At 58.8% G+C, this 57,013-nt stretch carries 50 protein-coding genes (2 of these 50 only partly in view); 30 read left to right on the top strand and 20 right to left on the bottom strand.

The features are described 5' to 3' along the window. Both BQ8011_RS00870 and BQ8011_RS00865 read right to left on the bottom strand, forming a co-directional pair. Positions 1 to 1,688: the 5' portion of a hypothetical protein gene (locus BQ8011_RS00870; RefSeq protein ID WP_072456730.1), read on the bottom strand. The gene continues 220 nt to the left of window position 1, outside the view; only the first 1,688 of its 1,908 coding nucleotides appear in the window; it begins with the start codon at positions 1,686 to 1,688; the stop codon falls past the left edge of the window. A gap of 74 nt (positions 1,689 to 1,762) precedes the next feature. Further along, complete coding sequence (locus tag BQ8011_RS00865; protein WP_072456728.1) at positions 1,763 to 2,518, bottom strand: RodZ family helix-turn-helix domain-containing protein; 756 nt, start codon at positions 2,516 to 2,518, stop codon at positions 1,763 to 1,765. A 155-nt stretch (positions 2,519 to 2,673) separates the two neighbouring features. Here BQ8011_RS00865 and BQ8011_RS00860 point away from each other — a divergent pair, with 155 nt between their 5' ends. The 3 genes from BQ8011_RS00860 (at position 2,674) to ppdK (ending at position 7,966) form a co-directional block, all read left to right on the top strand. Beyond that, on the top strand, positions 2,674 to 3,528 hold the full coding sequence (locus BQ8011_RS00860) for a PP2C family protein-serine/threonine phosphatase (RefSeq protein WP_072456726.1): 855 nt from the start codon (positions 2,674 to 2,676) through the stop codon (positions 3,526 to 3,528). A 17-nt stretch (positions 3,529 to 3,545) separates the two neighbouring features. Beyond that, positions 3,546 to 5,105: an FHA domain-containing protein gene (locus BQ8011_RS00855; RefSeq protein WP_072456724.1), complete on the top strand. Its 1,560-nt coding sequence runs from the start codon at positions 3,546 to 3,548 to the stop codon at positions 5,103 to 5,105. 149 nt (positions 5,106 to 5,254) lie between these two features. Continuing rightward, positions 5,255 to 7,966 (top strand): pyruvate, phosphate dikinase, encoded by a 2,712-nt coding sequence (gene ppdK, locus BQ8011_RS00850; protein WP_072456721.1) that lies wholly within the window; start codon positions 5,255 to 5,257, stop codon positions 7,964 to 7,966. Positions 7,967 to 8,148: 182 nt separating this feature from the next. Here the strand turns inward: ppdK and BQ8011_RS00845 are convergent, their stop codons facing one another. Next, positions 8,149 to 8,793: a hypothetical protein gene (locus tag BQ8011_RS00845; protein ID WP_072456719.1), complete on the bottom strand. Its 645-nt coding sequence runs from the start codon at positions 8,791 to 8,793 to the stop codon at positions 8,149 to 8,151. Between the two features lie 463 nt (positions 8,794 to 9,256). On the opposite strand from BQ8011_RS00845, the gene BQ8011_RS00840 reads away from it, so the two are divergent. The 3 genes from BQ8011_RS00840 (at position 9,257) to BQ8011_RS00830 (ending at position 12,845) form a co-directional block, all read left to right on the top strand. Next, positions 9,257 to 9,991 carry a glycerophosphoryl diester phosphodiesterase gene (locus tag BQ8011_RS00840; RefSeq protein WP_072456717.1) on the top strand — a complete coding sequence of 245 codons (735 nt, stop codon included), beginning with the start codon at positions 9,257 to 9,259 and terminating at the stop codon, positions 9,989 to 9,991. 28 nt (positions 9,992 to 10,019) lie between these two features. After that, entirely contained in the window at positions 10,020 to 11,357 is a 1,338-nt protein-coding gene (locus BQ8011_RS00835) for an MFS transporter (protein ID WP_072456714.1), read from the top strand. Positions 11,358 to 11,627: 270 nt separating this feature from the next. Then, the gene (locus BQ8011_RS00830; RefSeq protein WP_072456711.1) at positions 11,628 to 12,845 is read left to right on the top strand and encodes a hypothetical protein; all 1,218 of its coding nucleotides are present in this window, start codon (positions 11,628 to 11,630) and stop codon (positions 12,843 to 12,845) included. 51 nt (positions 12,846 to 12,896) lie between these two features. Here BQ8011_RS00830 and BQ8011_RS00825 read toward each other — a convergent pair whose 3' ends face one another. Together BQ8011_RS00825 and BQ8011_RS00815 are read right to left on the bottom strand one after the other, a co-directional pair. Next, positions 12,897 to 14,087: an alpha/beta fold hydrolase gene (locus BQ8011_RS00825; RefSeq protein WP_072456708.1), complete on the bottom strand. Its 1,191-nt coding sequence runs from the start codon at positions 14,085 to 14,087 to the stop codon at positions 12,897 to 12,899. 933 nt (positions 14,088 to 15,020) lie between these two features. After that, positions 15,021 to 16,211: an alpha/beta fold hydrolase gene (locus BQ8011_RS00815; protein ID WP_072456708.1), complete on the bottom strand. Its 1,191-nt coding sequence runs from the start codon at positions 16,209 to 16,211 to the stop codon at positions 15,021 to 15,023. Positions 16,212 to 16,428: 217 nt separating this feature from the next. Here BQ8011_RS00815 and BQ8011_RS00810 point away from each other — a divergent pair, with 217 nt between their 5' ends. The 5 genes from BQ8011_RS00810 (at position 16,429) to BQ8011_RS00790 (ending at position 21,419) form a co-directional block, all read left to right on the top strand. Further along, entirely contained in the window at positions 16,429 to 17,718 is a 1,290-nt protein-coding gene (locus tag BQ8011_RS00810) for a C40 family peptidase (protein WP_072456705.1), read from the top strand. A 638-nt stretch (positions 17,719 to 18,356) separates the two neighbouring features. After that, on the top strand, positions 18,357 to 19,181 hold the full coding sequence (locus BQ8011_RS00805; RefSeq protein ID WP_072456703.1) for an ABC transporter ATP-binding protein: 825 nt from the start codon (positions 18,357 to 18,359) through the stop codon (positions 19,179 to 19,181). Next, positions 19,178 to 19,813 (top strand): ABC transporter permease, encoded by a 636-nt coding sequence (locus BQ8011_RS00800; RefSeq protein ID WP_072456700.1) that lies wholly within the window; start codon positions 19,178 to 19,180, stop codon positions 19,811 to 19,813. Before BQ8011_RS00805 ends, BQ8011_RS00800 begins: the two co-directional genes overlap by 4 nt. Beyond that, positions 19,810 to 20,487, top strand: coding sequence for an ABC transporter permease (locus tag BQ8011_RS00795; protein WP_072456697.1), 678 nt, complete (start codon positions 19,810 to 19,812; stop codon positions 20,485 to 20,487). Before BQ8011_RS00800 ends, BQ8011_RS00795 begins: the two co-directional genes overlap by 4 nt. Further along, complete coding sequence (locus BQ8011_RS00790; RefSeq protein ID WP_072456694.1) at positions 20,484 to 21,419, top strand: ABC transporter substrate-binding protein; 936 nt, start codon at positions 20,484 to 20,486, stop codon at positions 21,417 to 21,419. Before BQ8011_RS00795 ends, BQ8011_RS00790 begins: the two co-directional genes overlap by 4 nt. 377 nt (positions 21,420 to 21,796) lie before the next feature. Here the strand turns inward: BQ8011_RS00790 and BQ8011_RS08975 are convergent, their stop codons facing one another. After that, positions 21,797 to 22,195 (bottom strand): DUF559 domain-containing protein, encoded by a 399-nt coding sequence (locus BQ8011_RS08975; RefSeq protein ID WP_157884998.1) that lies wholly within the window; start codon positions 22,193 to 22,195, stop codon positions 21,797 to 21,799. A 799-nt stretch (positions 22,196 to 22,994) separates the two neighbouring features. On the opposite strand from BQ8011_RS08975, the gene BQ8011_RS08970 reads away from it, so the two are divergent. After that, complete coding sequence (locus tag BQ8011_RS08970; RefSeq protein ID WP_157884997.1) at positions 22,995 to 23,156, top strand: hypothetical protein; 162 nt, start codon at positions 22,995 to 22,997, stop codon at positions 23,154 to 23,156. 267 nt (positions 23,157 to 23,423) lie between these two features. Here BQ8011_RS08970 and BQ8011_RS00780 read toward each other — a convergent pair whose 3' ends face one another. After that, positions 23,424 to 23,921 (bottom strand): inorganic diphosphatase, encoded by a 498-nt coding sequence (locus tag BQ8011_RS00780; protein WP_034502401.1) that lies wholly within the window; start codon positions 23,919 to 23,921, stop codon positions 23,424 to 23,426. A gap of 107 nt (positions 23,922 to 24,028) precedes the next feature. Between BQ8011_RS00780 and dacB the strand changes: the two genes are divergently transcribed. The 10 genes from dacB (at position 24,029) to BQ8011_RS00730 (ending at position 35,377) form a co-directional block, all read left to right on the top strand. Beyond that, a complete protein-coding gene (gene dacB / locus BQ8011_RS00775; protein WP_072456689.1) occupies positions 24,029 to 25,408 on the top strand; it encodes a D-alanyl-D-alanine carboxypeptidase/D-alanyl-D-alanine endopeptidase in 1,380 nt (459 codons plus the stop codon). 25 nt (positions 25,409 to 25,433) lie between these two features. Further along, positions 25,434 to 26,243, top strand: coding sequence for a hypothetical protein (locus BQ8011_RS00770; protein WP_072456687.1), 810 nt, complete (start codon positions 25,434 to 25,436; stop codon positions 26,241 to 26,243). Then, positions 26,225 to 27,385: a tRNA lysidine(34) synthetase TilS gene (gene tilS / locus BQ8011_RS00765; protein WP_072456685.1), complete on the top strand. Its 1,161-nt coding sequence runs from the start codon at positions 26,225 to 26,227 to the stop codon at positions 27,383 to 27,385. Before BQ8011_RS00770 ends, tilS begins: the two co-directional genes overlap by 19 nt. 64 nt (positions 27,386 to 27,449) lie before the next feature. Beyond that, entirely contained in the window at positions 27,450 to 28,004 is a 555-nt protein-coding gene (gene hpt / locus BQ8011_RS00760) for a hypoxanthine phosphoribosyltransferase (RefSeq protein WP_072456682.1), read from the top strand. A gap of 11 nt (positions 28,005 to 28,015) precedes the next feature. After that, positions 28,016 to 30,085, top strand: a complete 2,070-nt coding sequence (ftsH, locus tag BQ8011_RS00755) for an ATP-dependent zinc metalloprotease FtsH (RefSeq protein WP_072456679.1) — start codon at positions 28,016 to 28,018, stop codon at positions 30,083 to 30,085. Continuing rightward, entirely contained in the window at positions 30,082 to 30,654 is a 573-nt protein-coding gene (gene folE / locus BQ8011_RS00750; RefSeq protein WP_034502385.1) for a GTP cyclohydrolase I FolE, read from the top strand. Before ftsH ends, folE begins: the two co-directional genes overlap by 4 nt. Then, positions 30,651 to 31,511, top strand: a complete 861-nt coding sequence (gene folP, locus BQ8011_RS00745) for a dihydropteroate synthase (RefSeq protein WP_231945323.1) — start codon at positions 30,651 to 30,653, stop codon at positions 31,509 to 31,511. The genes folE and folP overlap by 4 nt, the downstream gene beginning before the upstream one ends. A gap of 7 nt (positions 31,512 to 31,518) precedes the next feature. Further along, positions 31,519 to 34,008 (top strand): 2-amino-4-hydroxy-6-hydroxymethyldihydropteridine diphosphokinase, encoded by a 2,490-nt coding sequence (gene folK, locus BQ8011_RS00740; protein WP_231945322.1) that lies wholly within the window; start codon positions 31,519 to 31,521, stop codon positions 34,006 to 34,008. Next, a complete protein-coding gene (locus BQ8011_RS00735; protein ID WP_052040876.1) occupies positions 34,005 to 34,544 on the top strand; it encodes a DUF3180 domain-containing protein in 540 nt (179 codons plus the stop codon). Before folK ends, BQ8011_RS00735 begins: the two co-directional genes overlap by 4 nt. Beyond that, complete coding sequence (locus BQ8011_RS00730; RefSeq protein ID WP_231945321.1) at positions 34,544 to 35,377, top strand: phage prohead protein; 834 nt, start codon at positions 34,544 to 34,546, stop codon at positions 35,375 to 35,377. The genes BQ8011_RS00735 and BQ8011_RS00730 overlap by 1 nt, the downstream gene beginning before the upstream one ends. 11 nt (positions 35,378 to 35,388) lie before the next feature. On the opposite strand, the gene disA is transcribed toward BQ8011_RS00730, so the two are convergent. The 4 genes from disA to BQ8011_RS00710 form a co-directional block, all read right to left on the bottom strand. After that, on the bottom strand, positions 35,389 to 36,459 hold the full coding sequence (gene disA, locus BQ8011_RS00725; RefSeq protein ID WP_034502381.1) for a DNA integrity scanning diadenylate cyclase DisA: 1,071 nt from the start codon (positions 36,457 to 36,459) through the stop codon (positions 35,389 to 35,391). A gap of 71 nt (positions 36,460 to 36,530) precedes the next feature. Continuing rightward, positions 36,531 to 37,889 carry a DNA repair protein RadA gene (radA, locus tag BQ8011_RS00720; RefSeq protein WP_072456673.1) on the bottom strand — a complete coding sequence of 453 codons (1,359 nt, stop codon included), beginning with the start codon at positions 37,887 to 37,889 and terminating at the stop codon, positions 36,531 to 36,533. A 77-nt stretch (positions 37,890 to 37,966) separates the two neighbouring features. Further along, positions 37,967 to 38,635, bottom strand: a complete 669-nt coding sequence (locus BQ8011_RS00715; RefSeq protein WP_034502375.1) for a potassium channel family protein — start codon at positions 38,633 to 38,635, stop codon at positions 37,967 to 37,969. A 65-nt stretch (positions 38,636 to 38,700) separates the two neighbouring features. Continuing rightward, positions 38,701 to 40,251, bottom strand: coding sequence for a TrkH family potassium uptake protein (locus BQ8011_RS00710; protein WP_072456670.1), 1,551 nt, complete (start codon positions 40,249 to 40,251; stop codon positions 38,701 to 38,703). A 191-nt stretch (positions 40,252 to 40,442) separates the two neighbouring features. Here BQ8011_RS00710 and BQ8011_RS00705 point away from each other — a divergent pair, with 191 nt between their 5' ends. The 3 genes from BQ8011_RS00705 to BQ8011_RS00695 all read left to right on the top strand — a co-directional run bounded on the left by BQ8011_RS00705 (position 40,443) and on the right by BQ8011_RS00695 (position 41,621). Next, complete coding sequence (locus BQ8011_RS00705; RefSeq protein ID WP_009408561.1) at positions 40,443 to 40,661, top strand: helix-turn-helix domain-containing protein; 219 nt, start codon at positions 40,443 to 40,445, stop codon at positions 40,659 to 40,661. A gap of 82 nt (positions 40,662 to 40,743) precedes the next feature. Then, the gene (locus tag BQ8011_RS00700) at positions 40,744 to 40,842 is read left to right on the top strand and encodes a 30S ribosomal protein bS22 (protein WP_003792170.1); all 99 of its coding nucleotides are present in this window, start codon (positions 40,744 to 40,746) and stop codon (positions 40,840 to 40,842) included. Between the two features lie 113 nt (positions 40,843 to 40,955). Further along, positions 40,956 to 41,621 (top strand): histidine phosphatase family protein, encoded by a 666-nt coding sequence (locus tag BQ8011_RS00695; protein ID WP_072456667.1) that lies wholly within the window; start codon positions 40,956 to 40,958, stop codon positions 41,619 to 41,621. Here the strand turns inward: BQ8011_RS00695 and BQ8011_RS00690 are convergent. Genes BQ8011_RS00690 through BQ8011_RS00680 form a run of 3 tightly spaced genes read right to left on the bottom strand, consistent with a single transcriptional unit; the run spans position 41,611 to position 44,277 of the window. After that, positions 41,611 to 42,006: a phospholipase gene (locus BQ8011_RS00690; protein WP_072457808.1), complete on the bottom strand. Its 396-nt coding sequence runs from the start codon at positions 42,004 to 42,006 to the stop codon at positions 41,611 to 41,613. The genes BQ8011_RS00695 and BQ8011_RS00690 overlap by 11 nt on opposite strands. 22 nt (positions 42,007 to 42,028) lie before the next feature. Next, the gene (locus BQ8011_RS00685) at positions 42,029 to 42,952 is read right to left on the bottom strand and encodes a 1,4-dihydroxy-2-naphthoate polyprenyltransferase (protein ID WP_072456664.1); all 924 of its coding nucleotides are present in this window, start codon (positions 42,950 to 42,952) and stop codon (positions 42,029 to 42,031) included. Next, positions 42,949 to 44,277 carry an AMP-binding enzyme gene (locus tag BQ8011_RS00680; protein ID WP_072456661.1) on the bottom strand — a complete coding sequence of 443 codons (1,329 nt, stop codon included), beginning with the start codon at positions 44,275 to 44,277 and terminating at the stop codon, positions 42,949 to 42,951. Before BQ8011_RS00680 ends, BQ8011_RS00685 begins: the two co-directional genes overlap by 4 nt. Before the next feature lie 152 nt (positions 44,278 to 44,429). Here BQ8011_RS00680 and BQ8011_RS00675 point away from each other — a divergent pair, with 152 nt between their 5' ends. The 3 genes from BQ8011_RS00675 (at position 44,430) to BQ8011_RS00665 (ending at position 48,427) form a co-directional block, all read left to right on the top strand. Continuing rightward, positions 44,430 to 45,875 (top strand): L,D-transpeptidase family protein, encoded by a 1,446-nt coding sequence (locus BQ8011_RS00675; protein ID WP_072456658.1) that lies wholly within the window; start codon positions 44,430 to 44,432, stop codon positions 45,873 to 45,875. A 142-nt stretch (positions 45,876 to 46,017) separates the two neighbouring features. After that, positions 46,018 to 47,043, top strand: coding sequence for a class II fructose-bisphosphate aldolase (fbaA, locus tag BQ8011_RS00670; protein ID WP_034502361.1), 1,026 nt, complete (start codon positions 46,018 to 46,020; stop codon positions 47,041 to 47,043). Positions 47,044 to 47,245: 202 nt separating this feature from the next. Next, on the top strand, positions 47,246 to 48,427 hold the full coding sequence (locus BQ8011_RS00665) for a hypothetical protein (RefSeq protein WP_072456655.1): 1,182 nt from the start codon (positions 47,246 to 47,248) through the stop codon (positions 48,425 to 48,427). Between the two features lie 95 nt (positions 48,428 to 48,522). Here the strand turns inward: BQ8011_RS00665 and BQ8011_RS00660 are convergent, their stop codons facing one another. Next, positions 48,523 to 50,148 carry a hypothetical protein gene (locus BQ8011_RS00660; protein WP_072456652.1) on the bottom strand — a complete coding sequence of 542 codons (1,626 nt, stop codon included), beginning with the start codon at positions 50,146 to 50,148 and terminating at the stop codon, positions 48,523 to 48,525. A 221-nt stretch (positions 50,149 to 50,369) separates the two neighbouring features. Further along, entirely contained in the window at positions 50,370 to 51,347 is a 978-nt protein-coding gene (locus BQ8011_RS00655) for a 1,4-dihydroxy-2-naphthoyl-CoA synthase (RefSeq protein ID WP_072456649.1), read from the bottom strand. Between the two features lie 94 nt (positions 51,348 to 51,441). Between BQ8011_RS00655 and BQ8011_RS00650 the strand changes: the two genes are divergently transcribed. Next, complete coding sequence (locus BQ8011_RS00650) at positions 51,442 to 52,806, top strand: family 20 glycosylhydrolase (protein WP_072456647.1); 1,365 nt, start codon at positions 51,442 to 51,444, stop codon at positions 52,804 to 52,806. Between the two features lie 94 nt (positions 52,807 to 52,900). Here BQ8011_RS00650 and BQ8011_RS00645 read toward each other — a convergent pair whose 3' ends face one another. Genes BQ8011_RS00645 through BQ8011_RS00630 form a run of 4 tightly spaced genes read right to left on the bottom strand, consistent with a single transcriptional unit; the run spans position 52,901 to position 56,472 of the window. Continuing rightward, positions 52,901 to 53,737, bottom strand: coding sequence for a class II fructose-bisphosphate aldolase (locus tag BQ8011_RS00645; RefSeq protein WP_072456644.1), 837 nt, complete (start codon positions 53,735 to 53,737; stop codon positions 52,901 to 52,903). Positions 53,738 to 53,759: 22 nt separating this feature from the next. Continuing rightward, positions 53,760 to 54,686, bottom strand: a complete 927-nt coding sequence (locus tag BQ8011_RS00640; protein ID WP_072456641.1) for a 1-phosphofructokinase family hexose kinase — start codon at positions 54,684 to 54,686, stop codon at positions 53,760 to 53,762. Then, on the bottom strand, positions 54,683 to 55,603 hold the full coding sequence (locus BQ8011_RS00635; protein ID WP_072456639.1) for an ROK family protein: 921 nt from the start codon (positions 55,601 to 55,603) through the stop codon (positions 54,683 to 54,685). Before BQ8011_RS00635 ends, BQ8011_RS00640 begins: the two co-directional genes overlap by 4 nt. Then, on the bottom strand, positions 55,600 to 56,472 hold the full coding sequence (locus BQ8011_RS00630; RefSeq protein ID WP_072456636.1) for an SIS domain-containing protein: 873 nt from the start codon (positions 56,470 to 56,472) through the stop codon (positions 55,600 to 55,602). Before BQ8011_RS00630 ends, BQ8011_RS00635 begins: the two co-directional genes overlap by 4 nt. A gap of 151 nt (positions 56,473 to 56,623) precedes the next feature. On the opposite strand from BQ8011_RS00630, the gene gnpA reads away from it, so the two are divergent. Beyond that, on the top strand, positions 56,624 to 57,013 hold the 5' end (the start) of the coding sequence (gene gnpA / locus BQ8011_RS00625; protein ID WP_072456632.1) for a 1,3-beta-galactosyl-N-acetylhexosamine phosphorylase. It continues 1,911 nt past the right edge of the window; the window shows 390 of its 2,301 coding nt (coding positions 1-390); its start codon is at positions 56,624 to 56,626; its stop codon lies off the right edge, out of view.

Here is a 57,013-nt window from a genome sequence, read left to right as displayed (position 1 = left end):
GCGCGTCCAGCCGAAGCTCCAGCTGCCGCGTTTCCGCCAGCAGTTGCGGCGCTGCCCTTCACACCAGTAGAGGCCGATGAACTTCCTGCCTTCGCAGCGGAAGCGGCACCCTTAGCAGAAGCAGTCGCTCCTCCCTTTGCAGAGGAGGCGCCACCGCGCGTCGAGGTGGATGCAGCGCCCTGAGCGGTTGTTGCCCCGCGAGGACCAACGCCAGCAGTCCGTGCACCAGCTGCCGACGAAGTTCCCTTCGCGGTGCCTGCCGCGCCCTTTGCTCCGGCAGTTCCAGTCCTGGACGCGCTCGCAGCCGTGCCCTTTGCTCCAGTTGCTCCACCCTTCGTCGCAGCCGCTGTTGTGCCCGTTGTGCCGGTCGTCGCACCACCGGCAGGGCGAATGCTCGCTGCAGCGCGTGCACGCGCAGACATGGTCGCAGCGCGGTTTGTCGACGCAGTCCCGCCCTGAGCCGAAGCACCTGCACCAGCAGTACCGGTCGCACCGGGAGCGCCGATTCCGCGCGGGAAACCAGAACCCGTCCGAGCAGCACCAGCTGCCGGCGGAGCACCTGTATTGAAAGAACGAGCAGCGTTACCCCAGTTTCCAGCCTGAGCAGTTCCACGAGGAGTAATTGCTCCACGTTCAAGATCGTTGAGCACCCGTGAAACAACATTCGATGATGACAGTCGAGCGCTCGTCGAAGGGGCGAGCTTACCACCAGCAGGAACCGTTCCGAACTGCGATGAGGCCGCACGAGAAGCAAGAGCGCCCATGGAGCTCCCGACGGAGGTCGTCATGGTCGACATTCGACCAAGACCCGCTAAGACGCCGCCCGTTGACAGTGCACCGCCCGAAATAGCGAGGTTCCTTGAACGTGAAGAAACCCCGGTGATGTCATCATCGGAGTGCCAACGAGGGTCGTTTGCATCGGTGACTGGAGCGGGAACATATCCCCCAACCGGGCCGTCCGCAGTCATGTATCCGCCAATCGGCATAGTCGTAACGTCCACGCCCGCCAGAACAGATGATGATGGCACAACGGAGGGCAGAGTCGTCACGCCGGCAATTGGACCGTCGGTAGATCCAGAGCGACCACCACTGGGAATTGATGGGTAATTTCTCCCGCTTGGGCTTTGTTCCGGGGAACTATCTGTACTTGGGGCCCCGACTGCCTTGGCCTCTGCGGCCTCTTTTGTAAAACCAGAGGAAGCCGTTGTCACGTCGGCATTCATAGTGTCCAACGCTGCCTGTGCAGCCGCTTCGCGCTGCGTATTGCGTTGCACTGCGAGACTCCGAAGGTGATCTTCGACGTCTTTTGCAAATGTCGGAGATTCGCGTGAGTAGGCCATTTCGGCCATCTTGCGATCGCGTGCGGTGAGAAGGACGGGACTGAGTGTCCCGTGTGTTGTCTTCGCGGTCGTCATCGCCGCACGGGCTTCGGTGTGCGCGTTGTTCACCGTCTGAAGGCGAGTTTCAAGAACATCCAATTGGGTCTGGAGGTCTGATACGCGCTGCTCAAGAGCTGCGCGTGTCGCTCCTTGGACCCCGAGATTTTGCGAGAAGGTTGTGCAAGCCTCTCGAAGAGATGTGATCTGCGTTTGGATGTTCGTGATCATCCCCGAATCAGGATCGGAGTAGTCAAGCTGGGCGACCTCGGTCAATCGGTCGTAGAGCGGAGAAGCAGGCATGCTATCCATGAGCAGTCTTTCTGAAGGGAACGAACAAGATTAAGTGAAGCGGCCTCGATGACGAATGCGTCAGGAAGGCATATTTAGTGATACAAATTCTGATCGATAGGCCCGGGCAGATTCACACCGAAAGGATCGTCAGGCGTCGACGACGTTTGCCAAGCAGGTGTTGTTGGCGCTGAAGAAGGCGTCGGGCGCGCGAGCATCGGAGGAACTTGCGGAGTGCTCTGAGAAGTAGACCAAGGATTCGTCACAAGCGTGGACTGATTGGCCGTAGCAGACGGAGGCGGAGCCTGACACGTCGTAACTTGGCCTAGCGCTGGCCCGCCGTTCGCGCTTTCCAGCAAGCCCGAAAGATCTCCGGGGTTGACAATCGGTACTTCTGTGGGCTTCTTTCCAGCAAGTACACCCATCAAAGCTTGAGTGGCCTGAGCAGTAGCAGCACCACTGATTGCTGCTGCGACTTGGAGAGAAGAAGCTGAATTAGCTGAGAGCTTCGCCTGTTCGATTTGCTGGGACAAATAATTGACGGCTTCGACACTTTCAAGCTCATTCGCAGAAAAATTCTGAATGGTGGTCGTGATGCCGCCAAGGAGCGCAAGAATCTCTGCATTGAGCTGAGTGACAGATGTATTCATTTCACAGATCGACGTTGAATACTGGGTGCGGGCTGCCTGAGGGCCCGACTCGTCGCCCCACTTCGCTGCGGTCTGGACTGCAGTTAGGGAAGTGAATTCCTTGGGGGTTTCTGAAGAAAAATCGCCTCGAGAAGAATCGAGATTGCTTTGAGAGGCCTTAAGGATTTCCTCAGCCATGCTGATATCCACATCGCCGATCATCGGAACTCTCTTTCTCCCATGTGCGACCCGGAAACGGGAAGCTCAACCTTAGCTGGCACCTGAAAACACGCGTTTTCGTTCAAAGGTGCACAAGTCCTTCGATATATGGGATTATTTTCGCGTAAAAGAGAACGTACGTCAAAGGAGGTTGCACTGTGGACCTTCCTCTCTGTGGGACCGTGATCCGCACCACGTGGGGTGCAACCAGTGACATTGGCCCTGTACGTTCCTCGAACCAAGACTCCTGGCTAGTCCAAGAACCCCTCTTCGCCGTCGCAGACGGAATGGGCGGAAACACCGAGGGCGAACTCGCCTCGACAACCGCGCTGGAAGTTCTCTCCACCGCACTCAGCCCCGAGGCCCTCTCCGCCATCGACCCCAACCCCGCCGAGCTGGTCGACGCGATCCGCGACGCAGCCCAGGCTGTGGCCTCGTTAGGGGATGAGGGAGACCCAGCCGCCCCAGGGACCACGCTGTGCGGGACTCTCACCATCGACCAAGACGGCCCCCAGTGGTTGACCTTTAATATTGGCGATTCGCGCGCCTACCTCATCGCCCAGGGCAGCATCGTTCAGCTCACGACGGACCACTCGGCTCTTCAAGAAGCAAAAGAATTCGCGCAGCGCACAGGCGCAGACCTTGTTCTTCCCCCTTCGAATGTCATCACTCGAGCGCTTGGCGCCGCAATGCCCGAGCTCCCGCAGGCCGACTACGTCCTCACTCCCATGTGCGAAGGCGACCTTGTCCTGGTCTGCTCCGATGGAGTCCACGGAGTTCTGAGCAACGAAGACATCCTCGCCGCTTTCAGCGACAATGCTTCCCCGCAAGAGATCGCAAACGCCTTGGTTGACCAGGCCTTGGCTGCGGGCACGCGCGATAACGCAACCGCTCTTGTCGTCCGTGCACAATCGGTTGTGGGAAGCCGCTACGATGGAGACATACGCGCGAGCGTGCGTCCACGTATCCCAGTGAGGCCCCTCCCGGTCACGACGGCGCGCCGCGCCCGATAAGAGAAAAGAGTTTTTCCATGCTGCAATTGGGCCGCCATGCAGTTCGCGGCAACGGTGGGTTCATCGTTGCCGGACCCCTCGGCTTTGCCTTGGTTCCCGCTGAGCTCGCCGATTCCGCTCAGCGCCTTGTCAACGATTCAAACGAGGACTTGGCAACGTGGGTAAATCACGCTGCCAGCACCGGACTGCCCTTTGCTCACATGGATCTGCGCGGCGCTGTGCCGCTGCTCTCCCTAGGTGGAAGCGCGAACGTGCGCGCCGTTGCCCCCGGTTACGAAACCCCCTTCACCTGGGGCGGTCCGCTATCCATGTGGGAGTTCGTCCCCGGCGAGTGGACCATCATGGACATCGCCTTGTCCTCCTTCGACGATTCCCAGCAGTGGGTGCACTTCGCCGATACGGCAGCCGAGGCCAACCAGGTCCGCGTCGGTTACCCCGTCGAGCCCGAGCTCTCCGCAGCCCCCGCCTCCACTCACGAGGCCGCGCCCGAGCCCGCCGAAGAAGCTCCGCAGGCGCAGGAGGAATCCGTTGAGCCCGCCGCTACCCCTGAGCCCGAGGCCCAGCAGAGTGTGTGGGAACCCATCGCTGAGCCCGTCGTCGAAACCGCCGTTGAGGAGCCCGCAAACGAACCCGCCCCGCAGTACCTGTGGGCACCCGAACCCGAAGCGGATAACGCCCAGAGCGAGGACGCCTCGGACTTTGCAGCAGGAGCCCAAGTCGCCGCGACGCAAGCTGTGCTCTCTCCCGCAGCTGCACCCGTCTACACCAGCCCCGAGGCCCTAGAAGCAACCATCACCTCCGAAGCTTTCGCTGCAATGCAAGACGCTGCAGCGCAGGAGGTACCTGCTCAGGAGCCCGCCGGCGCTGAAACGTACGCGGATGCTCCGCAGGTGGAAGAAGCTGCTGAATCCTACGAAGCAGCCCAGTTCGTTGAACAGGCTCCCGAATCCTCTGTCGCCCCCGAAGCGACTGAAGTTCCCCAGGAATTCCCGGTTGCTGAAGAGGAACAAGCCCCGGTGGTGAGCGAAATGCCGGCGCAGGTTGAAGCAGAGCCTCAGGCGGAAGTGACGGATGTCACCCCGCAGGAAGCCCCGGTTGTTGAAGAAAGCCCAGATGCGGCCTCGGCAGTCGAAGAAAGCACGCCGGCGGGGCCGCTCGCACCCGCCTTCGAACTCGACAACGCGGACACTGGCGCAACCGTCCTGCGCCGCGTGAGCGACGACTCCGCGCACACGAGCGTCGGATACCTGGTCTACGCGGGCGCCGCGCCCGTCGAACTCACTCACGATGTCATCTTGGGCCGCGACCCCAACGCGCGTGTCCTCACCGGTCGCCCCGCCGCGACCGTGATGCGCGTTCCCAGCCCCGCGAACGAAATCTCACGCTCGCACGCGGCGGTCATGCCCAGCGGATTTGGTTCTTGGATGCTCATGGACTTGGGAAGCGCCAATGGAACGCTCCTTCGCAGCTCGAACGGCAACGTTCAAGATGTGCCTCCGCGCGTCACCGTGGCGCTCAACGATGGCGACGTTATTGACTTGGGAGAGAACGTCCTGGTCGAATTCATCGTCCGATAAACACTGACCATATTCTGAACGGGCCACCCCGCGGGATTCCGCGGCGTGGCCCGTATCATTTGGAGGGCACTTTCCCATTAGTTACTATGTGAATACACAGGGACCCGAGGACGGGTATCCCCCCGAAACAACGGAAGTTGAGGGACCAGATGGTCAAGTATGTATATGACTTCTCCGAGGGCGACAAGTCAATGAAGGACTTGCTCGGAGGCAAGGGTGCGAACCTGGCGGAAATGACGAAGCTCGGTCTGCCCGTTCCTCCCGGTTTTACGATCACCACCGAAGCATGCCGCGTCTACCTGCACGACGGTACTGCCCCCGAGAGTCTCGATACTGAAGTGACCGTCGCCCTTCGCAAGGTCGAAGAAGAAATGGGCCGCAAGCTGGGCGATCCCAAGGACCCGCTCCTTGTCTCCGTCCGCTCCGGCGCGAAGTTCTCCATGCCCGGCATGATGGAAACCGTCCTCAACATCGGCCTGAACGACGAATCCGTCCACGGCCTGGCCGAAGTTTCCGGCAACGAGCGTTTCGCGTGGGACTCCTACCGTCGCCTCGTCCAGATGTTCGGCAAGACCGTTTTGGATATCGACGGAGACCTCTTCTCTGACGCGCTGGACAACATGAAGAAGGAACGCGGCGTTAAGGGCGATACCGAGCTCAACGCTGAGGACCTCAAGAACCTGGTCGATATCTTCAAGACCATCGTCTACGAGCAGACCGGTGAAGAATTCCCGCAGGATCCTCGCACCCAGATGGACATGGCCATCGAGGCCGTTTTCCGCTCCTGGAACACCGAGCGCGCACGCATCTACCGCCGCCGTGAGCGCATCCCCCACGACCTGGGTACCGCAGTCAACATCTGCACCATGGTCTTTGGCAACATGGGCGAAAACTCCGGCACCGGCGTGTGCTTCACCCGCGACCCCTCTACCGGCCACTCCGGTGTGTACGGCGACTACCTCGAGAACGCACAGGGCGAAGACGTCGTTGCAGGTATCCGCAACACCCTGTCCCTGGCCGACCTTGAGAAGATCAACAAGCCGGTCTACGACGAGCTGCGCGGAATCATGCACAAGCTCGAAACCCACTACCGCGACCTGTGCGACATCGAATTCACCATCGAGCGCGGCAAGCTGTGGATGCTCCAGACCCGCGTCGGCAAGCGCACCGCAGCCGCCGCCTTCCGCGTCGCTGTCCAGCTGGTCGACGAAAAGCTCATCACCCGCGACGAGGCCCTGGGCCGCGTGACCGGTGACCAGCTCACCCAGCTGATGTTCCCGCAGTTCGACTCTTCTGCTTCTAAGGAACTCATCGCTCGCGGTATGGCCGCCTCCCCGGGCGCAGCCGTTGGCCGCATCGTCTTCAACAACGCTCAGGCCGAGGCCTCGGCAGCAGCAGGCGTCAAGTGTGTGCTGGTCCGCCGCGAAACCAACCCTGACGACCTGCCCGGTATGGTCGCAGCCGAGGGCGTTCTGACCGCCCGCGGTGGCAAGACCTCGCACGCCGCCGTCGTTGCGCGCGGCATGGGCAAGACCTGTGTCTGTGGCGCTGAAGCTCTTGAGATCGACGCCGAGGCCGGAACCGTGACCGTCGCTGGTCGCGTCCTGACCGGTGAAGACGTTATCGCCATCGACGGCCAGACCGGTGAAATCTTCCTGGGCGAGGTCCCCGTGACCGACTCCCCGGTGACCACCTACCTGAGCCACGGCCTCGAAGCTGGCCTGGCTGCAGCAGCTGGCGATCCCGGTACCTCCGAACTGATCGAGGCCGTCCACCGCATTCTCACCCACGCCGACGAGGTGCGTCGCCTGCAGGTTCGCGCCAACGCCGACACCCCCGAGGACTCGCAGCGCGCGCTGGAGTTCGGTGCGCAGGGCATCGGCCTGTGCCGTACCGAGCACATGTTCCTGGGCTCGCGTCGTCCGCTGGTTGAGCGCGTCATCCTCTCCGAGGAAGGCTCCGCTGAGCGTCAGGAAGCATTCGACGCCCTGGAGAAGCTGCAGAAGGAAGACTTCCTGGCAATGCTCGAGGTCATGGACGGCAAGTCGATGACCGTGCGTCTGATCGACCCGCCGCTGCACGAGTTTCTGCCCCAGCTCACCGAGCTCGAGGTCAAGGTTGCCTTGGCGAAGGCCGCTGGCACCGTTGATCCCGCAGACGAGGAAATGCTGGTCACCGTGCGTCGCTTCCACGAGCAGAACCCCATGCTGGGCCTGCGTGGCGTGCGTCTGGGTATCTACCTGCCCGGCCTCTTCGCCCTGCAGATGCGTGCACTGTGCGAGGCCGCTGCTGAGCTGGTTGCCCGTGGCAAGGATCCGCGCCCCGAAATCATGGTTCCGCTGGTTGGCTCGGTGCGCGAGCTCCAGCTGATCCGCGAGGAAGGCGAAGGCATTATCGCTGCGGTTGCCGCTGACAAGGGCGTTGACCTGTCCGGCGTCACCATCGGCGCAATGATCGAGCTGCCGCGTGCGGCCATGACCGCCGAGGATCTGGCTGAGGAAGCCGACTTCTTCAGCTTCGGCACGAACGACCTGACCCAGACCGTGTGGGGCTTCTCGCGCGACGACGTCGAAGGCGTGTTCTTCCCGCAGTACATCGAGGGTGGCATCTTTGGTGTCTCTCCCTTTGAATCGATCGATGTTCACGGCGTTGGCACGGTTGTGGCCGAGGGCGTGCGCCGCGCACGTTCCACCAAGCCGGACATCAAGCTCGGTGTCTGTGGTGAGCACGGTGGCGATCCTGCATCGATCCACTTCTTCCACCAGGTTGGACTCAACTACGTGTCCTGCTCGCCCTTCCGCGTGCCTGTCGCACGTCTAGAAGCCGGTCGTGCAGCCGTCGAGGATCACGTCGCACTGTGATGTCTGAGATGAACTGACACTGTTCTGACCCCGTCCGCCTCGCATGCATAAGCGTGCGAGGCGGAAGTGTTTTGGCTGCGAGTGGATGAACTTTTGCCGCTAGGCAGATGGGTTTTGTGTTGAATGCCGTAGGCCCCGCCAGCTTGCGCTGGCGGGGCCTTGTGCGTGTTATGGACGGTGTCTCAGTACTTCTTCGGTCCTGAGTTTGCGCCAGGTTGCGCAGAGAAAGTGGTCGGTGGCGTGTGCAGGGGTGCTGGGCCAGACGCGGGAGCGACTGTCGGGGCTTGTGGCGTATACGGTGACGCGGGCATCGCGCTACTGCTCTCCACAACCATCACATTGCCGTTGGTGAGCACGATATTGGCAGGGGAGTGCAGACGAGCCATAGCTGTTTGCCGTTTACGCCATGCAAGAACGGCAATGATGATGGCAAACACAATATAAATTGCGTGTTCGATGGTTGGATCATCTGCAAGGTTGGGCGCGACTTCTTCTGCGAGCTTCAGGGCGAAGTTCAGCATGAGGATCAGGCTTGATACGACCACAATCGGGAAACTGACAATCGCGTAGATGCGTTGCGAGACCGAGTACAGCAGGTGATTGAGCTTGTGATAGACGAATCCGGCAACAACCATCGCTAGAACTGCCCAAATGAAGTGGGCCTTTTCTGAGGATGTCAGCCAACCCATGTGATCCGCCGTGAAAATGCCGGAAAGCCCTATGACAAGCAGATAGTCGGGGGAGAAGAGCATCCACAGAAGCATTCCCATGTAGAAGAAGATCACGACGATGAATAAGAGCACGAGCAAAAGAGCGACCAACACCATGTTGTCACCGTAACAATGTGAAATTTGTGCTAGCTGATACCTTCCTGAACGTCGTCGACAGGCTCTGCTTTGCCATTCAGTGCATTCCGTCACCAGATGTTGAGGGGCTTTGGTGCTTGGGTTGCGGGGTGTACAGGGACGGTCAAAATGTGACGAGCGGCATTTTTATAGAGCCGATGTCATAGATGCGCCCACCTGCACTTATGTGCACAAGCCTTTGCACATAAGTGCAGGCACTGATGATGCTCGTGGGCAATTTTGATCGAAGTGTCTCTGATCTGCGAAGATGCCCTAAATAACAGGGTGTCACCTTGAGAAATAAAGTCCAATTCTGTGTCCTACTACACACATAACAGGGTGACACGAAAAATGACGCGTTTCATAATTAACAACGGAGATCGGACATTGATTGGTCCGATTTTTGATTTTGTCCACCCTCGACAAGGAAGTCAGTGAACTGACTATGGAACGTCGCATTTTTGCACACCGCGGTCTGAACCGTGTCGCACCCGAGAACACTCTTGCAGCTTTCGAAAAGACTGCAGACGCTGGACTCACCTGGATTGAGACTGACGTCGACATCCTGGGCGATGGCACTCCGATCGTCATCCATGACACGTCATTGGATCGCACCACGAATCGCCGTGGCTCCTACTACGGCTTGGAGAAGTCCGACCTCGCATCGATCGATGCAGGTGCATGGTTCTCTCCCGAGTTCGTCGGGCAGCCCCTGCCGACTCTTGAGCAGCTCATCGAGCTCCTCAACCGTCGTGGTCTGAATGCGAACATTGAGATTAAGTCGAACGAGGCAGGCGGTGCCATGTCGATGCGTCTCATCGATTCCATCCTCGATGCACTGACCGGGCTGGATCCCGAGCGTGAAGTTTTCTTCTCCTCCTTCAACCACGTGCTGTTGGCGAAGATCAAGGAACGCGCTCCCCAGTACGAGGTCGGCTGCCTCTACGAGACGGTTGCCCTCTACGATGACTGGAAGTCCATGCTTGAGCTTGTCGGCGCATCGTACATTCACCCCGAGGATCGCGGTCTGACCAAGTCCAAGGTCGAGGCATTCCGCGAGGCGGGCTTCGGAGTGAACGTGTGGACTGTGAATTCAATTGATCGAGCAAACGAGCTCTTCAATTGGGGCGCAACCGGTGTCTTCACCGATGTTGCAGACTCTTTTGCCCATCTTCAGTGAGTAAAACTCGAAAGGTAAATTGAACAACATGTCGGAAACCTCAGTAGGCACAATGTCGCGCCTTCCTAAGTTCATGCAGAAGGGCCGCATCGGCGGCTACCTTTCTGTCGTCCTCACCGGACAATTTGTCTACGTCTCCTTCGAGGCATTCAAGGGTTCGCTGCTTGACCCGATGACCCAGGCACTGGGCATCAGCGTTGCTGACTTCGGTAAGATCATGACCGTCCTCGGCTTCGCAATGTTCATGTACGTTCCTGCAGGTTGGGTGAACAACCGCTTCCCGATCCGCAAGATCCTCATCGCCTTCGCTTCTTGGCGACTGCTGACCTTCCTGTTCCTGTGGCTCTCCCCGGTTCTGGGCTACAACCTGAACCTCACAGCCCTTCTTGTTATTGCTGCTACTTGGGCAGTGTGGGATGCAATCGGTTGGCCCGCCGTCGTTAACGGCGTCACCTTCATGGCTTCCGATTCTGACTCCAAGGGTCGCGGCCTGGCCATGGGCCTCCTCGAGTCTCTGCGTCGTGGCCTCGAGTTCTGCATGAACCTGATCGTCATCGGCTGCATCGCTGCATTCCCGGCTCACGCTAACGGCATCATGATTGGTTTCGGCCTGGGCTACTCCCTGCTGCTGATCCCGAACATCTTCGCCATCCTCCGCTTCGTTCCCGCAAACGCTGTTGCAGAGTCCGAAGGCCACTCCAAGAACACCGCAGCCCTCATGGGCCTCGGCAAGGTTCTGATCCAGCCTCGCGTGTGGTTCGCAGGCATCGCAGGTATGTGCGTCTACTGGAGCTACGTCAACCTGATTTACTCCTCCGCACCCTACCTGACCCGCGTCTACCAGGCGTCCACCGCTCAGGCCTCGACCTTCGGTATCTTCTCGACCGGCTTCGTCGGCATCATTGCTGGCCTGGTTGCAGGTGTCCTCGCTGACTACATCTTCAAGTCCTCCACCACCATGATGGCTGTCGCACTGACCGTCATCGCCATCGGTGTGGGTGTGGTTTACCTGCTCCCCGTCTCGGATTCGATGATGTGGCCCGCAATGATCTTCCTGATCGTTATGGCCTTCGGTGTCTTCTTGGGTAAGTCCGTGATCCTTGCTCCGATCGCCGAGCTGCACCTGCCTGAAGACATCAATGGTTCCGCAATGTCGGTTGGTTCCTTCCTGGTCTACGCACCCGTCATCTGGGCGAACTACTCGACCTCGAACATCATTGATTCCCACGCTGCAGATCCTGCAGCCGGCTACCACATCATCTTCCTGATCACCCTGTGCGTTGCCGCTGTTGGTGCTGCTTGCGCCTACGCGTTGGTCTTCTCCAACCGTCGCTCGAAGGCAAAGGAAGCTGTCGAGGCGAAGTGACCCTTCGCAAGGCTGAGTCCTTCTAGCCGGTCTTAACAGACCGTGCTTGCTTAGGCGGGTCCGCATCGTCCCTGGTACTGAGGTATCAGATCCGGACGATGTGGGCCCGCTTTTCGCATATTGATCCACCCAATCAGCTGTCACCACTCTCAACTTCCCCGGCTCGTCTTCGACCATGCCCCCGCGTGATTGTGGAACAATAAGACCAGATCGCATCTATTCATTCATCAACACACATCTGCCGACTGGGCATGAGGGGTTGGAGGCTTCATGGCTCTCTTTGAATTCGACGAGGGGCGTTTGATCCCCGCCCAATTCGGCCGCTCTGTTTCCGGTGGTCTCACCCCCGAAGTTGTTGACGCTGTGTGCAATCAGGTCCTCGAGATTGTTTCGCGTCCCCTTTTTCCTATTACGTGGCGCGATATTTCGCCCTTCGAAGCACCGGCTTTCATCGACGAAAGCTCTCCTGAAAACGAGGCCCCGCGCCTGACTGCCTTGGACCCTTCGGGCCAGGTTGTTTCTGTTGAAATTCTTGACTTTTTAGACTCCGATACTCTGATTCAGTCCCTTTCGCGCCTCGCGGGCACTGCAGCCCTATCGTGGTCAGATTTGGCCCGCGAGTATCCCGGTGGCGTTGCAGCTTTCAAGTCCGGATGGCTGCATTTCCGCGATTCCATGCCGCCGTCGCCCGGCGCTGGCCCGCGCCTCGTCATGGTTGTTGGCAGCATCGACCCGGCCGTGCGTCCCGCCCTCGAAGTTCTCGCTGCCTCGGGCGTTGAGGTCCACGAGATGAGTCTGCGCGAAATGAGCAATGGGCGTTCCTTCCTTGAGGTGCACGCCGTTGGTCCGCGCACCTACGCCCATGCTCCCCACTTGCTTGCCGGCCGCTCCGAGGACGTGCCCGCGATCGCCTCGTCAATCCCGGAAGTAACCGTCACAAACGTGCACCCGGTTGCCGAGGTCCAGGCTGACTACTCCGAAGAAGCTGATCCCGCCGAGCACGCGGAGACGAGCGAGCGCGAGTTCGACGCCGACGAAGTATTCGAATATGGTGCAGACGCCGAAAATGTCGTCGAGCACGCGGTAGAAGATGCCCATCACCACACGGCACCGCAGGTGAATGAAGAAGCCGGCATTGGCCTCGTCAGTGAGGAAGAAGCCGAAGAACTTGCTCGCGCACGTGAGGCGGGAATCCCCGTTCTTGCGCGCGATGCGGCCGCGCTGCGTGTCCTGGGGCAGATCATTGCCGAAGACGTGCCCGCGATCCTCCTCGAGGCTCCGCAGGCGAATTGCGAGTTCACGGCCGAGGGACTCCTGCGTGCGGGAGAGCAAACCTGGACTGACCCACAAGAAGCCTTAGTGCACTTTCAAGTCGGCGGAGATGCGTGGGCGCTGTGGCACCTGGGCGGCGAAGAAGGGCCGACCTTGGGAGAGTCGCTAGCCGAAGTCAATCGCGAGATTATCCGCGAGTACTCGCGCGAAGGCTAAGCGCCGTTTGTTGACAGGGCTGCGCCCACTGAGACTCCCGCGCGGAGTGAGTTAGATAAACGCTCCGATCCAACGATTCATCGTGTCGTAAACTTCTGCGCGCACCTGCGGGTCCGAGAGCAGCAAGTCGTGTTTGCCGGGGAAACTCGCCATTGTCACCAGCGGGCCGAGTCGCGCGGAACGCTCAAGAATGACCTCGCGATCCAAAACGACGTCGCTGGAGAAAACTGCCTCGCTGAACTCTTCGCCGAAATAGCTCGACGTTGACATCATTGAAAGCACGGGGATGTCCAGGTGCACTGAGCTCGCAACGTTTTCGTGACCATCCAAGATGGCCTCAAGCCACGCCGCATAGGCCGGGTATGAGCCGGGGCGCTTCCACTCGAGGGCGTAACTCCAGCCCTTGACCGCAGGATCATCCGGATAAGCGGCAAGAGAATCGGGAAGAGGAACGTCAAGAGCATTCCACCCCTCACGCAAGGAGCGGCCGTAGTGGTCGGGGCCATCTCCTCCGGGCACCGCCCACATGGGATTGCGTGAAGCGATTCGTTCGAGGATTGGTGCAACAGCTGAACGCATCGAAGCCATGGTCTGCATTTCAAGCCAGGCAGAATTCAAGATCAAGCCATCGAGGGCGCCCGGGTGACGGTTTGCCCACAAGGTTGCCAAGAGTCCGCCCGTCGAGTGTCCCATAAGGACAAGCGGCAGATCGGGGTAGTCCTCGCGGATGAGGTCGAGAGCCTCGGAAATGTCTTCATCGTAGAGGCTGAGGTTTGAAACGAAACCCATGCGCTGACCCGGGCGCAGTGAACGCCCATAGCGGCGCAGGTCGAGTGCATAGAACGCTCCACCGCATCCGTCGATGTCTTCAGCGAGCTCGCGTTGGAAGAAGTAGTCGTTTCGACCGTGGATATAAAGGAGTACGAAGTGCGGGGGCTGCGGTGTAGCTTCGCTGCGCGCGGAGTGTGGGTCGGTAGGCGAAAGTGTGGGCGCGGCAGGGGAGGAGGCGTGCGTCGAGAAAGCGTGGCCTCGGTAGCGAACAAGGGTCGCGACAACGGGGCCCGCATCATCGTCCATCAGAGGAATGGTCCGAGATTCATAGTCTGCGCCGAGCACGTCTTGGCGCCAGTGGTCGCTTGGTGCGGGGCCTGCCTCTCCCCAAGGGGCAAGAACCTTCTCATCGACGAGGCCGTTGAAGCTTTCGGGAGAGGTCGGAGTGTCGGGGAGTTCAATGTCGTCCATGATTCTTGCTCCTGCTGATGATGGGTTGTGTGTCGATTTTATGCGGAAAACTCGGGGGTGGGAGGGATTTTTGTGACTAATGTTGCGATTGTTGCGATCGTGATTTCTGTGGCTTCGGTTAAATATTGTTGCGTATGGTGCCGAAGTGAACTACCCTCAAATCCTGTATAAGAAGAGACGAACGCCCTTATCCCGGCGTGCAACGACAGGTGGACCAGTGAGAATTGAGACAAAGCGTCGCGGCCTACGCGCATTGAGCGTGACCGTGCTATTTGCTTCGCTCGCTGCAGCAACTCCCGGCATTGCTCTTGCAACTCCCAGTGAAGATGACATTGCACGAGCTCGTGAAGCTGAAGACGCAGCAAAGATGTCGGTCGCTCAGATTGAGGTTGAACTGGCAAGCGTGAAGACCGAAGCCGAGCTTGCGCTTCAAAAAGCGCAAAGTGCTGCGGAAGAACTCAACGGTGCGCGCTACGCACTCGACCAAGCCACTCAAACCGCACGCCAGGCACAGGCCGATGCAGACAAGGCAAAGGCCGACTACGAGGCAGGGAAGAAAGAAATCGCTTCCATCGCCCAGACGGCCTACCGTGAAGGCGGCTCTTCGCTCGACTCTCTTGCACCGTACCTCTCCGCCGACGGACTGCGCACGGTTGAAACGAAACAAGCAACGCTCGACTCCTTCTCGGCCTCGGCAAACGTCAAAATGCAAAAGGTCGCAGCTTTGGAGCAGGTCGCCAATGTCATGAATGACGCGGCCGTCCAAGCGCAGGCCAAGCAGGCTGCCGCAACCGCAGAGGTAGAGGCTCGCACCGCCGAGGCGCAGAGCGCGGCAAGTGCAGCTGCAAGCGCGCAGACCATGACCGCNCGCGCGAAGGCTAAGCGCCGTTTGTTGACAGGGCTGCGCCCACTGAGACTCCCGCGCGGAGTGAGTTAGATAAACGCTCCGATCCAACGATTCATCGTGTCGTAAACTTCTGCGCGCACCTGCGGGTCCGAGAGCAGCAAGTCGTGTTTGCCGGGGAAACTCGCCATTGTCACCAGCGGGCCGAGTCGCGCGGAACGCTCAAGAATGACCTCGCGATCCAAAACGACGTCGCTGGAGAAAACTGCCTCGCTGAACTCTTCGCCGAAATAGCTCGACGTTGACATCATTGAAAGCACGGGGATGTCCAGGTGCACTGAGCTCGCAACGTTTTCGTGACCATCCAAGATGGCCTCAAGCCACGCCGCATAGGCCGGGTATGAGCCGGGGCGCTTCCACTCGAGGGCGTAACTCCAGCCCTTGACCGCAGGATCATCCGGATAAGCGGCAAGAGAATCGGGAAGAGGAACGTCAAGAGCATTCCACCCCTCACGCAAGGAGCGGCCGTAGTGGTCGGGGCCATCTCCTCCGGGCACCGCCCACATGGGATTGCGTGAAGCGATTCGTTCGAGGATTGGTGCAACAGCTGAACGCATCGAAGCCATGGTCTGCATTTCAAGCCAGGCAGAATTCAAGATCAAGCCATCGAGGGCGCCCGGGTGACGGTTTGCCCACAAGGTTGCCAAGAGTCCGCCCGTCGAGTGTCCCATAAGGACAAGCGGCAGATCGGGGTAGTCCTCGCGGATGAGGTCGAGAGCCTCGGAAATGTCTTCATCGTAGAGGCTGAGGTTTGAAACGAAACCCATGCGCTGACCCGGGCGCAGTGAACGCCCATAGCGGCGCAGGTCGAGTGCATAGAACGCTCCACCGCATCCGTCGATGTCTTCAGCGAGCTCGCGTTGGAAGAAGTAGTCGTTTCGACCGTGGATATAAAGGAGTACGAAGTGCGGGGGCTGCGGTGTAGCTTCGCTGCGCGCGGAGTGTGGGTCGGTAGGCGAAAGTGTGGGCGCGGCAGGGGAGGAGGCGTGCGTCGAGAAAGCGTGGCCTCGGTAGCGAACAAGGGTCGCGACAACGGGGCCCGCATCATCGTCCATCAGAGGAATGGTCCGAGATTCATAGTCTGCGCCGAGCACGTCTTGGCGCCAGTGGTCGCTTGGTGCGGGGCCTGCCTCTCCCCAAGGGGCAAGAACCTTCTCATCGACGAGGCCGTTGAAGCTTTCGGGAGAGGTCGGAGTGTCGGGGAGTTCAATGTCGTCCATGATTCTTGCTCCTGCTGATGATGGGTTGTGTGTCGATTTTATGCGGAAAACTCGGGGGTGGGAGGGATTTTTGTGACTAATGTTGCGATTGTTGCGATCGTGATTTCTGTGGCTTCGGTTAAATATTGTTGCGTATGGTGCCGAAGTGAACTACCCTCAAATCCTGTATAAGAAGAGACGAACGCCCTTATCCCGGCGTGCAACGACAGGTGGACCAGTGAGAATTGAGACAAAGCGTCGCGGCCTACGCGCATTGAGCGTGACCGTGCTATTTGCTTCGCTCGCTGCAGCAACTCCCGGCATTGCTCTTGCAACTCCCAGTGAAGATGACATTGCACGAGCTCGTGAAGCTGAAGACGCAGCAAAGATGTCGGTCGCTCAGATTGAGGTTGAACTGGCAAGCGTGAAGACCGAAGCCGAGCTTGCGCTTCAAAAAGCGCAAAGTGCTGCGGAAGAACTCAACGGTGCGCGCTACGCACTCGACCAAGCCACTCAAACCGCACGCCAGGCACAGGCCGATGCAGACAAGGCAAAGGCCGACTACGAGGCAGGGAAGAAAGAAATCGCTTCCATCGCCCAGACGGCCTACCGTGAAGGCGGCTCTTCGCTCGACTCTCTTGCACCGTACCTCTCCGCCGACGGACTGCGCACGGTTGAAACGAAACAAGCAACGCTCGACTCCTTCTCGGCCTCGGCAAACGTCAAAATGCAAAAGGTCGCAGCTTTGGAGCAGGTCGCCAATGTCATGAATGACGCGGCCGTCCAAGCGCAGGCCAAGCAGGCTGCCGCAACCGCAGAGGTAGAGGCTCGCACCGCCGAGGCGCAGAGCGCGGCAAGTGCAGCTGCAAGCGCGCAGACCATGACCGCGGCGCGCCGTGATGCGCTGGTCCAGGAGCTGGCGCGCAAGCAAAATACGACGGTTGAACTGATCAACCAGCGCGAGGCCGACCTCGAGGCTCAGCGTCAGGCGGCGGCCGCTGAAGCTGCGCGCCAGGCTGCCGCTGCGGAAGCAGCACGTCAAGCCGCTGCTGCCGAGGCCGCTCGCCAAGCACAGTCGCAGCGCCAGCAAAGCTCTTATGTTGCTCCCGCTCCCGCAGCGCCGAGTTACAGTGAACCCTCGTACTCCGGCGGTGGCGGCGGAAACTCGGATGCCGCGGCGGGCGCAATCGCGTGGGCAAAGTCCAAGCTCGGTGCACCCTATGTGTGGGCGGGCGAAGGCCCGGGCTATGACTGCTCCGGTTTGGTCACCATGGCCTACCGGTCACAGGGCATCTATCTGACTCACTGGTCACAGGCGCAGTACTCTGAGGGAACGCGCGTGCCCGTCAGTCAGGCGCAGCCCGGTGACTTGATCTTCTGGAACTGGGACGGCGGCAATATCGACCACGTCGCGATCTATCTGGGCAACAACCAAATCATCGAGGCGCCGACCTTCGGTGTTCCGGTTCGTATCACCTCGATCTACGGTTGGAGCTCAGTGCTGCCGTACGCGGTTCGCGTCGCGTGATGGCGTGAGTTGCGGGGTTCGTCCCAGCAAAAGAGCTCGGCCCAGCAAAAGACACACGAAGTTAGAGAAAGACATGCGTTATAGCCTGTGGCATTTGCTGACTTCGTGTGGAGGTTGCTAGACGGGTGGCGTGGCAGCAGGTCGTTTGGTCGCTGCTGTCACATGAAGTTGGTGAATGTCATGCGTTATAGCTTGTGACATTTGGCGACAACGTGTGGAGGTGGCTGTGCAACAGGCCCGGGCGTTTGGGGAAGACGCCCGGGCCTCGTTATATCTGCCTTGGCCAAATTGTCGTGGGTCGCGGCGCTGCTTGTGATGCTCTCGTCGCTTCCGCAGCAGGGCGTTTGGTCGCTGCGTCACATGAAGTTGGTGAATGACATGCGTTATAGCCTGTGGCATTTGCCGACTTCGTGTGGAGGTAGCTAGATGGATGGTGTGGCAGCAGCGCTCTTGTGTGGAGGTTGCTAGACGGGTGGCGTGGCAGCAGGGCTCTTGCGTCGAGGTAGCCGCAGATCCGTTTGTGAACTGTCTCAAGTTCGCAAGAAACAGGAATAACCTGCTCTGACCATTCGTTTCCACTTGCAACAGCGCAAAATGGCAGTCACGCGCCGCCCTTGTTTCGTTGCGAAGAGAGACCCATGATCACCTTCGACACTGTTTCAAAGACATATCCTCCGGATACGCGAGCAGTTGAAGACTTTTCTTTAACGATTGCCCCGCACACAACAACAGTGTTCCTAGGGACTTCAGGATGCGGCAAGACCACGCTCATGCGGATGGTCAACCGTATGGTCACTCCAACATCCGGTACCATCACCGTCCGAGGCCGAAACGTCGCCGATGAAGATCCTGTCGCTCTTCGCCGCTCCATCGGCTATGTCCTCCAAGACGGGGGCCTCTTCCCGCATCGAACAATCGTTGACAACATTGCAACCGTTCCAGTTCTCGAAGGCGCTTCAAAGGCAAGCGCGCGAGCAGATGCGCTCAAACTCATGGAGCTCGTCGGCCTCGACCCCTCAATGGCAAAGCGCTATCCCGCGCAGCTTTCTGGCGGCCAGCGCCAACGCGTCGGTGTCGCGCGAGCATTGGCAAACCGTGCCGACATCCTCCTCATGGATGAACCCTTCGGCGCCCTCGACCCTCTAGTCCGCTCTGACCTCCAGCGCCAACTTCGTCGCATTCAAAAGTCCCTGGGCACCACGATCCTCTTCGTTACCCATGACATTGACGAGGCCATCTTGCTGGGTGATCGCATTGCCCTCCTGCGCGAGGGGGCTCAGATTGCCCAAGAAGGCACTCCACGTGATCTTCTCTTAAATCCAGCCAATGACTTTGTTCGCGAGTTCCTTGGAACGTCTGCAATCAGCGAGCGTGAACGAATTTTGGAGGGCGCACCCGGTGGATCTCAAGCGGGCAAACCCGGCTTGGCCTCGGCAAACAACGCTGAGGGAGAGCGCGCGTGAACTGGCTGTCGAGCAGTTGGGCGCTCATCGGAGAACTTACCGCCGCGCACCTCGCGATCGCGCTGCCCGCCATCTGCGCCTCGATCCTCATTGCGGTGCCGATCGGCGCGTGGGCGCAGCGCTCGAAGAAACTGGGCAGCGCGGTTCTTTCCTTCCTCTCGGTTCTCTACGCTGTTCCCTCCCTGCCGCTATTGGTTGTCGTGCCGGTGATTGTGGGGATCGCGCTGCGCTCGCGGATGAATATGGTCATCGTCCTGACGATCTACGGGGTGGCGGTCCTTATTCGTCAGTGTGCCGAGGCCTTTGCCGCGCTTCCCGGAGATGTCATCGAGTCCGCGGATGCAGTGGGAATGTCGCCCATGAGGCGTTTCTTTACCGTCGAGCTCCCGCTGGCCGTTCCCGTGATTCTTTCGGGAACTCGGGTGGTCATTACCTCGACCGTTTCTTTGGTTACGGTCGGTGCCTTCATCGGTGTGCGCTCGCTGGGAACCCTGTTCACCGATGGTTTCCAACGCGGTTTGACCGTTGAGGTAGTGGCCGGGCTGGTGATGACGATTGCCTTGGCTGTCGTGCTTGACCTGCTTGTTGTCGGCGTGGGTGCTCTTTTGACTCCGTGGAGGCGAGCGCGATGAATCTGATTCTTGAAGCTCTGAGTTGGCTTGGTCGGGGTGAGAACTGGCTAGGGGACTCGGGCATATTCTTTCGGGCCGGCCAGCATCTCCTCTTTGTTTTCCTCGTCGTGGGGATTTCTGCCGCGATTGCTCTCCCGATTGGCCTGTTCATCGGCCACACGGGAAAGTGGAAGAACCTGGTTTTGAGCGCGACAGGTGCTGCGCGTGCGGTGCCCACTCTCGGCGTGCTCACTCTTGCAGGATTGTGGTTGGGCATTGGCTGGCAGGCGCCTCTCCTCGCCCTTGTCGCACTAGCGATTCCGCCGATTCTTGCGGGCGCCTACTCGGGGGTGATTTCTGCTCAGGGGACGACTGTCGAGGCCGCGCGTGCGATTGGTTTGACCGAGAAACAGATCCTTACTCAGCTGGAGATTCCGGTGGGGGCACCCCTCATTCTTGCGGGGCTACGTTCTGCACTTCTTCAGGTGATCGCGACTGCCACTTTGGCTGCATACACGGCGAATCTGGGCTTGGGGCGGTTCTTGTACGCGGGTTTGAAGACCCGAGAGTACGGCCAGATGATTGGCGGCGCCTTGATCGTTGTCGCACTGGCGCTGGTGTGCGATTTTGCGTTGGGGGCCGTGCAGGCGCGAGTGAATCGTCGCCTGGGTGCGCAGAAAGCGAGTGTGCTATGAAGCCTTTTCTGTCCTTTTTTCATTCCCGAGGCCGTCGCCGCGCTGGTGCGATAGGCGCTGGGCTTGTCTGTGCGCTCGTGGGCGTAGCTGGCTGCGGGTCGAGTGAGACCTTTGAGGGACGCACATCTGGCGATGCCATTGTTGTTGGAAGCCAGGATTACTACTCCAATGAAATTCTGGCTGAAACATACGCGCAGGCACTTGAAGCCTCGGGGTACACGGTTGAACGTGAATTCCGGATTGGGCAGCGCGAGGTCTATATGCCCGAGATCGCATCGGGGGCAATTGATGTTTTCCCTGAATATACGGGGTCTTTGCTTCAATATCTCAATCCTGCTGCGACGCAAACTCAGGCAGACGAGGTGTATCACGCTCTCGCATCGGTCATGCCCGACGGCTTGAGTGTTGCCGATCAGGCCGAAGCTGCCGATCAAGACTCCTATGTCGTTACTCAAGAGATGGCCGAGCGATACGAACTTAAGGAAATCGGCGATCTTGCGCGTGTTAATCCGTTGGTTTTGGGTGGGAATTCGGAACTCGAGACCCGTCCCTATGGACCGAAGGGATTGGAATCTGTGTACGGGGTAAAAGTTGGCTTTACGCCGATCGAAGATTCAGGTGGCGCGCTAACGGTTAAGGCTCTTGAGAATAATCAGGTTCAGTTGGTTGATCTTTATTCTTCTGATCCGGTGCTGGCCAATGGAAAGTTAAAGGTTCTCAATGACCCGAAAGGGTTGATTTTGGCTTCTCGAGTTGTGCCGGTCCTCTCGCAGCGTATCGATAGTCGTGCGCGCGATGTCATCAATCGCGTCTCGAAAGAACTGGGTCCGCGCGACTTAGTTGAAATGAACCGACGTTCGACGGCTGAAGCGATGTCGGCCTCGGCGATTGCGTCGCAGTGGCTGGAGGAGAAGGGGCTGCCGCACAAGTAAATGAGGGTGCGCTTGTGTGGTGTCGAGTGCCGCCAGCTCATCCCTAAATGTCACACGAAGTTGGCATGCCTCTCCTCTATTTCTCACACGAAGTCGGTGAATGTCACAGGAAACGACCTGTGGTATTCTCCAACAACGTGTAGAGGTTGGGTGAGCGCAGAGCTTTCGTGTGTAGGTAGCCGGGGCGCTGCTCGTGATGCTCTCGCCGCTTTCGCAACAAGCTGTTCGTTCTCCGCTGCCACAGGAAGTCGGCGAATGCCATGCGCTATAGCCTGTGACATTTGGCGACAACGTATGGAGGTTGGGTGAGTGCAGCGCCTCGCGCGGAGAATGTGGAAGACCATCGAGAGACGCGTCAGGTGAAAGACGCTGGATACTCAATCGATATACCCCTTGTCCCATAGCTGGCTCGAGGTCGTTGGTATGGCCTCGAGCAAATCAAGCCGTTGGGCAAGATCGATCTGAAGGCGAGGCAGGGTCTTTAGCTGCTCCCACGTGTATCGAATGACATTCCATCCGCAGTCGCGCAGGTTCTGTTCTCTACGAATCCATCGTTGTTTTGCGCGGTAGAGGTCCTCATTCGTGCTTCCCAGTTTGCTCATTCCGTCAAATTCGATCGCCACGCGTTTCTCTGGAAGAGCGAAATCGATGAAATATCTTCCTGTACTACCGTTCATCTCGAACTGTGTCAGTACAGGACCGCTATAGATGCTGCGGATCGCGTAGAGCATTGCCGCTTCGGCGGGGTTATCGCATCCTGCATCTGCGTTCTTCACAATAAGTTTCGCAGTGTATACTCCGTACTTCCATCCGTTTTCCTGAGCGGCGGACAATCGTCGAGTAAGTTCCTCGCGCAGGTTGTTTTCACGCTTCCTTGAGTCCCCGATGCGCTGTAGCGAGAATTCCGATTCGGTGTGCAACATCATGCACATGGCGACAAAAGCCTCAAAGTGTTGCGGCCCCATTGCAAGACGAAGAGCTGCATCCAATTTGTCTTCTACTTGAATACCTTTTTCAGTTAACCGATGGTCTGTGAGCGGAGGTCTGCGCAACTTTCGAACCTTAACACGTGGAATGGTGAAACCTGAGTAACGCACTGATGGGAGTGTGGAATTTGGATAGGGCTGAGGACACCAAAAAGTGATGTCGTGATTCGATGACCAGAGCGGAACTCCCTGGACACAAAGCGAGCTGGTTCCAACGAATACGATCCGCGGATCTCGTGATTGTGCGAGAGAAGCAATACGTGCACGATCAATGTATTGCTTAACTTCCCACCGAGGTAGTCCCGACGAAATGGTCAGCATAAATCCGCGTTTTATCCTGACTTGTGAGTGAGAACTTCCGTCTATTGGTGCTAAATAAACTTCTCGTGTCGATCGGGAGAGTACGCTCCCTTCTGTCTCTTCTTCGTCCATGTACCCAGTGTCTATAGCACAGTTCAACTAGGGGGAGGCTCGCATTAATCTGTGGAAAACGCCGATTGCGTGTACACCCTATGGATAACTCTTGGGTGTTTGGTGTGAGTAGCGCTGAGTGCGCAGCTGCTCCCGTTCGCCTTCTCAGAAAAGTCACATGAAGTCGCTAAATGTCATGGGTTATAGCCTGTGTCATTTACCGACTTCGTGTGGAATTGGGGGACGAGGCAACGTGAAGGCAGCTGGGCAGCAGGGCCAGTCAGCCGGGCCGGGGTTGAGTGGTAGGGGACGTGAAGACGAGGCCGGGGTTGGGTGGTAGGGGACGTGAAGACGAGGCCGGTGCTGGGTGGTGAGGCGGCGTGGAAACCGGGACGGGCGTGGGTGTAAGCGGCTCGACACATGTTGTCGGCGAATGTCACGCGTTATAGCCTGTGTCATTCACTGACTTCGTGTGGAGGAGGAGCCAGCCGGGCGAGACAGGACGAGGCGACAGCCAGCCGGCCCAGCCCGGCGGCATTGCAAACAGAAAAGGGCTGGTGCTCTAGTGAACACCAGCCCCGATCCCGTTGGGAGAACGATTAAACGCTCAGTGAGCGTTGAAGCCTTCTGTTTCTGCGCGCTCGAAGGAACGGCGGATTTCTTCTTCTGCCTCTTCTCGGCCCACCCAGTGCGCACCTTCGACGCTCTTGCCGGGCTCGAGGTCCTTGTAGACCTCGAAGAAGTGCTGGATTTCCAGGCGGTGGAACTCCGAGACATCTTCGATGTCGGTACGCCACGCGGCGCGCTGGTCCGAAGCGGGCACGCACAGGACCTTGTCGTCACCGCCCTTTTCGTCGCGCATACGGAACATTCCAAGGGCGCGGCAGCGAATCACGCAGCCGGGGAAAGTGGGTTCTTCGAGGAGAACAAGAGCATCCAAAGGATCCCCGTCCTCGCCCAGCGTGTCATCGATAAAACCGTAGTCATCGGGGTATCGAGTCGAGGTGAAGAGCATACGGTCCAAGCGGATGCGTCCAGTCTCGTGATCGATCTCGTACTTGTTACGGTTCCCCTTGGGAATCTCGATGGTCACGTCGAATTCCATTCGAGCCCTCCTGAGTCGTTGATCCACCACGTGGATGTCGATTACGTATTCTTACCCCCCGAAGCATTAGGGTGTTCCTAGGTCATTGACGGAAGGACAACCCCTACATGCGACGTGGGACTACTGCTGCGATTGTAGGCGCATCGAGCGCCGCAGTGCTGATCGCAGCCTATTTTGTAGCAGATGTGCAGGATGCCGCACCAGGCATCTTCACACTTTCTCAAGCACCCGCACCATCTGCTGCCCCCACAGCGTCAGCTGTGCCCGCTCCGACACTGAATGTTCCACAGGGACAGGGGGATAGTCAAGCCCCCACGAGCCGCGAGCTCGAAGAAGCATGGGCGCCTAGCGTTGCCGCCGCACAAGAAGGCGGCTGGAACGCGTGGGCAATGGTCGTTGACGCGCGAAGCGGGAACACTCTATACGAATACAACGCAAATAACGCCCACACCCCGGCCTCGATCACCAAGATCCTTACCGCCTACACTGCGCTGTCCCACCTCGACCCGAATTCGCATCTGACGACCTCGGTCGCTCAGGATAACGACAATATCTACCTCGAGGGCGAGGGCGATCTTCTTCTGGGCGAGGGAACCAATTCCATCGAGGTCAGCGGCCGTGCGGGCCTCGAAACCCTGGCGAAAGATACGGCGAGTTCCCTGATGTCTAAGGGCATTTCGCATGTCGAATTGCACGCGGCCCCCGCGCTTTTTGCGGATACCGCGCGCCCGGCCTCGTGGAGCGAACAGCAGGTTGCGGGCTACGAAGGCCAGCTCGCTCCCTACGCGATCGATGCGGGGCGCACCTACCCCAAATCGAATGAATTCTACGCGGACTCGATCTCGAACGTCGCTGAAGTTTTCGCGCAGAAGCTTCGCGCGCAGGGAATCGATGTTGATTTCGGGGTCCGAGGCGCAGCCCCCCAAGGCGCAACTCGGATCGCTTCCGTGCAGTCCGCGAGCGTCGACGAGCAGATTCGCTGGATGCTCTATCACTCGGATAACACCTTGGCGGACCAGTACTGTCACTTTGCCGCACGCCAATCCGGTGGGGAAGCAAGTTTCGCCGGGTCGGTCCAGACCCTCGAGAAGACGCTGAGTGAGCGCGGAATTCCTACCGATCAGCTTTCTTTGGAGGACTGCTCGGGGCTTTCCTCGAACGATCGGATTCACCCGAAGACTTTGGCAGCAATCCTTTCCCAGGGCTTCGACGCCACCCAACCCGTCGCGCCGCGCGTTGTGCGTAATCTTCCGTGGGCTGGAGTTCAGGGGACTTTGGCGAATCGCCTCACCGATGACATGGTGGCGGGCAATGCTCAGGCAAAAACGGGGTCTTTGGCGGAAGTGTCTTCACTCGCGGGAGTTGTCTCGACCTCGAAGGGGCACCCGGTGATCTTCGTCATCGGTTTCGATAAGGTTCCCAATGATGGCGCCTATGCAACTCGCGGTTATCTGGACAATTTTGTCACCGCAATCGCCGAAATGTGACGGGCCGATTCGATAGCATAGAGACATGCCGATCTATCCCACTCTGACACAAATCGCGCAGGTCTCTGCTTTAGGCATTTTTTCGGGCCCCCAGGCGTCTTTCGCTTCGGCGCAGGCGATAGTTTCTCGTTTGAAGCGCGGCCAGGAGTGGGCGAACAAGCGCCTTCCCGGCGTCATTGGCCGTTTTGCTGAGTTTTCGCCGGTTGAGGTCTCTCTTCCTCTCGTCGAGCGCCGCTCTTCGATGCGTCTGTGGGCGCAATTCGCCGAGGACTGGGGAGTTCAGCTGCAAAGCGCACCCAGGATCCTCACCGCCCGGGGCGCTCTCGGAGTTCTCGCGAGGCGTTCTTTGAGCGTGAGTGGTCCCAATGGCGGGGCCGCCTGCATCGTTGCTCCGAATGTTCTCGAGGCCGGCATTCGCGGAAAGTTTGACTTGGGAGACTGGGCAAAGTGGGTTGCTTTGCGTGCAGCTGTTGACACGTGGCTTTCTTCGCGCACGCCTTTCTTTGAGGAATACTGCCGCGAACTTGTTCCGGTTGCCTCGATTGACCCGATTGATGCGCAAGAGCTTTCTCGCCAGCTTCTTGTCCGTGATTGCATCATTGATGTTTTTATGGATTCATTGACTCCGAAGGACCTGTCTTCCGTTAAATGGATTGATGCTCATCGCCCGGCTGATTTCATGGTGGATGGAGCGCTTGTCACCCTTTTGGGCGGGCTTGTCCCGCAGGGCGTCATCCAGGCTCGCCGCGAGATGGCGAGCTATGTCCGTGAGGTTGTTGCAGGCCCCGGTCTTGAATCGATTTTGACCCCGCGGATGTGGCCGAGCTTCCAGTGAAATCTATTCCCGCAAACCCCACCGGGGATGTGCGACGCCTCTCTCTGGCCGTGCGCGAGCACGTGCACTGGGCGCTTGCCAATTGCGACGCGATTCTGATCGCAGCATCGGGCGGCGCAGATTCCACCGCTCTCGCAGCGGTTGTCATCGATCATTGCCTGCGCGCTGGATCCACCCCTCATACCCTCAGCGTTGATCACGGGATCCGTCCGGGTTCGGATCGCGAGGCCCAAGAAACATGCAAAGTGATGGCCTCCTTGGGTGCGCAGAGTTCATGGGTGAGCGTCACCGTCGACGCCCCTGGTGGTCCCGAGGCCTCGGCGCGTGTGGCCCGCCGGAGTGCACTTGCCGAGCACGCCCAGACTTTGGGCGAGCGGGTCGCCGTCTTCTTTGGGCACACGATGGACGACCAGGCTGAGACTGTTCTTTTGCGACTTGCACGAGGCTCTGGAGTTGGCTCTCTGCGCGCGATGAGTGTTCGCGATGACGCCGGGAGCATCGTGTGGATGCGTCCCCTGATGAATTGCCGCCGCAGTGAGACTTTAGGAGCATGCCGCCAGCTTGAACTTCCTTGGGTTGATGACCCCTCGAACAAGATGGACGGTCCGTGGCGGGCTGCTGATGGGAGTGCGCTGCGCCGGAGCGCCGTGCGCGAGCAGGCGATTCCCAGCCTCGCGCATAGCCTTGGGATGGACCCGGTTCCTTCCCTTGCCCGCACGGCTGAGCTTTCCGCTGCAGACGACGAGGCCCTTAACGAGTGGGCAGAGCAAGTTTGGCAGCGCGCGTGGGAGTGTGCGGCCGAGGAAACGCGATCAGGGTCGGAAGCACTGGTCGCTGAGCTGCAACCAACGTCGGAAGTACCGGCGGCGGCCGAGGCGGCCTCGGGAATCGGGGCACTTCGGGTCGCAGAACTCACAGAAATCCCCCAAGCGGTGCGCATGCGCGTTCTTCATCGCTATCTCAGCGCAGTGGGAGCGCCTTCCCTGGTTCACCTCGAACAAGTCGATGCGCTCATCACTCGCTGGAGCGGGCAAGGCCCTCTCTCGATTCCTCAAGGGACGCTCGCGCGCGTCGGAAAAGGAAAAGACGCGAGGCTCATCTTGCACCCATTGCGCCTAGAGCGAGAAAGACCGCGTCACTGAGCAGCCCGTAGGGCACATGTGGCACTCTTATTATCTGGACTAGCAGTCGAAAGGACATGGAACTGTGGACGCACAGGACATGGGAGATGCGCTCGAGCGCATTCTGGTTACCGAGGACGAACTATCTCGCCGAATGCGTGAACTCGCTGCGCAAATCGACGCGGATTATCAGGGCAAAGAGCTCCTTTTAGTGGGCGTTCTCAAGGGCGCTCTCATGGTGATGGCCGATTTGTCGCGTAATCTTCACACGCCTCTGGCAATGGACTGGATGGCGGTGTCTTCCTATGGGACCGGCACGAAGTCTTCTGGCGTGGTTCGCATCCTCAAGGATCTCGACGCAGATGTGCATGGTCGGGATGTCCTGATTGTCGAAGACATTATCGACTCGGGTCTGACGCTGTCGTGGCTCCGTGAGAATCTATTGACTCGCGGCGCAGCATCGGTCGAAATTGCTGCGGCCCTGCGCAAGCCTGAAGCTGCAAAGGTCCATGTTGACGTCAAGTACGTCGGTTTTGATATCCCCAACGAATTCGTCGTGGGCTACGGCCTCGACTATGCAGAGCGCTACCGCCATCTTCCCTTCGTCGGGACCTTGGCGCCGCATGTTTATGGCGGCTGAAAGGGGCTTCCATGGCAAATAACACTCAGAGCAAGAAAAAGAAGAACGCCTGGGGGCTTGCAGCAATTCCTGTGCTGCCCCTCGTCATCGCGCTGTTCTTCTTGTGGACGTGGTTCCAGCCCCAGTCGGTGGATACCTCCGAAGGCCTTCAGATCCTGAAGGAAGCTCAGATCGAGCGCGTGACCGTCAATGACGGCACACAGCAGGTCAACCTGATGCTGAAGGACCCGTGGACACACAAGGCCGCCGGGGCCAATGATCGTGAGCGCAGCCTTGGACGTTCGATCTCTTTCACCTACGCGCGCACGCAGTCGCAGACTATCGTCGATGCAGTAGAGAAGGCCTCGCCGACAACCGGGTGGAACGCCTACTATCCACAGTCTTCGCTTCTGGGTTCGACCTTGGTCATGGTCTTGCCGCTGCTCATCGTCATGGGCCTCTTCTGGTTCTTCATGGGTCGAATTGGTGGCGGGCGGATGATGGGCCCCTTCAGCCAGAGCCGCACGAAGGAATTTAACCAAGAACGTCCGAATGTCACTTTCGCGGATGTCGCGGGTGAAGATGAGGCCGTTGAAGAACTCGAAGAAGTCCGCGAATTCCTGATTGCCCCCGAAAAGTTCCACAAGGTTGGAGCCCGCATTCCCCGAGGCGTCCTGCTTTACGGTCCTCCCGGAACGGGTAAGACTCTGCTGGCAAAGGCAGTCGCAGGAGAGGCCGATGCCCCCTTCTTCTCCATTGCCGGTTCCGAGTTCCTCGAAATGTACGTCGGTGTTGGCGCCTCGCGCGTGCGCGACTTGGTCGCCCGTGCCAAGAAGGTTGCCCCCGCGATTATCTTCGTCGACGAAATCGACTCCATCGGTCGCCACCGTGGTTCGGGATATGGCGGCGGCTCCGATGAGCGCGACCAGACTCTGAACCAGCTCTTGGTTGAGATGGATGGCTTTGATGATTCCTCGAATTTGATCTTCATCGCGGCAACAAACCGTCCCGATATTCTTGATCCGGCGCTGCTGCGTCCGGGACGCTTTGACCGTCAGATCGCGGTTGAAGCCCCTGATCTCAAGGGGCGCGAGGCCATCTTGCGTGTTCACGCCGAAGGCAAGCCGCTGACCGATGACGTCAACCTCCACACGATCGCGAAGCGCACGCCGGGCTTCACCGGCGCCGACCTTGCCAATGTTTTGAACGAGGCCGCGCTGCTGACCGCTCGCTCCAACGCTGACCTGATCGATAACCGTGCCATTGACGAGGCCATTGACCGCGTGATCGCCGGCCCGCAGAAGCGTACCCGCGTGATGAACGATCACGACAAGCTGGTGACCGCCTATCACGAAGGTGGCCACGCCCTGTGTGCTGCTGCTCTTCGATACACGGACCCGGTCACGAAGGTGACGATTCTTCCGCGGGGTCGCGCTTTGGGCTACACCATGGTGCTCCCGACCGAGGATCGTTACTCCAAGACCAGGAACCAAATTCTCGATGATCTGGTCTATGCGATGGGTGGCCGCGTCGCCGAAGAACTCGTCTTCCGTGATCCTTCCACCGGCGCCTCGAACGATATCCAAAAGGCCAGCGCACAGGCACGTGCTTTGGTCACCGAATACGGTATGTCCGATCGCATCGGTAATGTGCGGCTGAGTGCGGACGAATCCGATCCTATGACCGGGTATGGAATGGGCCGCGGGAATGAGCGCGCATACTCAGACGAATTGGCATCCATCGTGGATGAGGAAGTTCGCAAGTTTATGGACGCGGCAACCCGCGAAGCATGGGAGATCCTGACGAAGAATCGTCACGTCTTGGACCGCCTCGCTCAGCGCCTTCTTGAAGAAGAAACCCTGGACGAAACCCAGCTGGCTGAGATCTTCGCCGATGTCATCAAGCAAGATGAGCGTCCCGTGTGGAATTATGGCGAAGAGGCTGCCATCGATGGTGCAGTCATGGGCAACCCCATTGAGATGCCCGGTGGCGACCGCGCGAAGTTTGATCCGAATTCGGATCCCAGCGAGGCAGCGGCAGGGCCTGCGATGACGCTTGATGATCCCGCCGGGGGAGTGCAACCCGAGGAGAATGCTCAGTGACCTACGATCAGCACGGCGTTGAGGATGCTTCCCGCGCTCTTCTTGAGGCAGTGGGGGAGGACATTACGCGCGAAGGTCTGCGTGATACTCCTTCGCGAATGGGGCGTGCGTGGCGCGAGCTGCTCAGCGGTTTGGAAGAGGATCCCCGCGATCACCTGAAGACCACCTTCGAAGTGGGGACGGACGAAATCGTCATGGTCCGTGATATCCCCTTCTATTCCGTGTGTGAGCATCACCTTCTGCCTTTCTACGGACACGCGCACGTCGGCTACATCCCGAAGGGCGGTCGCGTGACGGGGCTTTCGAAGCTCGCGCGCGTTGTCGAGGGCTATGCTCGTCGTCCCCAGGTTCAAGAGCGCCTCACCGCGCAGATCGCTGATGCGATTGATGAGGTTCTTGCCCCGCAGGGCGTCATTGTCGTTGTCGAGGCCGAGCACATGTGCATGACCATGCGCGGTATCTCCAAGCCAGGCTCCTCAACGGTAACTTCCGCTCTGCGCGGGATCGTCAAGCGCGATGCAACGCGGGCGGAAATGATGTCTTTGGCCTTGGGAGGGGTCCGTCGATGACGTCTCACGAGGCCGCCTCCGCTTGGGCGCTCGCGGGCGGTGCGCGTCCGCCTCGTCTTCCCAAGGGAATCACGCTTCCTACTGACCGGATGCTGGTCATGGGAATCCTCAACGTGACTCCGGATTCCTTCTCCGATGGGGGGCGTTTCTTTGACCCGGGCGCTGCCTTCGAGCACGCGGTCCAGATGGTTGAAGCCGGCGCCGATCTTGTTGATCTTGGCGGCGAGTCGACGCGTCCGAATTCTCAGCGCATCAGCGAGGACGAGGAGTGGGAACGTATTGGCGCGACCATCCAGCGCCTGACTGAGGCGGGGATCGTCGTTTCGGTTGATACTCTTCACGCGATCACTGCTCGCCGAGCCGCAGATGCTGGCGCCGCAATCATCAATGACGTCAGTGGGGGGCGCTGGGATCCGCAGATGAACGCTGCGGTTGCCAAGACCTCGTGCGCCTACGTGATCCAGCACTACCGCGCGCTTCCGGGTATGCCCGAAGAATCCTTCGATTACGGGGACCAGCCGATTGCCGTGGCGCTACGTGAGCGCGTGGGAAGCCAGGTTCGCGATGCTCTCGAGGCCGGTGTTGAGCCTGAGCGAATCATCGTCGACCCGGGACTGGGTTTTTCACTTAATAACGAACAATGCTGGTCTCTCGTCGCGTCGCTCCGGATTTTTGCGGAGCTTGGGTACCCTGTTCTTATAGGTGCGTCCCGGAAACGCTTCCTCGGTCAGTCCCCCCTTTCGGACCGAGACGAAGCAACTCTCGATATTTCTCGGCGCGCGCTTTCAGACGGGATGTGGGCTGTCAGGGTCCATGCCATAGACCAACAAGCGAGGCTTGTGCGTGCAGGGAGGTGAGGGCACGGTGGGACAGCTCGATGTCATCGCATTACGCGGTATTTCAGCGCAGGCTGTCCACGGAGTCCTCACGAAGGAGTGGAACGCTCCTCAATCTTTCTCGGCTGACATCCTCCTGTGGGTCGACACCGATCAAGCAGCGCTCAGTGACGATATTGCCGACACCGTCTCCTATGCGGAAATTGCCGAAAAAGCGCACGCAATCCTCAGTGGTCCTTCGGTTCGACTGATTGAAACGCTGGGGCATCGGATTGCAGACGTCGCAATGGAAGATGAACGAGTGCGTGGCGTTGAGGTCACCATCCATAAGCCCGATGCTCCCATTGATGTTCCTTTCGCTGATGTCTCGGTGACGATCCGTAAGGGAAATATCCCCCTACCTTTCGTCGCGGCTTCTCATGATCTTCCTTTCGATGGGCCGACTTCGGAAGAAGAGAAGCCGGCGCCGCCCAGCGGTCCGATTGCGCCTGAAACTGGCGCAGATGAAGAGTGTGATACCCCCAGCGCTGGCGTTGAAACAGTTGCGGCCCCCAGCGCGGAGTCAGATGCTGTCGCGCCAAGCGAAACTACCTCGGAAATTGAACTCCCGGCGGAGCCTGTCAAACACTCACACCGCGGTGCCTACGCTGCCGATGATCGCCCTCCGACATGTGACGTGGTCCTAGCCTTTGGTGGAAACCTGGGGAATGTACCCGTCACTTTGAAGAGGGCCATCGAAGAAATCTCCCAGTGGGACAACGTTGATATCACCACTGTTTCCCCGCTGGTACGTACCCGTGCGGTATTACGGCCGGGTCAAGATGCCCAGCCGGATTATTGGAATGCCGTTGCTCTGGGAACAATTACTCTTGCCCCTCTGGATTTCCTTGATCGCATCCACGAACTTGAGGCGCGCCTGGGACGCGTGCGCCACGAGGTGTGGGGCGCGCGCACCATCGATATCGACGTCATCGATATCAAGGGAGTGACATCGGATGATCCGCGCCTGACGCTGCCTCATCCGCGAGCACACGAGCGAGCCTTTGTTCTTTCCCCGTGGCTCATGGCAGACGAAAATGCAGAGCTTTCGGGATACGGCCCTCTTGCAGATCTCATTGCCCAAGCGCCCGACCGAGGTGGAATCCTCGACGCGGTTGCCAATTGGATGGAAGATTCCGAGTCGGTCATCGCTGATTCAGACGAATTACTCGAAGAATTGCGTCTGCCCCGCCTGGAACAGGCCGAAAAGCTTCGTCCCCTCAAGCTTGAAACGAATGGTATTTCAGTACGTCCAAGCCGCCTGGACATGCTTCCCGAGGCATCTCGTTCCGATCTGGCTCCCGACGATGAAGGTACGGATTTCGTCTGGAAACAGCTGTGGAACCGTTGGAGTTCCCCGGTGGATTCGGTCGAGTCTCGCCACGTTGAGCTGTCAAAGCCTGCAGCCTCGCAGCCTTCGGTAACGTCGGCCCCCACGACTGCAGCGTCTTTTGAGCCCACAACCGGTGATCGCCCGTCGCATGAAGCTGATTCACTCGTTCCGCCCAGCATAGCTTCATCGAATGAGGCGCCCATTCAGCTTGCAAGCCGCCAGCTCCCGGCACCCGCACCGCTGAACGTTCCACCGCTGAAGCCTTCTCGTCTTTCCGGTCAGACAGATAGCTCCGCTTCGACCCAGCTCACTGAAGGAATGGTCTCTTTGGCGCCTCGTCGCCCCATTCCCACGGCTCATGTCGAACAGCCCACGGTGGTGCGCCGCCCCCTCTTCGAGCGCGTGCAGAGCCGTGAGTCGGAGATCCCGAGCGCCTCCCTTGAGGTTGCCCCAGAACCTCCCACGATTCAAAGCACGGACCCGCAGGAAGAGGCTTCTCCCTCAACCTCGCCGATTACCGCGGAAGTTCCCTTGAGCCGCAGGAAGCGCCGTCCTCGCTGGCGTCCTGTGACCGAGGAGGGAACCGGTATTTCCACGGCTAATTCCCCGCGTCCTTTCCGTGCTCGCACGGATCGTTTGGCCGCGCAATCGCACCGCGCTAAGCCCTCGCACCGCGCGCCCGAATCCCAAGATTCAGCATCGAAGACCGCTCAGCAGACCTCACCCGTTTCCGAGGCCGACGCTCAGCAGCCCCGCCGAAGCTCACTTTTCTCCCGCCGACCCGAGCAGGCCTCGGCGCAAGAGAAAACCAAGGCTCAAGGAGACGCTCAAGCGCAGGACGCTACGGCCTCGCGGCGCACCCCTGCAACGCGCGCGCTTCCGGGCTGGACTTTCTCCGAGGACGTTCGCGTGGTCGATGACTCCAGCGCACTGACCCCTCGCGAGGCGACTTCGACCCCTCAACCCAGTCTTCCCCCGCGCTACAGCCACGTGCTGGATCCCAAACTTGCCGATACCATCGATCAGGGGCCGGCACAGGAAACGGGACCGCAGACTCCCTCCTCAAGTGTTCGTCGCAATGTGACGATCCGTCCCAGTGTGACCGGCCAGATTCCTGTCTTCCGTCGTCGCCCTGAGGACTCATGAAACCGCTGAGTATTGTTCTTCTTGTCGCCGAGGCAGCTGCTGCCTCGGCGCTTGCAGCTGCGGCCACTGCTGTTGCGATTCGCTTGGGACAAGGCCCCTGGATTATCCATCCCGCACTCGCGTTGGTTTTCGTTGTTGTTGCAGGAATCCTCGTGTGGCTTGGCCTGCAGGTTCGTCGCTTCCGTGCTCATAAGACCACGTGGATTGATGCCGTTGCAGCCTTGAGAATCGCAATGTTTGCACGCGCGAGCGCTCTGGTGGGAATCCTCAGCAGCGCAATTATGGTCGGGATGTCTCTTGCTTTCTTCACGCGCTGGGAAGCTCAAGCCAGCGTTTATGCGGCAATTTGCGGCCTGATTTGTGCGCTCGGTGCCTGTGCGTGGGGGACCGCCGGGATCATTGTTGAACGCTGGTGTGTCATCGATCCGAAGGATGACGCCAAGGAAGGCGAACAACGAGCACACGGAGCCAAGGGAACACTTGGGGCTTCGAGCCGCGTGGGTGCCGGTAGTGGAAAGTCGCAGGGGGCGATCTAATGGCACAGCGTTCTGCACGATCCTCGTCGAGGCCCGTGCGTCCCTCGGGTCGCATTCCTTCTCAGCAGGGGAAGAAACGAAGTGCTGCCCGGCCTGCGCAGGTTCCGACCTCGCTGTGGGTGAGAAGAATCGTCACAGGACTGGGTTTACTTCTCATCGTCGCACTTCTTATTTGGGGGATCGCAAAGGGAGTCGCGGCCTTGACGAAGCCCAAAGAGGCAGAGCCCCAACCACAGCCCACCAGCGCGCAGCCTACACCTACAGCAACAGCGACGGGCGCGGCCTCGTTGAAAGACGGAGAAACTGCAAGCAGTGATGGCATCGTTGATGCCGATGGACGTGTCCGGATCCCTGCGTGTGCACCGGCGGATCTGACGGTTCGTCCATCTGTATCAGACACCTTGGTTGGGCAAACGCAAAATGTTTCTGTTGCGATCGAAAACCGAGCAGGGGTTGCTTGCTCCTTTGAATTCGGGCAGATCGATCTAAAGATTCTCAGCGGTGACGAGACTGTTTATGACGGATCAAAGTGTCAGCGTGATCGCACGAGTGCTACTTTGCTCTTGGTTCCGGGGGACACCTGGAATGGCGGTTTGAGCTGGGATGGAGGACTCTACTCGGGGTGCACTCCTCGCGATGGGAACTCTGATGGTGCGACCGATCCCGCTCCTGCTGGTACCTATCGTGTGCAATTGATGCTCGATGGGAAGACCGTTGGAGACGAGAGAGTCTTCACAATTACGCAGCCCGCGCCAGCCACTACCGAGGCGACGCCTGCGCCTTCCGAATCAGCGCAGTCGCAGGGGGATTCGCAGCAGGGCGAACACGAATAAGCGGCTACGTTTTACCAGCCGACGATTCCCGTTGCCGCCATTGAGAACTGATTCTCAAGAGTTTCACGGATGAGCTTCGCGCGGTAGGGGCCAATACCTTCGATCTGTTGGAGGTCTTCGACGCTGGCTTCGCGCAGGTCTGCAAGATTCTCCCAGTGGCTGGTGATTTCCTTGATGACATTCCACGGGAGGCGGGGGACTAGGGACAGAGCCCGGACACCACGGGGTTGGATCATGCGGTCCAGATCGGAAGGATCGTAGACGCCAAGCCCCAAAACGTTTGCGATAGCCGCAAGATCGACAAGACGGTCACTGGCAAGCTCAGACAAAGCAGCTTCGGCGGTCGCCACGGCCGAAGAATCCCTGATGTAATCACGCAGGACCAGAGCGCGCTCCGACCCGGCTCCGCGAACCAGATCATCAACCTGCAGGGCGAGAAGACGTCCTTCCGAACCGAGTTCTTCAAGGTACTCGTTAATTTCAGACGTGATGCGGCGGATCATTTCCATGCGCTGCATGACGGTTGCGACATCGCGAATGGTCGCCGAATCACGCATTTCGAGGATTGTGAGCGTCTGCAAAACTTCATCGAGACGCTGGCTGTAACGATCCAAGGTGTCAACCGCGAGATTTGCACGCGAGAGCAAAGCCTCAGGTTCTTCGACAATGTGGTGGTATTTACCGACGTAGATCGAGATCAAACGCATGGATGCGGAAACCGAAAGAACAGGAAGGTGCGTTTGATAGGCAGTGCGCTGTGCAGTACGGTGACGCATTCCCGATTCGTCGGTCGGAATGGACTGGTCGGGGAAAAGCTGGACATTTGCCTTGCGAATTCGCCAATTCGTTGGGTCGATGATGACTGCGCCATCCATCTTGCATAATTCGCGCAGACGAGACGCGGTGAATTCCACGTCCAAATCGAAGCCGCCTGAGCACAGCTCTTGGAGTTCAGGAGAAAAGCCGAGGACGATCAGTGCGCCCGTGTGGGAGCGCTGAATGCGTTCGAGACCCTCTCTCAGCGCAGTTCCGGGCGCAATGTCCTGTAATGCGCTGCGCAAGAGTGCGGCATCTGATGTCATGAATCCAGCCTTTCAATGCGTGATCCCTGCTCTAAGTGTATTAGACGGATTCTTGCAATGAGCGAAGAAACTCAGCGGATTGCGGCCCGTAGTGCACTTGCCAGATCAGAAATGGGCAAGACAGTAATGCCCTCCACTCCCATGGCCTCTTCGCATCCTTGTGCAGGAATGATCGCGGTTGTGAATCCTAAGCGGGCAGCTTCTTGAACGCGTCGTTTCACTCCCGTACAGGCCCGTACTTCACCCGTCAAACCGACTTCGCCGAAAGCAATGAGCGCGCTGCGAGTAGGGATTCCCCTGACCGCCGAGACAATGCCGATGGCAGTAGCAAGATCCGCAGCGGGTTCGCTGATTCGAGCTCCTCCGACCGTCGAGGCGTAGACATCGCAATCAGAAGTATCAATTCCGAGCCGCGCCTGCAGGACTGCCAAGATCATGGCCACGCGCGAGTGGTCAACGCCAACCGTTGTTCGACGTGGGGACCCGGCCGAGGTATGAGCTACGAGAGCTTGGATTTCAGTGGGGAGGGGACGGCGCCCCTCCAAAGTGACAGTGACGCAAGAGCCTGGGACGGCAGATTGTGACTGTGAGAGGAATAAGCCAGAAGGATCTGTCAGCCCGATAATTCCGGTGTCACTGAGCTCGAAACAGCCCACTTCATCGGTGGGACCGTAGCGGTTCTTAACGGCCCGCAACAGCCTCAACCGCGTGTGACGGTCCCCCTCGAATTGGCAGACCACGTCGACAAGGTGCTCTAACAAACGAGGCCCCGCGATTCCGCCATCCTTGGTGACATGACCAACCAAAAGGATCGGAATGGAGCGTTCCTTGGCAACGCGGATCAGCGCGCTGGCAACAGCCCTTACCTGAGCCACGCTTCCCGCACCGCCATCGAGCTGATCCGATTGCAGCGTTTGGACAGAGTCAACAATGACGAGGGAAGGGCTCGTTGCTTCGATGTGGCCAAGCGCCGTGGACAGCGATGTCTCATCGGCAAGGAAAAGCTGAGGGTGGAGTGCGCCGATACGTTCCGCGCGGCCTCTAACCTGCGAGGCGGATTCTTCCCCCGTGATGTAGAGGACCGGGGCCGCGCCAGCGCAGGTCGAGGCAACCTCTAAGAGAAGCGTCGACTTGCCAACACCCGGTTCCCCGGCAAGGAGGATGACGGCTCCGGGGACAATCCCGCCTCCGAGGACGCGGTCAAATTCCCCGATACCGGTGGCTTTGCTTCGTGCCTTCTCTGCACTGATGTCATTGATGGGCAGTGCAGGCTGGCGCGGGGTAGTGACAAGCGTTGTTCCGGGAGCCTGGACAGTGGGACCGGATTCTTCCATCGAGTTCCACTGGTGGCACTCGCGGCACTGTCCGACCCATTTGGGTGAGGTCCACCCGCATTCGCTGCACCGGTAAACGCTTTTCTCTTTAGCCATGTCCCTACGCTAAACCACGCCGGGTGCATCTGCGTCCAGTTGTGGACGCAGACAGAAAAATTACTAGGCGCAATAGATCACGGACGATTGGCGAAGTACTCCAGCAGACGCGTATCACCCGAGACAACGATGACGTCTTCTCGATTAATGCGCGTCGTGGAATCCGCATATTCGAAAGGCGCGCCGGGACGAAGGATACCCAGCACGTTCACGCCGTAACGGCCTCGCAAATCAAGCTCGCTTAGGGTGAAGCCACAAACTTCTTTAGGGGGACGCAGCTTCATGATTGCGAAGCCGTCCTTATCCATTTCGATGTAGTCGATCATGCGTCCACCCACGAGGTGAGCGGTGCGCTGACCGGCATCGAATTCGGGGGCAACAACGTGGTGTGCGCCGATGCGACGCAAGATACGGCTGTGCTCGCGCGAGATTGCCTTGGCCCAGATATTGGTCATGCCCAAGTCGACAAGGTTTGCCGTGATGAGAACGGAAGCCTCCAGAGAGGAACCGATGCCCACGACTGCCGAATGAAAGTCGCGCGCACCCAGCTGGTTGAGTGCTTCCATTGAGGATGCGTCGGCCTCGACAACGGGAATGCGACCGGAAAACTGCTGGACGCGACGAGAGTCTTTTTCGACCGCCAATACCTCATATCCGAGCTTTTCAAGGGTCAGCGCGACGGCTGAACCGAAGCGTCCCAAGCCAATGACCAGGGTTCCCGATGAGAGGTCCTTATCTTCTGCCATAGTCGTATTCTCCCACGCGCATGCGGTTTTGGTTGGAATCAATAAGGGACGAGGCCGGGCTGGGGCTAGCCGATGAGGGGAGTTTCTGCGGGGAAGCGAATGGCACGAGGCCGATCGCGCAGGGCGAGCGCGGCCGCGAGAGTCATTGTTCCGGTACGTCCGGCGAACATGAGTGCAGCCAGTACGTACTTTGCCAGTGCCGGGAGCGCGGGGGTGATCCCCGTTGAAAGCCCCACTGTCGCAAAGGCAGATATCGATTCAAAGAGGACGACATCCAAGGTGTAACCGGTCAGTGAGAGCAGGATGACCGTCGAGAGGCCGACAAGGAGAGAACCCATGAGAGTGACCGCAACCGCGAGGCGAAGAACACCGTGGGAAATGCGGCGGCCGAAGACCTCGATGTCGCGATCGCCTCGTGCCTCTGCAGCAGCAGCGAGCAAAAGAACCACGAAGGTGGTGACCTTGATGCCGCCTGCCGTTGACACGGAGCCGCCACCGATCATCATGAGCACGTCTTGGATGAAGTGGGTCTGGGGGCGCATCTGCCCGACGTCGAGAGCGGAGAGCCCGGATGAGCGAGCGTTCACTCCGCCCAGAAGCGCGTTGAGAAGCTTCGAGGAAACATCGAGGTCACCCAGCGTTGAGGGGTTGGTCCACTCTGTGATTGCAAGGGTGATGGTCCCGAAGAAGGTCAGAAGAATGTAGGTCGAAAGTGTGAGCTTTGTGTGGAGCGCCCACTTCGACGGGGTACGCCAATGCTGCGAAAGATCGAGGATCACCGGGAAACCGATAGCGCCCACGAAGGTCCCCAGAATAATCGGTCCGAGCATCCACCAGTCATTGTGATAGGGGCTGAGGCCGCCACTGAGAATCACAAAACCAGCGTTATTGAAAACCGAAATTGCCATGAACATTGCGTGGAAGAAAGATTCCACAAGTGTGTCGTGGCCAAGAGTGATGAAGCGTGGGAGGAAGGCGAAGGTCAGAACGATCTGCGCGCTTAAGGAGGTAAAGATGACAGCTTTGAGGAGCGCTGTCAGTTGCCCCATGCCACTTGATTTTGTTTCGACTGTCGCGAGCATGCGCTGGGTGAGGCCGAGCTGGCGTGACACTGCGTAGCCCAAAATGGTCGCGAGGGTAACGACCCCCAAGCCGCCGATGAAGATACCCAGCGCGATGACCGACTGGCCAAAGGGTGACCAATATGTTGCGGTATCGACGACGGTTAAGCCAGTGACGCAGACGGCAGAAATTGCCGTAAAGAGAATATCGATGAAGGGTGCGCGTTCCGTCGAGGCTGTTGCAATGGGGAGCGCAAGAAGCGAAGTAATAAAGGCAATGAGCATGACGAAGACGATCAATGCCAGCCGAGCGGGAGAATAACGAGCTTGACGAGCAAACCATACGCGGAAGCGCATCCATGGTCCCGAGTCTTCAAGAACCCGAGGACTCACTCCACGCGGGTAAACAACGGCGGGAGAGGGACGATCTTCGGAAGCAAGTGGCGCGGTCGAATAGTCACTCGAACGGTGCTCAAGAGCCCGAGCATGGGAGCTAGGAGAATGTCGACGGGGTATCCCGCGACGCACGCCTCGGCGTCGGTTAGAACGAGCCATGTCACCTCCCGTTTTCACTCGTTAACACTCATCCTAGTGCCCCAAAAGTCTAACGCCTGAAACGTTTGTGAATAACGTGACACAGGTGGCTGAAGTAATTACATGAAATTGAAGTGGAGAAAGTTGCATTTTGGGGGAGTGAATCACGTATCATAGGACGGAAATAATCTTTGCACGTCTGGGAGTCATCAATGGATCAGCACTCTGCCCCGCGTTTTATGACGGTATCTGAGGTGGCGGACATTATGCGCGTCTCGAAGATGACTGTTTATCGTTTGATTCACAGCGGAGAGATGCCGGCAATTCGCGTAGGCAAGAGCTTCCGCGTACCCGAGTCGGCTGTGGGACAGCTGATCCGTGCCGGTCTGACTGATCACATCGATGAACGCGTTGCGGGGATTAACGGGTAATATAAACCTGCTGTGCCTTTTGGCACCTGACGTCAGGCGGTAGTCACCTCTGCCGCACCTACACACTCGAGGGAGGAACCCCATGGGCTCCGTCATTAAGAAGCGCCGCAAGCGCATGGCGAAGAAGAAGCACCGCAAGCTGCTGCGCAAGACGCGTCACCAGCGTCGCAACAAGAAGTGATCTTCTTGAAGGGTCCCTCCACAGGTGGGGCCCTTCGGCATATCTCCTCCATTCCCTCCTCTTCTCGCGTTCTGCCCGCGTGTCGATGATGGGAGCCACGAAAGGCTTGTGAAATGAAAACCGTCATTCACGTGATGCGTCACGGCGAAGTCGACAATCCCGAAGGTATTTTGTATGGCCGCCTTCCCGGCTATGGCCTTACCGATCTTGGTCACCAAATGGCCGAAGCCGTCGCAGACTACTTGGTGGATGCCAACGCGGACATCACCCACGTCGTCGCCTCGCCCCTGCTGCGCGCCCAACTCTCAGCAGCCCCCACGGCCTCGGCCTACGATCTCGAAATCGAACACGATCACCGCCTGATCGAAGCGGAATCCGTTTTTGAGGGCGTCGCGGTGAACGCAAACCGGTGGATTTTGGCGCAACCGCAATACTGGCGCTACTACGTCAATCCTCTGCGTCCATCGTGGGGAGAATCCTACGCTCACGCCGCACAGCGCATGACCCGCGCGGTTGCCCGTGCACTGCGTGAAGCTCGCGGTCACGAGGCCCTGCTGGTTTCGCACCAGATGCCGATTGTTTCGCTTCAGCGTTTAATCCGCCACCAGCCTTTAGGACACTCGCCGCTGTCTCGTCAGTGCTCTCTTGCCTCGCTGACATCACTCATTTTCGACGACGACGTGCTGGTTGGGATGACCTACACGGAGCCCGCTGCGCACCTGCTCTCCCAGGCCTCGGACATGGTTCCGGGAGTATCTGAGGCTCAGCTCAAGCGCTAGGTGTCGGGCCTTCTTCCGCACCGGAATCAGAATCCTCTCCATCGGCTGCGGTGGAGGGGTTTTCTGTATTTTTCTTCTCTTCTTCGCGCTTGCGTTTCATCTGGAGATCGCGTTCGAGGCGGAAGAGGAACTCGGGATCATCATCGGGCGCTGCTGGAGCTTTTGGAGAGCCCTGTTCCTGACGTTGTTCCGCGTTCGCGACAGCCTTGAGGATGATCCACGCAAGCGCACCCAAGGAGAGGAAAGGAACCGTGACGACCAAGATGATCAGCCAGGTCATTCGTGGAAGATTCAATGGCATGCGATCGGCAGGAGTTGTCGCCCAGTCTGAAATTGCGTAGACCGATGCAGCGAACCAGGCGATAACAAAAAGAACGCGAACCATGCTTCGAGTGTAAAGCAGGTGATCAAGCAAATGTACTTGAGACCAAAAGGGCGCTCACGAAGATGGCCCAGCCCAAGGTCAAGAAACCCGTGTGTTTAAGGACCATGATGAGTCCCTTCCCGCGCAGGTCGCTGAGGACCAGATACGCGGGCTGAGTAATCGCCAAAAGCCACGTAATTGAGGCCAGAATGCACACGATCACAGGAGTGCCAACGGCCTGGGGAAGAGCGGCAAAAACTGTGATGGGGAAGAGAAGACACAGCGCATAAATCCAGCGTGAGGTCCGCTGTCCCAAACGCACCGCAAGAGTCTTCTTTCCGCTCGCGCTATCTGTTGGGATATCGCGGATATTGTTCACCATGAGCATGGCAACCGAGAGCAATCCTAGGCACGAGGCCATGAGCCACAGCCACCAGGGAGCCTGAGGGGTGTGCGTCCAGGTTGTCCCAACGGTTGCCATCAGGCCAAAAAAGACGAAGACGAAGAGCTCGGATAGCCCGATGCCCATGTAACCGTAGGGATGCTTCCCTCCCGTGTAGAACCAGGCTGCGGCAACGGCTGCGATGCCGGCGGCAATGAGGATCCATGCTGCGCTAAGCGCGACCAGGATCAATCCGAGTACGCCGGCTGCCGCAAAGCATCCAAGTGCTGCACTCAGAACAGTTCGAGGCCGAGCAAGCCCCGACCCGGTGAGGCGCTGGGGACCGCTGCGCTGATCATCCGTCCCGCGGATCCCGTCGGAGTAATCGTTGGAGTAGTTGACTCCAATTTGGAGGAGTAGGGCGACGCTGAGTGCGAGGACGGAGCGGAGCGGGTGGAAGCTGCCCAGAGCGTAGGCGGCGGCCACACCCACAATGACGGGGGCAGCGGCTGCGGGAAGAGTACGCAGCCTGGCCCCTTCAATCCAGTCCGCAAGAGTCGCCCCGCCCGGCCTTGCCTGACTCATCGGCGCCACTCTGAATCGCTGCCGGTCAGAGACTCGGCAAGGGCGCGCGCTGCAAGACGGTTGACCTTGCCCGATGAGAGCTGGGGGATCTCGGGAACGAAAATGACGCGGCGAGGTGCTTGCGGTCGACCGATCTGGTTCGCGACCTCCTCGCGGATCTTGTGGCCCCAATGCTCAACGAAGTCTGGGGCGGGTGGGAAAGAAGTCTGCGCCTCGGGGACGACCAGACAGGAGAGGACTTGGCCCCACTTCTCATCATCAAGTCCCACCGACCACGCGTCCTTAACTCCGGACACGTTCTTGAGAGCATCATCGACCCGAATAGGCGGGATGTTGAGGCCTCCGGAGATGATCACATCGTCGGCGCGCCCCATGACTTTCAGGCGTCCACCCGCGTCAATCATTCCGGTGTCTCCGCTGATGAACCAGCGTGTGCCGAGTTCGTCGTGGAAGGGAGTGTCCCGGGCGAGATAGCGAGTGAGCAGCACGGGGCCCGCGATGGCGATGCGGGTTGCTCCGTCCCAGTCGAGAGTGCGGACCAGCACTCCGGGGAGGGGAACCCCATCGTAGACGCAGCCGCCGCATGTTTCCGTCATTCCAAAGGATTCGACGATGTGGAGGCCTGCTTCTTCTGCGCGGGCGCGCAAAGCCGGATCCAAACGAGATCCGCCGATCAAAATGGTGTGAAGTTTCGCCATTGCCGCGAGGACCTCGCCTCCAGCATCGAGGCAGGTTGCCAACTGGGTGGGGACCAAGGACAGATAGCCCGGAAGCTCAGGATCGGAGGTAGCACCTGCAATGGCCGGAAGCAGATCCTGCGGGTTGAATCCGTGGGTGCAATCGACGATTTGGGGAGAAATCTCTGTGGCTGCCGCGCGCATGAGGACTTGGGCGCCCGCAATGTGGTGCGAGGCAAGAGCGAGGATCCAGCGTCCAGGATCACCAAGCGCGGAATGAGAAGCCTTGACCGAGGCCAAGAGAGCCTCGATGGAGAGCCCGACCAACTGGGGTTCGCCAGAGGATCCTGAGGAAGCGAGGACAAGATCGATCCCGTCAAAGAGGTTGGGATCGTCGATGCGGTCAGCGAGTTCGGGATAGAGCTCGGGTGGAAATGCTTCACGAGGCGTAGTCACGGCTGCGCGCAGGCTTGAAGGTGGCACTTGGGCGGGATCGCGGATCACAACAACGGTGCGCGGCGCTGGATGGCTGGGATCGGCCTGGTGCTCTTCATACAGCTCAACGAGCTTGTGCAAGGAAGCGTGCGCCATAGCTACAGATGCCGGGGAGGTGCCCCCCGGAACAACAAGAAGACGAAGGTCACTCACTTTTTACCTCCCCGGTACCGCCTTCTTTAACGGTACGCCTGAACAGCGGAAATAGGGTACCAGGAAACAATCAGCTACGCGCGGCAAGGCTTCGTGGGTGCGAAGCTGTGAGTTTATCGCGAAAACAATGTGAAATCGGTAGGATAGGGACGATGACTGAACATACTTCTTCCCGATCACGCAAGCCTCTGATCCTTGGCGTCTCGCTTGGGGTCTTCTTCGTTGCGCTGATCGCTGCGGCTGTCGCTTACGCAGTGCACTACTCGGCGCGTGCTCTGCCCAATGTGACCGTGGCCGGACAGTCCGTTTCGGGAATGACTCGCGATGAAATTGTCTCCATGGTCGATGAGCGCGCCGCCGGGATGAAGGTCAACCTCAAGGTTGAAGGGCATTCGACTGAACTCGCGCTTGCTGACATGGGCATGACCGTTGATTCTCAGGGGAGCGCTGAGCAAGCTCTTGCTCCGAATAAGAGCATCTTGGAACGTTTCAAAGCGCTTGCAGTTCATCACGACGTCCCCGCTGCAGTCACAGTCGACGACGTCAAGCTCAGGGACCTGTCGAATAAGGTTGCCTCTTCCCTGGGAACACCGGTCGTTGATGCCAGCGTGCATCCCGCGGAGGACCAGGAATCCTTCGTGGCAACCTCTTCGCAGGCTGGCCGTGGAGTTGCCTACGAAGAACTTCGTTCAGCCCTTGGCGATGCCGCTCGCATGCTGCGTGGGGGAGACCTCGAACTTGCGGCCTCGAATCTGTCTCCCGTCGTTGACGACCACACGGCACAGGGGATCGCCGAGAGCGCAAATAAGCTGGCGCAGATCCCCGTTGAGATCTCCGATGGTGAGGACGTGATCAAGGCCGATGCGAAGGCTCGCGTTGGCTGGGTCAAGATCTCGGCCGCCGAAAACGGTACCTTGAATCAACCGACGATTGACGATGAGCGCGTACGTGAGTGGGTTCGTACTCAGGGGGAAAGCACCAATCGCGAGCCTGTGAATGGTCGTCACAACGTGAATTCCGCTGGCGATATTGTCCAAACCCCGAAGAAGGCTGTTGATGGTCGCAAGGTGAAGGACCTTGATGCCCTCTCGTCTTCTGTTATTGAATCGCTCAAGGCAAATCGCGAATTTAAAGGCGAGTTCAGCTACGACACGACTCCTGCGACTTATGAGCGCAAACTGATCGCAGATGGCGCAGAAAAGCTGGTGTATCAAGCAGCACCGGGAGAGAAGTGGCTCGAGATTAACCTCGGAAACAACTCTGTAACTGCCTATGAAGGCGCGACAGTGGTTCATGGTCCAGTCGCAATTGTTCCGGGTTCTCCCGGCCATGAGACCGTGACGGGTCTGTACAACGTTTACCTCAAGTACCAAGCACAAGACATGGGCTGTACTCCGGATTGGCCCTACTGTGCCAAGGGCGTCCCGTGGGTGACCTATTGGACCGGTTCTTACGCTTTCCACGGTGCTCCTTGGCAGAGCTCCTTTGGCTGGAGTGGCCCGGGAGGCTCGCACGGCTGCATCAATATGCCCGTTGACGAAGCACGCTGGGTCTATCAATGGTCGGAGATTGGAACTCCGGTCATGTCCCACTACTGAGCCGCAAATCCGCGTGACTTCTTTCTGACTGGGGAATATGTCACGAAAAGATCACGCGATGGGGCCAATAGTCCGGTGATCTTCCGGCACAAATGTGGGAGAATAATTCCTGACAGATGTTGTCATCAATTAGGAGGCTCCTGTGCCCATCGCAACCCCTGAGGTTTACAACGAAATGCTCAACCGTGCGCGTGACGGAAAGTTCGCGTACCCGGCAATTAACGTGACCTCTTCTCAGACTCTGAGCGCTGCACTTCGCGGTTTCGCTGATGCCGAATCCGATGGCATCATCCAGGTTTCCGTGGGTGGCGCAGAATACTGGTCAGGTTCCACCGTCAAGGACCGTATCGCCGGCTCTCTGGCAATGGCTGCCTACGCGCGTGAGGTCGCAAAGAACTACGACGTCACCATCGCACTGCACACCGACCACTGCGCAAAGCAGAACCTGGATTCCTGGACCGAGCAGCTCATGCACATGGAGGCCGAGGAAGTTAAGGCAGGTCGTCTGCCCTGGTTCCAGTCCCACATGTGGGATGGCTCCGCTATCGCCCTCGATGAGAACCTGGAAATCGCCAAGCGCCTGCTCCAGCTCGCAGTTGACTCCCACACCGTCCTCGAGATCGAAGTTGGCGCCGTGGGTGGCGAAGAAGACGGCGTCGTTGGCGAAATCAACGAGAAGCTCTACACCTCGACCGCAGATGCCATCAAGACCGTTGAGGCTCTGGGCCTAGGCGAGAACGGCCGTTACATCACCGCTCTGACCTTCGGCAACGTGCACGGTGCTTACAAGCCCGGCCACGTCAAGCTGCGTCCCGAACTCCTGGGCACCATCCAGGAAGAGGTCGCCGCTCACTACGGTCTGGATCACCGTCCCTTCGACCTGGTCATGCACGGTGGCTCCGGCTCGACCGACGAAGAGATCGCACTGGCAGTTGCCAACGGCGTTATCAAGATGAACGTTGACACCGACACCCAGTACGCCTTCACCCGCCCGGTCGTCGACTGGATGATGACCAACTACGAAGGCGTCCTCAAGATTGACGGTGAGGTCGGCAACAAGAAGAAGTACGACCCCCGCGCATGGGGCAAGGAAGCGGAAGCCGGCATGGCTGCACGCGTCGTTGAAGCTGCTGAGCGCCTCGGCTCGGTCGGCACCAAGATGCGCTGATCGCTTCTGAGCAAGCACATCTGGTGGGGGTACCTCAAGGGTGCCCCCACCTTGCTTTTTATTTTGAATGCGGCGACTCAAATTTCATGTTCAAGACGCGTCCATCCCAATTTGTAGAGCCACAGTCAATTTCGAAGAATAGAGACGCTAGACTTGAACCAAGTCGAAGGACCACCGAGGGTCTGACGGAAGGAAGACAAAGATGACTGATGCACCATGGACCCGCGTTGAGGGCATGATGATCGCTTCCCAGCTTGATCCCGCCGAGGTTGCCCAGGCACTTCGCGAGAAGGATGTTCTGGTCCAGCTTGAATGGTTTGAAGCCACCCCCCAACTCCTAGGACTCAACGTCGCAGTGGCAGATGGCCGCGTTGCGACTATTACTGAAGGATCAACCGAGGCTGTGCCGGGTCTTACGGTCACCGAGCTTGCCCAGGATCTTGCCCAGCGCTTCAACGCCGAAGTTCGTTTGGGATCTGAACACGCTGACGCACTGTCTCAGAATGAGAGCCCGCTCGCTGATTTCCTCCCCGACGAGGTTGACGACACTGAAACTCCCGTCCGCATTGTCGAAATCGGCCGTACCCCCGCTTCGTCGGTGCCCTTGCTCGCAGCCCTCGAAGGCGTTGACGTTGCTGACATCGAGCTCGAGGATGGCTATCGTGCCCTCCTCGCTGAGATTCCGGAAGAAAAGTCCGGATGGAACTTCGGCGATCTCCCCTTGGTCTCTCTGACCATGACCGACGGCGATTTGCATCTCTACCTCGTCACCGACGACCACCTCGAGCATGTGCTCACCTACAACTGGGGAATGACGGTTCGCATCGTTGTTGGTTCTTCCTCTGCCGAGGCCGTTGATCCGGCCGTCGTCGACCTGGTAGGGGACCGTCCCGCATTGCGCGAGATTGCAGCCCACGTTCCTGGAGCCGATGTTGACGCACTGCTGGCAGCTCAAGAACTCCGCGGCGCGGAGGCAATCACTGGGGTCGTCCAAGCTCTCGCTCTTCCTCATGGCGTCGCCGAGTTCCTCTCGGGGACCATCGAAGCAAGCGATGTTGAAGGCGCGGTCCTGCATGCCGCTCGCGGAATTTCAAATGCGATCGGACGAAGTGTTGACATCATGATGACCAGCACTGAGGATGCGCAGACAGCGATTCAAAAGGCCTATATGGCAGTCGTTTCTGAGCGCCCGTGGATCATCTCAACGCTTGCCACCTTGGAGGCGGCTGTCGGTGCGTCCATGCTTGTCTCGACAGTGAAAACCCCCAAGCCTCGCTCTGGATGGAAGATCTTTGCGGGAGTCTTTGGCGGGGCCATGCTTGTGGATGCATTTGCTGAGATCGCACTCGCGCGCGTGATGCGATCGAAGTTCCACCGTCGCTGAGACTGCGAAACTGATAAAACAGTGCCGTCCATGCCTCTGGTGAGGTGTGGACGGCAGTTTTTATCCCCTGGATCGGATGAGGAAAAGTTTCTGGGTTACTTTCCCTTGTGGAAAGTTGCAAGAGCCCCAGCCGCAGCAGTGACAAGAAGCGCGGCAACCGCGACGGCACTGTTGGCTTCAACATCGCTCATGAGGCCACCGCGGCGACCATCGGCGTTGAATGCGTAGCTGGACGGGGGATTTGCTACGCCGGCATCAGTGGAATTAGATGCGGCCGAAGCTGAAGGAGCGGCAGTCGCGGGACTGATCGGTGCGATAGGGGCGTTGGTGCTGCGCTGAGCCGCACGATTGCTGTTCTGCTGAGGAGATTGCGAGCGGTTCGCAGTCGCCCCGTTGTTTCGCGAAGAATTCTGAGCGCTAGGACGGTTCGGCGACTGTGGTGAATACACTCGAACGACGCGGGCGGGAGCCGGAGTACGGTGGTCCGTATTCGGACGAGGCCTGGGCTGGACGATCACACGCCCCGGATTCTGATGAGTCGGGGAAACTGTTGCTGGAACGCGCGTATTCGGGGAGGCGGTGGGGGTTGCCTTCTTCGTTGGCGTAGCAGTTGCAGTCGGTGTAGGCGCTGACGTGCTTACAGACGCAGAGGGAGACGGAGTCGGCGTCGTTGAAGGGACGGGCGCGGGGCAGCTCAGCTGGCCACTGAGTTCCAGCTCGGTCCAGCGCGATTCGTCACTACTCAGACGCTTCCAGTGGAACTTAGTCGTTGTTTCGCTAGACGAATCTGGCGAGCAGCTGGGCGCGCTCTGGCGAATGCGTGCGACGATCGAAATCTTTGAATCCCGAGGCATATTGACCACCGAGTGGAAGAGAGGAACTTCCTTATCGGAGGTAAAAGCAGCGGAACGCTCATCAGCGAAGTTCGGGCAGCTTGCTCCGCCATCCGTCGTGCATTCAAGGGTCCAGGTCAAGGTCTGGGCACCCGGCGCCTTACTGGAGAAAACACCTTCAATTTCGAGCTCGCGAACGTCGTTACCGACATTGCTGAGTTCAAAAGTCATTGTCCGGATCTCACCCGAAGCGACGAGAATTTCCGGAGTCGAAAGGCTGGAGTCAATCGTGGGGATCGAATTCAGCTCGTCGATTTCTTTGATGGAGGTCGCATTAGCCGACGGAATTGCATGGGATTCGGCCCAAGTCTGGCCTTCGTGACCGGTGAAATCACCAATAGAAGGATCGCCCTGAGGGGTCGGCTCGGGGTCAAGCTCGTCCAAAGTCACTGCGGGAGTCTGGTTTGGGAGCTTTTCTTCGGGTGCGAACTCAGCGCCTTCGACAACGATCTCTGCCTTTTCGTAGGGAGTACGCGCGAATCGCCTCCCGAGTTCGGAGTCCCCGTCCAAGACAACGGCGTCGGAAGAAGTCCCGATAGAAGCAGTACGCGAAGTCTGAGCCGGCTCTGTTGAATCAGCTGAAGGAGCGGCAGCGTAAACCTCGTCGGTCTTGTCTGCGCTCATATGCCCATTGCCCGGAGCTACTGAGACGGTCGTTGAGGGGAAGAGATCCACATCTGCAAGGGCAGGTGCCCACGGCAGGGACATGACCGTGAAAGATGAACCGATTGCTGCCGATGTCAGGAGAATCAGGGCGCGCGAAACCCGGGGAGCCTGTCGATACGACGGCGCCCTGTGGGAGGATCGCGTTCCTAAGTGAATTCTCACATAGGCCCTTTCGTTCTAAGTGGAATGCACGATGGGAGCGTGCACCACTAACACGCACTTTATGTTAACGGCAGTACTAGTTTATAGGGTTTGTCAAGGTTTTGGGATACAGGAGTGTATCAGAGCTGTGACTTTCCCTAAAATTCAGCTAAAAATGTCATGGATCGCAACCCCTGTCTGAGATTCGCAGACCCTGAAGAGGTACTGAAAGATTAGTCTTATTAGAAATAGTAAGGATAGGGGGACCAATCTGGCTCGCGGTGCTCAATGAAAGCATCTCGGCCTTCCTGAGCCTCGTCAGTCATGTAGGCCATCCGCGTTGCCTCCCCCGCAAAGACCTGCTGCCCCGCCAAGCCGTCATCGGCCAAATTAAAAGCGAACTTCAACATTCGGATGGCCTGAGGAGATTTTGTTGCAATGATGCGAGCCCACTCGAGTGCAGTTTCTTCCAGCTGCGCATGGGGAACCGCTTCGTTGACGACGCCCCATTGCGCGGCCGTATCCGCATCGTAGCGGCGAGCAAGGAAGAAGATCTCGCGAGCGCGTTTATCTCCCACCTGACGTGCTAAGAGCGCCGAACCATAACCGGCATCGAAAGACCCAACATTTGCATCGGTCTGCATGAAGGCCGCATGGTCACGCGAAGCAAGGGAGAGATCACAAACGACATTGAGACTGTGCCCACCTCCCGCTGCCCACCCGGGGATGGCAGCAATAACAACCTTGGGCATCGTGCGAATCAGGCGTTGAACCTCGAGGATGTGGAGTCTTCCCGCCCGCGCGGGATCAATCTGTTCCCTTCTCTTTTCTACCTGTGCCGAGGCCTCGCTTCCCTCAACTTCATAGCGGTAGCCATCCTTGCCGCGGATGCGCTGGTCGCCTCCCGAACAAAACGAATAGCCGCCGTCGCGAGGGGAGGGGCCGTTCCCCGTCAAAATGACGGCGGCAACGTCACTGGTCATTCGCGCGTGATCAAGGCAACGGTAGAGTTCATCAACCGTATGTGGGCGGAATGCATTGCGAATTTCAGGACGATCGAAGGCAATGCGAACGACGGGCAGATCCGCGCCTTTGGGGGCGCCGTCGATAGGGCCTCGGGAAATCCCCCGATGGTAGGTCATATCGGTGAGCTCGAAGCCCTCAACCTCGCGCCAGCGCGTGGGGTCAAAGGTGTCAGAAACAAAATCCAGTGCACTCATACAGCCAAGAATACCGACCCGCTACCACTTGGTCCCGGCACGTTTTAGGATAGGGGGGTTCACATATTATGCGTCCGCCTAAAGGAGCCCATTGATGTCCTCCTCTTTGTCCGTAATTCCCGGACTTGTCCCTCTTCCAGTCTTCATTGAAGAAGCACAACCCCACCCCGCTGATGCAACATGGGCAGAAATTAGCCCCTCGGTTGTCCTGTGTACCGAAGAAGAATTCGAGGCCGCAGTCGCCCCCTGCGAGCTCCCAGCCGGCTGGCAGCGCAGCGAGGCCTACCTCTTGAACCTGTCCAACGGTGCGGCGCAGGTGAGTGCGATCAGCGAACTTGGACTTTCGCGAGGCCTAAGAAGGCTGAATACCTTGGCGATCGCCAATCATCACCACGAGCCCGTCGCTGTGAAAATTTTTGACTACCCCGCATACAAGCATCGCGGCCTGCATATTGATGTCTCTCGCCATTTCTTTGGTGTTCCCACGATCGTGCGTGTCATGGATGCGATGAGCGAGCTGGGGCTAAATATCTTGCATCTGCACCTCAGTGACGATCAGGGCTGGCGTATTGAAATTCCACAGTTCCCCGAGCTCATCGAGCGCTCTTCTGATTGTGCGGTTGGCGGGGAAGAAGGCGGATACTACAGCCTCGAGGACTATCAAACGTTGGTCGAAGAAGCGCGCTCGCGGATGATTGCGATTATTCCCGAGATCGATATCCCGGGGCACGTCAACGCAGCGCTTCACGCTATTGAAGGTCTTAACTCCGACGGCGTATGCCCCCCACTCTATGAGGGCACAGAAGTAGGCTTTTCAACGCTGTCCACCAAGGCCCCGGCGACGCAAGCATTCCTCGAAGCAATCGTCCAGACCCTTGCTCCCTTCTCTCCCGCGGGAATCCACATCGGTGGGGATGAGTCCTTCTCGACCGCAGAGGGCGATTACCCGATCATCGTTGGCAGCCAGATTGAACGCATCCATGCATTGGGCAAGCGCGCTTTGGCATGGGAGGAAGCAGCGGATCTTCTGGGCGAAGGAGACCTCGTGCAGGTCTGGCATGACGACCTCGAGGGCGACTCTATCGCTCGCGCAGTTGCGCGCGGCGTGCGTGCAATCATGTCGCCCGGCCCCAAGGCCTACTTTGATATGAAGGAATACCCCGAACAAAAGCTCGGTATCACCTGGGCCGGTATTCTTCCTCTGAAGAATGCGTGGGATTGGGATCCAGAGAAGATCTGCGAAGGCGTGGATCGTGAAGGGATCGAAGGCGTCGAGGCCTGTCTGTGGAGTGAGACCCTCCGTCGCGAAAAAGATGTGTGGGAAATGCTCCTGCCGCGCTTAGCGGGCCTTGCTGAGGTCGCCTGGGCTGGTGGTCCCCGTGGAAGCTGGGAGGACTTCCTCGAGCGTCTCGCAGGTCTTGAGGCGCTGTGGCGAGGCCGCGGCTGGTACATCAAGTAGCAACAAGGTGATGCCCTCCCCGATTTGGGGAGGGCATCGTCGTCACCCGCACGCGCATTCCAAACGTTGGGCGGCGAGGAAAAGCGCTCAGTTATTAGACCTGGGCGTACAAGCGCATGAGGCGCTCAACTTCTTCTTGAACCAAACGAGTTGCCGGGCCAACGTACTTGCGCGGATCAACCAAGGATGGATTCTCGTTGAGGATCTCGCGAACTCCAGCGGTGAAGACAACATTCAAGTGTGTAGAGACGTTGATCTTTGTCATCCCTGCACGAATGGCCTGAACCATGCCTTCGTCGGGTACGCCCGAAGAACCGTGAAGTACCAGGGGAACCGGAACTGCCTGGTGAATTGCGGAAATCAGGTCGTTATCGAGGACCGCCTCACGAGTTGCCATGGCGTGTGAGGAGCCCACTGCGACAGCAAGAAGATCTACGCCGGTGTCGGCAACAAACTGTGCCGCGTCATGGGGATCGGTGCGTGCAGAAGGATCGTGGACGCCGTTCTTGCCGCCCACCTCGCCGAGTTCCGCTTCAACGCTCACGCCGTGCTCGTGCGCAAAAGCCGTAATTTCAGCGGTGGTTTCACGGTTTTGTGCATCGGGGAGCTTAGAGCCGTCGTACATGATCGAGGTGAATCCGAGCTCGATGGCCTCGCGGCAGAGGTTGGTGTCTTCTGCGTGGTCCAGGTGCACTGAAACTTGCGCGGACGAGGCTTCTGCGAGTTCAAGGAGAGCCCGCCCGAGGGGGCGCAGACGGCCGCCGTGGTACTTCACTGCGTTTTGTGACAGCTGCAGGACCAGCGGCAGATCGGTGTTTTCAGCGGCCTGAACGAAGGCCTCGGCGTGGTCGAGAAGGACCACATTGAAAGCGGCAAGGCCAACCTTGCGCGCGGCGCACTCGCGTGCGAGTACAGCGGTATCAGCAAGCATTGTGACCTACTTTCTTGTGAATTTAAGACAAACGAATGGGGGTAATACGTGCGAGTAATTCCTCGCGAAGCGGACAATCGATTTCTCCGGCGACCGGCATAGTCACTGCGGCGGCCGAGGTAGCGACGGCCTCGGCAATTGCGGTGGAAATGATGGATTCAAGGTCATCCCCGGCCTGAGCAAGCGAACGGGCCAAGGAGGCAACGCAAGCATCACCCGCACCGGTCGGATTTCCTTCAAGGACAACGCCCGCCTCGGCATGCCAGTGGCTGTGGGCGGAGAAAAGGTCCATCCCTTCTTCTCCGCGTGAGACACACACCCATGTGGGGCCAAGCTCGAGCAAGGTACGTGCCCCTTCCTCAATGGAAGACGCGCCGGTCGCATCGAGGAGCTCGTGGTGGTTGGGCTTTAAAACATCAGCCCAGTGTGCGCACTGAACCAAAGAAGGCCCCGAGGTGTCCAAGATGATCCGGCATCCGCGCTCGCGGGCAGACTCAAGAATTGGCTCAAGAGACTCAAAACTTGTGTTCCCGGGAAGAGAACCGGAAACAACCAGAACATCCGAGGCGCTTAAGGAAGCATTCAAGAGCTCGCGCATCTCTTCCCAGGATTGAGAAGGAAGCGAAAAACCTGACTCGTTGTACACCGTCGCTTCGCCGTCGATCATGGCGATTGACCGGCGCGTTTGAACGGGAACGTCGATCCAATGCGTCGTGACCTGAGTGGTCATTTCCTCCATTAACGAGGCGATGGCTTGTCCCGTGGTCCCGCCGAGGAAGCCCGTCGCATGGTTGGGTACACCAAGCTGCTCCAAAACGCGAGAGACATTCAGTCCCTTGCCTCCCGGACGCTGGGAATACTCGGTAATGCGATGAACCTGTCCCCGAGTCTGATCGGGGGCCTGCCACGTAATGTCCAGGGCCGGATTCGGTGTGAATGTCCAGATCATGATTCGACCTCGATTCCGTGGCTTTGGAAGGCAAGCGCCGCGGCGCCCAGCGCCTGCGAGGAAGAGCCAAGTGCCGCGGTGAGAACCGGGGGAGCGGGCATCACGGTGCAGCCTTTGTCCAGAGCACTGCGCAGTGGATCGTAGACAAGAGAGCCGCCGCGGCACAGTCCGCCGCCAAGAACGACGGGAATCGCCCCAACCTGGTGACATACCGTTGCCAGAACCTCACCCAGAAGGCTCATCGAGGTCGAAAGAATCTCTTGGGCGAGGCGAGACGAATCCCCATGGGAGTTGGCGAGTTCTTCGACCTCGCGCGCGCCCGAGCCCTGGGGAAGGATCCCGGCTTCGATTGCACGTCGCGCAATTCCCGAAGCTGAGGCGACGCGCTCGAGGGGGACCATTTCTGAGGGATTGTCCGGGTGGGGGACAGGGATCTGACCGATTTCTCCTGCCCATGGGGCGCCAGGCGCCAGATGGGAGTTGATGACAAGTCCCGAGGCGATTCCTGTCCCCACCGCAACGTAGAGGCATGAGGAACACCGAACTCCCCACAGCGCCTCGGCCAAAGCGCCCGAACGCACGTCATGTCCCAGGGGGACAAAAGAACCCAGGGCCTGGGAGAGCATCTCGCTCAGTGGGGCATCTTTCCACCCTAGGTTGGCGGAAAAAATACCGATCCCGTGTTCTTCGTCAATAATCCCAGGGACGCATGCGCCAACCGGCGCCTCGGGCGAATCCTCGCGCAGAGTGCGGGCCAGTCGCGCGGCTGCGGCAACGACGTCTTCGGCACCGGTGCGCGGAGTAGCGACGGCCTCGGAAGTGGCAATGATGTTGCCTCGGGTGTCGGCGAGCACCCCCTTAATAGTGGTGCCGCCGACATCGATCCCGATGGCCAGCTGCTGGTCCGCAGTGTTCACTTGAGGATCACCGAGCGGGTCAGGTGGCGCGGAGTATCGGGGTTCAGGCCTCGAGCCTCGGCGCGAGCAACTGCCAGGCGCTGGGCAACGACCAGGTGAGCCATAGGATCGCCATCGAAGGTCACCAATTCAGCGCCGGTTGCAGCAACCTGATCGGCCATTCCTTCGGGAACCGCGCCGAAAACCCAGGTGAGACGGCCGGGTTGTGCGATCGAAATGGGGCCGTGGCGGTATTCCATGGCGGGGTAAACCTCGGTCCACGACTGCGAGGCTTCGCGCAACTTGAGGCCCGCCTCGTTGGCCAGGCCAATGGTCCACGCGGTGCCAAGGAAGGTGATCTGCTCTGCATCCACCCAGCGCTGGGGGATTTCGCACTCAAGTGCGCGCTGAGCGTCATCTGCGGCGCTCGCAATATCATCTCCGAGGCTGTGGCGGAAGTAAGCCAAAGCGGTGGTGGCAAAACGAGTCTGGACGACGGACTCTTCGTCTGCGAAGTCCAAAACCACCTCATTGTCAGCAAAGGGGGTTGCCGGACCGTTGCCAACAGCGGTGATCAAGACATTGGGAACACCGCGTTCTTTCAGTCCGCGCAGAATGTCGATGATTTCGGTTGTTGTGCCTGAACGCGACAGGCAGACGACTCGATCGTAGGAACGATCCCAGGGGAATTCGGTTGCAGTGAAGGCATCCGAGAGTCCCTTGCCCTGGCGCTCACGAGCAACGGTGTAGGCCTGGGCGATGAACCATGAGGTTCCGCATCCGATCACCGCAATTGATTCGCCATCTTTGGGAAGAGCATCGGTGGGAACTTCGCAAACTCGACGCCACAGCTCGGGCTGGCTGTTAATTTCTTCTGAGGTAAGGGACATCGGTGTCTCCAGTGTGTAGAGGATGTGCATCACCACGTCGGTGTGCTTGTAATATCGTACCAAGAAGGAGATAACTTGGGACTGCCTGAAAAAGTCCGCAAAGTTGTTCCCTGCGCGCAAAGAGCCTAGATATCAACACAATGGAGTGACAATGACTGACAAAACGACGCGACTGGGCCGCCTGACTCTCCCTATCGAACGAGGAATTGACGAAGAGGTTCGCTCCCTCGTTGAGCGGCTTGGCGCCGACGCTGTCCGTAATTCAGATGGAACCGAATTGCCCGAATGGGTTGATCGCGCCTTTGCCAAGGTTTACAGCACGTACTTTCCCGCTCGCGGCGACGAAGAATGGGCAGACCAAAGTGAAGGCGAACGCATTCACCAATATTTGTCCTCAAATGCCCATACTGCGCCGGAAAATGGCCCTTTGCGTATCGACGTGATGGAGGGCTGGTTCCAGGCTCAGTTCCGTCCGGATACTCAGTGTGATACCTCACGTTGGTGGCAGGTGATTGACCGAACCAGCGGTGAGGTTGTCGAT

Origin of the sequence: Actinomyces marseillensis, from assembly GCF_900155605.1 — a bacterium.
GTDB classification, from domain to species: domain Bacteria; phylum Actinomycetota; class Actinomycetes; order Actinomycetales; family Actinomycetaceae; genus Pauljensenia; species Pauljensenia marseillensis.
Note: the sequence above shows the minus strand (reverse complement) of the source record. Positions and strands in the feature narration are given on the sequence as shown.

Coding starts and splice junctions, on each gene's coding strand:
- BQ8011_RS00855 (WP_072456724.1), top strand. CDS start 3,546: ATGCTGCAATTGGGCCGCCATGCAGTTCGCGGCAACGGTGGGTTCATC.
- BQ8011_RS00845 (WP_072456719.1), bottom strand. CDS start 8,793: ATGGTGTTGGTCGCTCTTTTGCTCGTGCTCTTATTCATCGTCGTGATC.
- BQ8011_RS00645 (WP_072456644.1), bottom strand. CDS start 53,737: ATGCTTGCTGATACCGCTGTACTCGCACGCGAGTGCGCCGCGCGCAAG.
- BQ8011_RS00770 (WP_072456687.1), top strand. CDS start 25,434: ATGCCGATCTATCCCACTCTGACACAAATCGCGCAGGTCTCTGCTTTA.
- radA (WP_072456673.1), bottom strand. CDS start 37,889: ATGGCTAAAGAGAAAAGCGTTTACCGGTGCAGCGAATGCGGGTGGACC.
- BQ8011_RS08970 (WP_157884997.1), top strand. CDS start 22,995: ATGAAGTCGCTAAATGTCATGGGTTATAGCCTGTGTCATTTACCGACT.
- BQ8011_RS00630 (WP_072456636.1), bottom strand. CDS start 56,472: ATGTCCCTTACCTCAGAAGAAATTAACAGCCAGCCCGAGCTGTGGCGT.
- BQ8011_RS00790 (WP_072456694.1), top strand. CDS start 20,484: ATGAAGCCTTTTCTGTCCTTTTTTCATTCCCGAGGCCGTCGCCGCGCT.
- BQ8011_RS00795 (WP_072456697.1), top strand. CDS start 19,810: ATGAATCTGATTCTTGAAGCTCTGAGTTGGCTTGGTCGGGGTGAGAAC.
- dacB (WP_072456689.1), top strand. CDS start 24,029: ATGCGACGTGGGACTACTGCTGCGATTGTAGGCGCATCGAGCGCCGCA.
- BQ8011_RS00640 (WP_072456641.1), bottom strand. CDS start 54,686: ATGATCTGGACATTCACACCGAATCCGGCCCTGGACATTACGTGGCAG.
- folP (WP_231945323.1), top strand. CDS start 30,651: ATGACGTCTCACGAGGCCGCCTCCGCTTGGGCGCTCGCGGGCGGTGCG.
- ppdK (WP_072456721.1), top strand. CDS start 5,255: ATGGTCAAGTATGTATATGACTTCTCCGAGGGCGACAAGTCAATGAAG.
- BQ8011_RS00690 (WP_072457808.1), bottom strand. CDS start 42,006: ATGGTTCGCGTTCTTTTTGTTATCGCCTGGTTCGCTGCATCGGTCTAC.
- BQ8011_RS00830 (WP_072456711.1), top strand. CDS start 11,628: ATGGCTCTCTTTGAATTCGACGAGGGGCGTTTGATCCCCGCCCAATTC.
- BQ8011_RS00865 (WP_072456728.1), bottom strand. CDS start 2,518: ATGATCGGCGATGTGGATATCAGCATGGCTGAGGAAATCCTTAAGGCC.
- BQ8011_RS00665 (WP_072456655.1), top strand. CDS start 47,246: ATGACTGATGCACCATGGACCCGCGTTGAGGGCATGATGATCGCTTCC.
- BQ8011_RS00710 (WP_072456670.1), bottom strand. CDS start 40,251: ATGGCTCGTTCTAACCGACGCCGAGGCGTGCGTCGCGGGATACCCCGT.
- ftsH (WP_072456679.1), top strand. CDS start 28,016: ATGGCAAATAACACTCAGAGCAAGAAAAAGAAGAACGCCTGGGGGCTT.
- BQ8011_RS00700 (WP_003792170.1), top strand. CDS start 40,744: ATGGGCTCCGTCATTAAGAAGCGCCGCAAGCGCATGGCGAAGAAGAAG.
- BQ8011_RS00735 (WP_052040876.1), top strand. CDS start 34,005: ATGAAACCGCTGAGTATTGTTCTTCTTGTCGCCGAGGCAGCTGCTGCC.
- BQ8011_RS00705 (WP_009408561.1), top strand. CDS start 40,443: ATGGATCAGCACTCTGCCCCGCGTTTTATGACGGTATCTGAGGTGGCG.
- BQ8011_RS00675 (WP_072456658.1), top strand. CDS start 44,430: ATGACTGAACATACTTCTTCCCGATCACGCAAGCCTCTGATCCTTGGC.
- BQ8011_RS00655 (WP_072456649.1), bottom strand. CDS start 51,347: ATGAGTGCACTGGATTTTGTTTCTGACACCTTTGACCCCACGCGCTGG.
- BQ8011_RS00835 (WP_072456714.1), top strand. CDS start 10,020: ATGTCGGAAACCTCAGTAGGCACAATGTCGCGCCTTCCTAAGTTCATG.
- BQ8011_RS00715 (WP_034502375.1), bottom strand. CDS start 38,635: ATGGCAGAAGATAAGGACCTCTCATCGGGAACCCTGGTCATTGGCTTG.
- BQ8011_RS00780 (WP_034502401.1), bottom strand. CDS start 23,921: ATGGAATTCGACGTGACCATCGAGATTCCCAAGGGGAACCGTAACAAG.
- BQ8011_RS00730 (WP_231945321.1), top strand. CDS start 34,544: ATGGCACAGCGTTCTGCACGATCCTCGTCGAGGCCCGTGCGTCCCTCG.
- BQ8011_RS00685 (WP_072456664.1), bottom strand. CDS start 42,952: ATGAGTCAGGCAAGGCCGGGCGGGGCGACTCTTGCGGACTGGATTGAA.
- BQ8011_RS00695 (WP_072456667.1), top strand. CDS start 40,956: ATGAAAACCGTCATTCACGTGATGCGTCACGGCGAAGTCGACAATCCC.
- BQ8011_RS00805 (WP_072456703.1), top strand. CDS start 18,357: ATGATCACCTTCGACACTGTTTCAAAGACATATCCTCCGGATACGCGA.
- BQ8011_RS00840 (WP_072456717.1), top strand. CDS start 9,257: ATGGAACGTCGCATTTTTGCACACCGCGGTCTGAACCGTGTCGCACCC.
- BQ8011_RS00825 (WP_072456708.1), bottom strand. CDS start 14,087: ATGGACGACATTGAACTCCCCGACACTCCGACCTCTCCCGAAAGCTTC.
- disA (WP_034502381.1), bottom strand. CDS start 36,459: ATGACATCAGATGCCGCACTCTTGCGCAGCGCATTACAGGACATTGCG.
- BQ8011_RS00650 (WP_072456647.1), top strand. CDS start 51,442: ATGTCCTCCTCTTTGTCCGTAATTCCCGGACTTGTCCCTCTTCCAGTC.
- BQ8011_RS00815 (WP_072456708.1), bottom strand. CDS start 16,211: ATGGACGACATTGAACTCCCCGACACTCCGACCTCTCCCGAAAGCTTC.